Below are 57,671 nucleotides of genomic sequence, written 5' to 3' on the forward strand. Positions count from 1 at the left end.
TTAAGCTAAAACTTACCCCAAACTACTATGGCGCATTATGACGCCGTTGGGGAGTGGAGAGAGTCCATTCCATTAATCCGCAATAATACTTAAGCGAATTGGTATAAAAAAAGCCCCGAAATGGGGCTTTTTTAATGCGTTTTAAAAATGTTATTTAGCAAGAGGACTGACGTAGCCGTCTGGTTTTAACGCTAATACATCACAATCAAGACTATCAATGACATGCTCTGCAGTGTTACCGACAAGCGCCGCGCTTAACCCGGTGCGACCAACAGTACCAATCACAACTAATTCGCTGTTTAACCGTGCAGCAACATCAGGAATGACATCTTCTGGTAAGCCTTCTTCAATGTGGCAATGAGCTTTATCAATATTAAACCCTTCAGCTAACGAAAGCGTTGATTCAAAGTGATGTTTCTTAACTGATTCGTTATAAACACCCGGGTTAAACTCAGGAATTTCAATAGCAATGTTAACCGGAGTTGCAGGGTATGCATTCACAAGGTTAAGAGTGGCATTCGCTAAATCACAAATGAAGCGAGCATCATTAATAATACGTTTGTTAAGTTCAAGGTGTTGTTCGTTTTCACTTACCGCGTTCACTGCTGCAAGAATATTACCTTGTGCTGGCCACTCTTTTTCTTTAACAAGTAAAACTGGAGCAGGGCACTTGCGAATTAGGTGCCAGTCAGTTGGCGTGAAGATAACTGATTTAAGCGTATCGTGTTGATGGGTACCTTTTACGACTAAATCATAGCCGTCATTAATAACAGTATTAATGATTGCCTCGTAAGGACGGTTATGCCAAACAACACAGCTATCAATGGTAAGCTCAGGATAAAGTGCAATTTGCTCGTTTAGCCATGCTTGGCGATCTTTGATTACTGCCTCACGCATCGCTTCACGCTCATCAGCAGAAAGCATCGTGGTCATTTCGTAAGAGAAGTCGTAGATACTGAGGAAAGCGGTGATGGTCGCGCCAGATTTTTTGGCTAGATCAATTGAGCGGCTTAAACTGTGTTGCTGCTCTTTGGTTGGGTCTATAACTGCTAAAATTCGTTTAATTGCGTCCATGTGCTGCTCCTTAACTGTTCCGCAAAAAGTAGTACTTTGAGTGTAACCTAAATTTAGAACAGTTAAAGGGGCAAACAATAGAAAGTTGCTTTAAATCAAACTCTACTTACATTTAATCGCTGCTGTTGTTGCAAGTGATTGCTGGTCCAAAATGGTGATAAATTTACCTTCAACCTTAATAAAACCAGCTTTTTGGAAGCGGCTTAAAAGGCGACTAATTGTTTCAACAGTAAGGCCTAAATAGTTACCGATCTCGCCACGTGTCATGGTTAAACGGAATTCTTTACGCGAAAAACCGCGCTCACCGAAACGCTCTGCAAGATTATAGATAAAACTCGCTAGGCGCTCTTCAGCTGACTTTTTATTGAGTAACAATAACATTTCTTGGTCATAGTTAATTTCATTACTCATTAAACGCATAATTTGTTGGCGTAGCTTTGGTAATTTACCTGCTAAATCATCGAGGGTATCGAATGGAATTTCACATACCATTGAGGTTTCAAGTGCTTGCGAGAAGCTTTGATGAGCCATTTTGTTAATTGCATCGAAACCGACTAAATCACCAGCTAAATGAAAACCAGTAATTTGCTCATCGCCTTGCTCAGATAACGTGTAAGATTTAAACGAACCTGAGCGCACCGCATATATCGCATTTAAGCTTTCACCAGACTCAAATAAAAAGTCACCTTTGTGCAGTGGTTTTTTGCGCTCGATGATTTCATCAAGACGATCCATTTCTTGACCGTTTAATGAAAATGGCAAACATAGCTGGCTAATACTGCAATTATTACAGCTAATTGTGCATAAGCCTTTTGACTTGTTTTGTGAGAAGTCCATACATCAAATCCATTCAAATAAGTTAACAACGCGTAAGATTAATGAACTAGCTTATCGGTTGCTATAATTAATAAGTATATACCGTACCATATTATTACGCTGCCTAGAATAACCCTAGTCCAAACATGGTTGAAAATAGCGTTTATTTTTTGACTGACTAGACCTACGCTTATCATCGCAGGAAAGGTTCCTAACGCGAAAAATAACATTACCCCAGCCCCATGTAGTGCTGATGGACTGGTGAGAGCCCAAGTCAGTGCTGAATAAACTAATCCGCAGGGCAACCAACCCCATAAAGCGCCATAGAGTAGGGCTTTAGGTGTTGTATCGACCGGTAATAAATAACGATTGAGCTTAGCTAAATGCTTCCATACTAGGGTTTTTCCTAGTTTTTCTAACCACTGTAGGGTCGCCGCTAGGCGCATAATATAAACCCCAACAAGGAGCATAAAAATGCCACTTAAAAACGATAATGCTATAGAAATAGTGGTATTTTGCGCTGCAAAGCGGCTGCTAATTCCAGCGACTAAGGCACCTGCAAGCATGTAACTAAGCGCACGTCCTAGATTATAAGCAACAGAAAAACTGACTGCGCGGTTTTTGTTAGCAGCAAGTTGTAAACTACTGGCAATGCCACCACACATAGCTAGACAGTGACCACTGCCTAGCAAACCCATTACAAATGCACTAATAAACAGCGGATCAATCATTACTTTTGTTGTGCTGCTCTTTATCGTCTTCGAACAGGATACTGTGGCCCTGTTTGTTTAAATCAGAAAATTGTTCGCTCTTTACAGCCCAAAAGAACACCCCAATAGCAATTAGCACAAATAATATGGCAATCGGGATAAGCATGTAGATGATACTCATAGTTTTAATAACCTTAATGAGTTGGTAATAACCAAAATGGAGCTTGCAGACATACCGATGACGGCCATCCAAGGAGCAACAAGCCCAAGGGCTGCCAGTGGTAAAATCGAACCATTGTAAATAAGTGATAGTGCCAAGTTTTGCTTAACAATACGGCGCGTCTTTTTCGACACTGTGAGCAAATGCTCGATGGCGGTTAGATCACTATTGAGTAATACCACATCAGCACTATTTTTGGAAATATCAGCGCCTGTTTCCATTGCAATAGATAAATGGGCACTGGCAAATACTGGGCTATCATTTACTCCATCACCCACCATGGCAACGATGGCGCCTTTGTTTGCGAGTGCTTCAACATGAGTTTGTTTGTCGCGAGGGCTACATGCTGCATGCACGGTATCTAAATTTAACTGTTTTGCGATTCGCTCACCACTGTTTGATGCATCACCCGTTAACATGTGACACTTTATTTGTTGAGAGTGCAGCTCTGTGATTAGTTTTTCTGCGTTGTTACGTAAGCTATCGGCGAGATAAAAGCGCGCAACTACTTGTTTATCGACATACAAGGTTGCTTGTGCATCTGCTTTTTCGGTATCAAACCAGCCGCTTTTACCTATCGCTAGGTGCTGTTTATTAAGCTCTGCTGTAATACCTTTACCCGGTTCGATTGTGACATTTTCGATAGGGTTAACCGTGTCGTTGTAAGTTGCAAACGCATTAGCAATTGGGTGTTCTGAGAAGCTTTCAAGTTGCGCTGCTAATCGTAATGCATCAGCTTCACTATAATGGCTGCTGACCATTTCAACACGCTCAATAGTGAAACGACCCTGCGTTAAAGTACCTGTTTTATCGAAGGCGATATCTGTTAATTGTGGTAGCGTTTCTAAAACATGGGCTTGTTTAATTAAAATGCCACGCTTTGTAAGGCTGGCTACGGCACAGGTTAGGGCAGTTGGAATCGCTAAACTAAGGGCGCAAGGGCAGGTTGCAACAAGCACCGAAATAGTAACCCAAAAAGCATGCTCAGGCTCTATTTGATACCAGCCAATCGCTGTAATGGAGGCAAACAGTAATAAACACGCAACAAACCACTGCGCGACTTTATCTGTGATCTCAACTAATCGAGGGCGTTTGGTTAATGCTGTGTGTTGTAACTTAATAATTTGATTAAGCAGCGTATTTTGGCCGATTTTGTTGATCTCAATACTGATCACGCCATCGTGGTTAATAGTACCAGCGTAAACCTGATGGCTGATAAATTTATTAACTGGCTGATGCTCGCCTGTCATCATGGCTTCATCAACAGTTGTTTTACCTTTGATCACAACACCATCAGCAGGAATGGTTTCGCCTGCTTTAATTAAAACAACATCGCCTAATTTAAGCTTTTTAGCAGCAATAATTGATTCTTGATTATCGCTATTGATAATTCGTGCAGTTAAAGGCAAAAGTTTTTGTAAGTTAGCAGTAAATTCACTGGCTTTTAAACGGGCTCTAAATTCTAAATATTTACCCAGTAATAATAAGAAGGTAAACATACAGATAGATTCAAAATAAACTTCGCCAACCGACATTAATGTGGCATAGCAGCTCGCACCATAAGCACCAAAAATCGCTAAAGATACGGGTAAGTCCATATTGAGCTGTTTGGCTTTTAAACCATTAATTGCATTGGTTAAGAACGGCAGGGCGCTGTATAAAATAACCGGCGAAGCAAGAACTAAGCTTATCCAGCGGAAATACTGTTCAAAGTTTTCTTCCATGCCCGAGAACATGCCAAAATACATGGCAAAAGCGAACATCATTACTTGCATAGTCATCAGACCTGCAACACCTAATCGGCGGATATAGGCTTTAGCGGCTTGTTGTTTTTGACTCGCTTCAAGATCAGCCTGAAACGGGTAAGCTTTATAGCCGATTTCGTGTAATGAAGTGATAATTTGGCTAAGTGGAGTAACCGATTTATCCCATTGGATCATCGCACGATTAGTCGATGTATTTGCATCCACACGCTTAATTGCTTTTAAATTGAGTAATTGTTTCTCGATTAACCAAGCACAGGCAGCACAGGTGATACCTTCGACGGTAAGAAGCACTTCTGATAAGTCATTTGTGGCTGAAATAAACTCATCTTGTATATCTTCGTTATCGTAGCTCTTAATTAACTCAAGCTGCTCTGGAACAAGTTGTTCTACTTTACCAGAGCGCACAGTTCTAAACTTATAGTAATCGGTCATGCCTTGGGCGACGATATTCTCAGCAACCGTTTGGCAACCAATACAACACATAGGTTGTGCCTTACCGTCTATTTCGACAGTCGCATTAAAGCCTTTTGGCACACTTTCAAGACAATGAAAGCAATTATCGGACATTTGAGTTTACTACTTATATTCAGGGCTAATCGAAATTGTTTTATCAGTAGGAAGAGTAATGTCTTCTTTTAACTTCCAACTATTATCGATAGGTTCAATAAACACTGTGTATGCACCGTCAACGTGAGTGTCGAGTAGGGCTGTAAAGTCACCATGAGCGTTTTTCATTAAACTAACATTGAAGTCATTGGCTTTAATGGTGCGATGATAAAATGACATTTTTAAAGAGTGAACTTGGCTTGCATCACCTTTAGTAAACTTAAAGCTAACTTTATCATCAGTTACGTCTAAATCACCATGCAGATATAGTGCTTTGGCTTTATTGAATTTACTGAGTTCAAGGTTAATTGCCTTGCCTTTTTTATAGTAGTCATCAACAACCATATCAGGGCCATTGCCAATAGCCATATAAATTAGACCAAAACAGCCGATAATTGCAGCAAGCGGGAAGGAGATTAAAAACCATGGCCAAAAGTTTTTATACCAAGGAGTCGGTTTCATAGTACTTATACCTTAAAAAATGTTGTACGCATTTTATCGGATCTAAAAGCAAAAGACTAAAAAAAAGCCTCCAGATGGAGGCTTTTTTGATCTTAATTAATCTATTGAATTAAAAGATTAATTGTTTATACATTTTATTAACGACGTGGTTATTTATCTTGCGATAAGCTGTAAACGTACGCTGTTAATAGGTGTACTTTATCTTCACCTAGAATGTCCTTCCATGCTGGCATTACACCGGCACGGCCATTTCTAAGTGTTTCTTCAACAGCACGTTTAGAGCCACCATACAACCAGATGTTATCAGTTAGGTTAGGTGCACCAAATGGTAAGTTATGTGCAACTGAACCTTTACCGTCAGCACCGTGACACGCTGCACACATTGCGAACTTCGCAGCACCTGCTTCAGCATCTTTTTGGTTTACAGTACGGCCAGATAAGCTTAGTACGTGAGCAGTCATTTCTTTAATACCTTGCTCACCAAGTGCATCACCCCAAGGTGGCATCGCAGCAACACGACCATAAAGAAGTGTTTCTTTGATTTTGTCTGGTGTACCACCATATAACCAATCTTTATCAGTTAGGTTAGGGAAGCCTAAACCACCACGTGCATCTGAACCATGACACTGAGCACAGTTTTGAGAGAATAAACGTTGACCAATTTCAAGCGCTTTTTCGTCTTTTACAAGTGCTTCAATATCTTGCTTCGCGTATGACTCAAAGATTGGGCCAAAACGCTCATCTGCTGCAATAAACTCTTGGTCTAATTGAACGTTCTCACCATTAGCTAATGCTTGTTCAATTGCTTCTTTAGACTCAGCTAAAGAAGTAATACCTTGGTTAGAACTTGTCCATTTACCTAAACCTTCCCAATTACCTAAACCTGGGTAAGCTGCAAGGTAATAAACAGACCATACAAATGTCGCGAAGAACATGTAAGTCCACCATTTTGGTAGTGGGTTGTTTAGTTCTTCAATGCCATCAAATTCGTGACCACAGCTTTCGCCTTCTTTAACACCTGTGTAGTTTTTCAAGTTCCACAGAAGTAGGCCGAAGATGATAGCAAGACACGCAAGGGTTAATACAATAACCCATATACTCCAAAAGCTAGTCATTTCTCAGACTCCTTTTCCTCGTTAGAGATTGTGTTGTTGTGTTTTTTTTCATCTTCAAATATGGCATTAGCAGCATTATCAAATCGACTTTTGCTACGCTTGCTGTATGCCCATACAACAATCACAATAAACAGTACTAAAATTACCAGAGTTAAAATGCCTCTGTATGTTCCGTAATCCATAATAATTACTTCAAGTGTGTGCCAAGCTGTTGTAAGTAAGCGATAAGAGCTTGCATTTCAGTCGCGCCTTTACCATCGTTCATGGCTTCAATTTTCGCAATGTCAGCTTTTAACTCTTCGTCGCTACCATAACCTTTACCGTCGTAACGGTCGCTTGATTTATCAATTCCGAAGCTATCACGGAATATTTGAAGCTTTTTAAGAGTATGGGTTGTATCGACTCTGTTTTCATCTAACCAAGGAAACGCTGGCATGTTTGACTCAGGAACCACAGCACGTGGGTCCATTAAGTGAGCATGGTGCCAATCGTCTGAGTAACGCTCACCAACACGAGCTAGGTCAGGACCAGTACGCTTAGAACCCCATTGGAATGGGTGATCCCATACTGACTCACCAGCTACAGAGTAGTGACCATAACGCTCAACCTCGTCACGGAAAGGACGAATCATTTGTGAGTGACAGTTGTAACAACCTTCACGTACATAGATATCGCGGCCTTCCATTTCTAACGCTGTAAGAGGGCGTAAGCCATCAACAGGTTTAGTCGTATCGTCTTGGAACATAAGTGGTGTAATCTCTACCAATGCACCAAAGCTGATAGCAAAAACAGTCAAGATAGCCATAAGGCCAACGTTCTTTTCGACTATTTCGTGTTTGTTTTGTGAATTATTATTGCTCATCGTGCTACTCCATTATGCTAATTGTGCGTCAGCGTCTAATTGAAGCGAATCTTTCTTCGCAGCAATAGTACGATAAACGTTGTAAGCCATAATTAGCATACCTGTTACGATGAATACACCGCCTAGGAAACGCATGATATAGAACGGATACGAAGCTTCTAATGACTGTACAAAGCTGTACATTAACGTACCGTCTGAGTTCACTGCACGCCACATTAGACCTTGCATTACACCTGAGATCCACATTGCTACGATGTATAGAACAACACCCACAGTGTGTAACCAGAAGTGCGTGTTAACTAGTTTAACACTGTACATACGGCCTTGTGAGAATAGTGCAGGGATTAGGTGATAGATAGCACCGATAGAAATCATTGCAACCCAACCTAGTGCACCTGAGTGTACGTGACCTACAGTCCAGTCAGTGTAGTGTGAAAGCGCATTAACAGACTTAATAGCCATCATTGGGCCTTCAAACGTAGACATACCGTAGAAAGATAGAGAAACAACTAAGAAACGAAGTACTGGGTCAGTACGTAGTTTATGCCATGCACCTGATAACGTCATGATACCGTTGATCATACCACCCCAAGATGGAACGAATAGGATAACTGACATAACCATACCTAAGCTTTGCGTCCAGTCTGGAAGCGCAGTGTAGTGTAGATGGTGAGGACCTGCCCAGATATATAAAGAAACAAGTGCCCAGAAGTGAACTACCGATAAACGGTAAGAGTAAACAGGGCGACCTGCTTGTTTTGGTACGAAGTAGTACATCATACCTAAGAAACCAGCAGTTAATAAGAAACCAACAGCGTTGTGACCGTACCACCACTGAACCATTGCATCTACAGCACCTGCGTAGATAGAGTATGATTTAGTAAGTGAAACTGGAATTGCCATGCTGTTTACAATGTGTAAAACGGCAACAGTAATAATGAAACCAGCGTAGAACCAGTTCGCAACATAGATGTGCGATACTTTACGCTTGATTAGCGTACCGAAGAATACAACTGCGTATGTAACCCAAACAACGGCGATAAGAATATCGATTGGCCATTCAAGTTCTGCGTATTCTTTTGAGCTTGTGATACCTAAAGGTAAGGTGATCGCTGCAAGTACGATAACAAGTTGCCAACCCCAGAAGGTGAAGGCTGCTAGTTTATCTGAGAAAAGGCGCGTTTGACACGTACGTTGTACGACGTAATAAGACGTCGCAAAAAGAGCACTTGTACCAAATGCGAAAATTACTGCGTTCGTATGTAACGGACGTAGTCGAGAGTAAGTTAACCATGGTGTATCAAAGTTAAGTGCTGGCCAAGCTAATTGGGCAGCAATCAGAACCCCAACACTCATGCCAACGATGCCCCAAATCACTGTCATAATAGCGAATTGGCGTACAACTTTATAATTGTACTCAGTTTGTGATGCTACTGTTTGGCTCATTTTCTGGCTTCCGCTGCAATTAATGCGTTTTAGAAATGAATTACCCACTTGATAAAAGTGGGGCCTACTATTACTTCACAAGTGTGTTACCTAAAGCTAGCTAAAAGGTGTTAGCTTCAGAAAACAAACTCGAGAAACCCTTATTTTTGCGATGGAAATGATAAAATTTTTGACCTTAAAAAGATAGGTCAATTGCATAAAATTATGACATCAATCAATTTTTGATGTTTTGTTGGTTATTTTTTGTCAGTGATTGTATTTTTATTAGCTTATTCCATCGAGGATAGTTGTCTTTTATCTATGACCTGACTAGTATCCGCTTTTATTTTATACAGGCAAAGAAAGTGAGAATTAGTTTACTCCCAGTTTTCCTGATCAGTATTTTTACTGCTGCGTGTGATTACCAAAGTATAGAAGAGGGTGGCGCAAGTACAAGCTGTGAAAATAATAGCCGATGTCAATTTACTAATAATGTAGAAGTTTGGTTAAGTAATTCTAAAGTTAGCCCAGAAACCCCTTTTACAATTAACTTGAAGTTGCCAGATGATGCCAAAAATCCCTCAGCTAAACTTGAAGGTGTATCTATGTATATGGGGTTCATCCCAGTTCAGTTTACTAACACTGAACAAATATGGACTGCTAATACAATGGTAGGGGCATGTTCAGAACCCGTCATGACATGGAAGATGACCGTGACCTATCAAGACGCTAGTAACAAAACACACACGCTTTTTTATTATTTCGATTCTATCCAACCTTAATATCGCAACATTTATATGTGTATCACCAAGTAACTGTTTATTTGACTAAGTGATACACACCATCAAATTAGTTTTCCTACATAACGACGCCATTTAACTAACTTATTCCAAGAAAACCACAAAGTTTTGGAACAAATCTAAAAAAACATCCTCCAATACAGCGATTAACCGACTAACTTTGTCTAATTAGTTAATTTTAGTGAATAACTATGGTTAGCAGTCTTACCAAGCTTTTACGGTTTTTATAACGATGTGTGATCAAGTTGTAAAAATTTCATTTGTAGCCTCAATACGGCCTTAGTTACACTTGATTACAAAGTTCGTGCAATTGATTTCAATCGTATTTTTTTTGGTTGTAAAGTATTGTAGAAAACTGATTTTATAGTGTTTTTTTCTGTTAACATTGATACATCGTGAAACCTTATTACCCCAATTGGAAACTGAAAATTTAGGTTGTTTTTTTATTGCTCTATCATTCAGTTTTCGTTCAGTTAACTGGGCCTAAGTTGCCTGCCGCTGACTCGTGATTCGAATAATAACGAGCGCTACCTAACTAAGGTAAATTTCCAACAAGTAGGGTTTTCACATGAAAAAATCAATTCTTGGTTTAGCTGTTGTATCAGCAATCCCAATGTTCTCAAGCATGCAAGTATTAGCTGCTGAAGATGCGGCAGATTCAATCGAAAAGATTCAAGTTACAGGTTCTCGCATTAAGCGTACCGATATGGAGACGTCTAGTCCTGTAACATTAATTGGTGCAGATGACATCAAAGCAATGGGTGCATCAAGCATCGATGGCGTTTTACAAAAAATGACTGCAGCAAGCGGTGCAATGACTAACCCTGCTGTGAACAACGGTTCAGGTGGTAACGCACGTGTTGACCTACGTGGTCTTGGTGCACAACGTACTCTAGTACTAGTAAATGGTCGTCGTATGATCAACTCTGGTACTGGTGCAGCATCTACTGTTGACTTAAACACAATCCCAGTATCAATGATCAAGCAAGTTGAAGTACTAAAAGACGGCGCATCTGCTGTTTACGGTACTGACGCGGTAGCGGGTGTTGTTAACATCATCTTAAAAGACGACTTCGAAGGTCTAGACATGAACCTTAACGGTGCTATCACTGGTGAAGGCGATGCAGACGAAACGTCTTTCGATATCACAATGGGTTCAAGCTTTGACCGTGGTAACGTTGTAATCGGTTTACAATACACTGACCGTGGCGATGCTTCTCAAGCAGATCGTGATTTCTCTGATTGTCCTATCGAAGAAGATTACGACAACGGTAGCTTCTACTGTGGTGGTTCTTCTTATACACCTTTCGGCCACGTTTGGGCTGAAAATGCAGACCTTCAAGGTCAAGCAGATGGTGGTTGGCATGATTTCACTGCTGCTGGTGATGCATACAACTACTCAGCAACAAGCTACCTATACACGCCAATGCGTCGTTTAAACCTGACAGGTATCGGCCACTTTGACGTAACTGATGAAACGCGTCTAGTGTCTGAATTCACTTACTCTAAGCGTTGGTCAACTCAACAAATGGCTCCACAGCCAGTATGGTTTGACTTCAAATACGATGCAGAAACTATGGGTGATTCACTTCTTTCTCATGGTGTTGCTGACGGAGAAGATATCTCTTACGGTCGTCGTATGACAGACGTAGGTCCTCGCGGTTATGAGCAAGTTGTTGACACAGTACGTGCAGTAATCGGTCTAGACGGTTCATTCGACAACGGTTGGGGCTGGGATACTTCAGTAGTATTCGGTCGTAACGATTCAGTTGACCGTGCAACAAACCTTCTAAACATGGGTTCAATCCAAGATGCAATCGGTGAAGGTGAGTTTAACCCACTAAACCAAGCTGACTGGTCTGCTGGCAACCTTGCACAGTACAACTACACTGAAAACAACTCAGGTGGTAGCCAATTATTAGTTCTTTCAGCTGGCCTTAATGGTGAAGTAATGGAACTTCCTGCTGGTTACGTTGGTTTCGCTGCAGGTATCGAGCGTCGTGAAGAAAAAGCATGGTACGTTCCAGATTCACTAACTTCACAAGGTCTTGCAAATGACCCACGTGTTGAACCAACAGGTGGTCGTTTCGACGTTAACGAAGCATACGTAGAATTTGCTGTTCCACTTCTAGCTGATGCACCATTTGCACAAATGGTTGACTTAAGCGCAGCTGTACGTGCATTTGACTACAGCACATTTGGTTCAGATGAGACTTGGAAACTAGGTTTAACTTGGCGTGTAAACGACGAACTAATGCTACGTGCTGTTCGTTCAACTGCATTCCGTGCTCCTACAGTATCTGAGCTTTACCAAGGTAAATCACCTTCATTCGAACAAGTTAACTTCCCTGGTGCACAAGACCAAGCTGAAGTAACTGTGGGTGGTAATGACCAATTAACGCCAGAGCTTGCTGATACAGTAACAGCTGGTTTCGTATACGCTCCAGAGTGGTTAGATGGTTTCTCAATGACTGTTGACTACTATGAAATCGAAATCGAAAACTCAATTTCAAGCGTAAACAACCAATACATCGTTGAGAACTGTCTTGACGCTGCTACAGGTTCATACAAAAACCAAGATACTGCACTTTGTCAGTCTTCTGCAATCAACTTCAACCAAAGCACTGGTCGTATTAGCTTCAACAACCAATTACAAAACATTGGTAACGAATCGACTAAAGGTTACGACGTAAACTTCAAGTATGCATTTGAAGCTGCAGGTCTTAACTGGCGCACAGGTCTTGATGTAACTATCCTTGATGAGTACATCGTTGATTCAGGCACAAGCACAATCGATTACACAGGTCTTGTAACTTCTGGTATCGGTAGCTACGCGAAAGTTAAGTCTAACTTCACTCTTAACGCGTCTGGCGACAACTGGGATGCACAATACCAAGCACGTATGATCGACGGCCTAGACAGCTATGCATGTCTTGCTGACGACAGCGAGTGTCTAGTACCAAGCGTTGGTACTGTTGTATACCACGACATCAGTGGTTCATACATCATGAACGACACAGTGTCATTCTCTGCAGGTGTTAACAACTTATTCGATAAGCAAGCACCTTACTACTCAGGTAACAATGACTCAAACACTGACCCGTACACATACGATGTACTAGGTCGTCGTTTCTTCGCTGGTGTGAACGTTAAGTTCTAATCTAGTTTGAAATGATTATTAAAGCCCCGTTTTACGGGGCTTTTTTATTGTCTGAAAGCTTATCAACGCGTAAACTGTAGAGGTACTTTTAACAAACGAGGTGATATTGCTTAAACAAGACGAAAACCTATCTTTTATTATTGAGCCTGAACTCACTCCCCGTGCAGAGCAGCGCTTAGATCTGTATTTCTCAATCCCTAATGAGATGAGTGTTAATCCACAAACACTTAGTGAAGAGTCATTTTTTAATAACCATTTCAAATCACATTTAGCTTATAACGCCAACAATATTCATTTACCCTTGGTGAGAAGTCGCTTTGTTAGTAAAAACAAAGGTGAGCAGCAAGATTATCGACAAAATTTAAACTTATATTGCTACCAAGTTCGTTTAGCGCTTAATGCTGATATTAAAGACACCTTAAAATACCAAGAAGCTGAAGAGTTTTATCCTGCAGCCATTGAATTATGTGAGCAAACCAAAGGGCTGCTTAAAAAGCTGAGACGTTACACACCAGATGATGAAAAACTACTGCCATTTTATAAAAATGCCGATAACTATTTAAGTTGGCATGTTGAACAGTCATTTTTAAAGTTGCTAGACGAAGGACCACGCAGTAGCGATTTTGCAAAAGAGCGCAGCGAGCTCTTAGAGTTTTGTAAAACTGAAAATAGTTACCGTGACGAGCAGGAGTATAACTCGCAATCAACCCTTGAAGATGCCAATCGAATCACTAATAAAATGCGCCTGTTACAACGTTTGATTGAACATGGTGTGGTTTTAACTCGTCATACCCGACATTTGAATAGCTATTTAAAGCGCATTGTGAAGGGATCTGTTACGGCTGTTATAATGGCCTTTGTAATGTTAGTTGTGTTAAACGCCCGTTCAACCTTTACTGAGGTAACTGCAACCTTAATTTTGATTTTAGGTGTAATTTATGGGCTGCGAGAGATATTCAAAGAGGATATTACCCGCGTTATATGGCGAGCAATAGTAAGAGGGCGGCCAAAATGGCGTTTTCAATTTAGAAATAGTATTACTAAAGACCGCATTGCTAGTCAGTATATTTGGCTAGAATACGAAGCTTTTAAGCGTATTCCCAAAGAGGTTAGACAAATCTTCTCTAAGCGTCGCCATCAGAACAAGCAGGCTTCTCAATGGTTACATTTTGCTAGTGAAACACACGTTAATGCTAAAGAGTTTTTACCGGGTTACGATACCCTACAACAAACGATGCAATTTAGTTTAGCGCCATTCGCACGTTATTTAAAACGCGGTGAAGGTAAACTTTATCATCTTGAAAGCAATAAAATATCTAAGCAAGCAGTTGAGCGTAGGTATCAACTAAATATGGTATTGGTTTTTTCACAAAACGATGAAAAAACACTGATGCAGCGCTACAAAATCACCTTAAATCGCAGCAAAATTGTTAATATTGAAAGGATATATTCGACGTCAGTTAAATAAAGAGAAACGAGGGTGGTACATTACCACCCTGATAGGTTTATTTAGCGTCTAAACCTGTTTTGCTGTACAGCGACACTTTATCTGAAACTAATGTAATTTCGATATTTTTGTCTTTGCTACCCCAAATACAATTAGTATGAAGTGTTTTTTCTTCGCACTTATCCGCTGAGCCTAAAATCGCTTCAACTTCAGCTTTATCCATACCGATTTTAATTTTTTCATAGTTTTCTAAGTTAACTTTTGAACAGCCAGCTAAAGTAAGTGCTACCGTTGCAGCAGCAATTGCCATATATTTTTTCATAATAGTTTCCATTAATGGTTATAACGTCTTATTTGTACAATCATCCCCATGCGAGGGTGATCGAAATAATGAATTTCATTACTTATTACACGCTTAAATTGTGAAAAACGTGCTTTTTCATAGTCGCCACTCTCTAAACGCTGACTAATATCAAAATCAGCATGAATAAACAGGTAATGGCGAACGTATATTTTCATCAAGCCTTCTAATTCCCACTTCGGTATCGTTTGTAACTGTTCGGGAATATATTGCTGTACAGGGCTAACTAGATTAATAAAGTCATTATCAGTAGTTACTTGGCTATCGAGCGCTTGTGAAAAGTGATCACCTGAAAACAATCTAATACTGGGGGCTTTACTCTCGCTCATTTCAGGAAAACGCCAACCTGTGTGAAGTATCGGCGTGAGACCTTTACGATCTAGTTGCTTTTTTTGTTCGATAAACTGTAGCTGCTCGGGCGCGAGTAGATAAATTTCATCCGTGTCGTCGCGAGCTTCGACTACGGGTGTTACGGGTAATTCGTCATAACTAGATAAATAATCAACACTTTCATCGCACACGTTAGAGTGGGGATTCGAGGTAATAATAGCATCTGCAAATGTCGTAGTCTGAAATCGACTGTCGCCATTTAAGCACTCTTCTCTGGCTTGCGCTGTATAAGCTGGAGTAAGCAGATCTTTTTCGCGCTTAGCAGTAATCTCATCATGCTTTAAAGAAAAATCTTCTTGTAAATAAGGTGCTGGGCGTTGTTTATAGATAAGTACTTCAATTTCAAACCATCTCGTTGCAAACGATGAGCTTGTAAATAAGCAACACAGCAACAAAAAACTATTTCTTAACAACATTAATGGCTAACCTTTTTCTCGAAATCTGCAATCATTGCAGTGACCATTTTTAAGCGTTCGCGAGGGTTTGCCTCACTAATCGCAAAGCGCAATTTATTCGCGCCATCCATTTTATACACCTGCGGTGCACTTTGTATCAAACCTATAATGAAGCTAGGGTTAACCTTTGTATGCTGGCTAAACTCAAAATAACCGCCTTTCGGATTTGCTTCAATTTTCTTAATGCCAATATTGCTTGCTTGCAGTTTTAATTGCTGCAAACTAAATAAGTTTTTAGTGGCATCAGGTAGCAGACCAAAGCGGTCTATTAGCTCTACCTGTAATTCGTCCATATCGTTGAGGTTAGCACAGCTTGCAATGCGTTTATAGATTCCTAAACGAGCATTTACATCATGAATATAATCTTCAGGTAATAAGGCTGGTAGTTTCAAATCAACCTCAGTCTGTTGACCTAGTAGATTCTCAAGGGTTGGCTCTTTACCTTCTTTTAATGCGTTAACGGCTTGCTCAAGCATTTCCATATACAAACTAAAACCAATGGTTTGCATTTGCCCTGATTGGTCGTCACCAAGTAATTCCCCCGCACCACGAATCTCTAAATCATGGGTAGCAAGTGCAAAGCCAGCGCCTAGATCTTCAAGCGATTCTATCGCTTCTAAACGTTTTACAGCGTCTTTTGTTAACGACTTAGGATTACCTGTTAGAAGGTATGCATACGCTTGGTGGTGGCTTCGGCCAACACGCCCTCGTAACTGATGTAGTTGTGCAAGTCCTAGTTTATCTGCTCTATCCATAATAATGGTGTTGGCAGTGGGTACATCGATACCGGTTTCGATAATGGTGGTACACACAATGACATTATATTTTTGGTGATAAAAATCACTCATAATTTGCTCAAGCTCGCGCTCTCGCATTTGACCATGTGCCGTTGTAACACTGGCTTCGGGTACCCATTCACTGATTTCTTCAGCAACACGGTCGATAGTTTCAACATTATTATGTAAGAAATACACCTGACCACCACGTTTAATTTCACGCAGGATTGCTTCGCGAATTAGTTCTGCATCCCTTTGTCTAACAAAGGTTTTAACCGCTAAACGTTTTGCAGGTGGTGTGGCAATAATTGACAGGTCACGCATACCACTCATTGCCATGTTTAAGGTACGCGGGATAGGGGTTGCTGTAAGTGTTAAAATATCAACATCGGCACGTAATGCTTTGATTTTTTCTTTTTGACGCACACCAAAGCGGTGCTCTTCATCAACAATTAATAAGCCCAAATCTTTAAATTTTATATCTTGTTGAATAAGCTTGTGTGTACCAATAACGATATCTAATTTACCCTCAGCCATTTTATCTAGGGTATCTTTTTGCTCTTTGGTTGAGTTAAAGCGCGATAAAACACCGACCTCAATTGGTAAATCAGCAAAACGGTCTTTAAAGTTTTCATAATGTTGCTGAGCAAGCAGTGTTGTTGGTACCAGCACCGCAACTTGCTTGTTATCGTTTACGGCTACAAATGCTGCACGCATTGCTACTTCAGTTTTACCAAAGCCTACATCACCACACACTAAACGGTCCATTGCTTGCTTACTTTGCATATCACCGAGCACAGACTCAATGGCGTTGCGTTGATCGTCAGTTTCTTCAAATGGGAAGCTGTCGCTAAACTGACGATATGCACTGCCATCAAGCTTAAACTGGTTGCCCGGTTTAGCTTGGCGTTTTGCGTAAATATCTAACAGTTCAGCAGCCACATCACGGACTTTTTCAGCGGCACGTTTCTTGGCTTTTTCCCATGCATCGGAGCCCAATTTATGGAGCGGGGCATTGGCTTCTTCGCCACCAGAATAGCGGCTAAGCATATGTAATGCAGAAACGGGCACGTATAGCTTTGCCTCGTTAGCGTAGATTATCGTAACAAATTCAGTGATCACACCGGCAGCATCGATAGTTTCAAGGCCTTGATAGCGGCCTACGCCATGATCAAGGTGCACAATCGGTTGGCCTTCGCGTAGCTCAGCAAGGTTACGAATAAGCGCATCTTGGCTGGCTTCGTATTTGTGTTTACGGCGTCGACGCTGCGATACCTTAATACCTAATAATTCTTGCTCTGTGATAATGGTTAAACGCGGTTTACCGTCTAACACCACACTTTGTTCAAGTGGCGAAACGATGAGGCCCACATCGCTTGTACTATTGGTAAAATCGCTAAAAGTTTCAAACTCTTTGAGCTTTAAACCACTTGGTTTTAACAAGGTAAGTAATGATTCGCGGCGGCCGTCCGATTCAACCGAGAGCAGTACGCGGCCTTTTTGTTTTTTCTCGCTAGTAACGTAGTTTATTAAACCTTGATACGGTTCATGTAACTTATGATCAATACGAACATTGGGCAGCTCTTTACTAGCCAGGTTTGTATGACCCGCTTTGGTGCCTAACTTGGCTTGCGATAAACGAATACGTGCGTATTTAGCAAATTCCCCAAACAGCTCATTAACGCTTTGATATAACTTAATTGGCTCAAGAAGTGGTCTGAGTGGATCAACACGGCGGTTTTCGTAGCGAACATTTACATCGTGCCAAAACTGATCAGCAGCATGTTCAATATCGCCAAAATGCATAAACGTTGTATTGCTTGGTAAGTAATCGAAGATGGTTGCCAATCCATCAAAAAACAGTGGCATATAAAATTCGATACCGGCAGGCCAGGTTCCTTTGGTAACCTGCATATAAATTGAGTCTTGCTCTGAGCTTGCGCCAAATTGTTCACGATAATTGATACGAAAACGCTCAATGTCAGCGTCGTTAGTTGGGAATTCGTGAGCTGGCAGTAACTCAATTTTGTCGACCTTTTCATCTGAACGTTGGCTTTCAACATCAAATAAACGAATGCTGTCGAGCTCATCATCAAAAAAGTCTAAACGAAATGGGTGAGGGCTACCCATAGGGTATAAGTCAACGATAGAGCCGCGAATCGCGTATTCACCATGCTCCATCACTTGTTGTACATGTAAATAGCCTGCTTGTTCAAGGTTTTCACGCAGTGTATGGGTATCTAAGGTATCGCCCACTTTAAAGTTAAGGGTCGAACCATATATAAACGAAGCAGGGGCAGTACGCAGCATTAAGGTCGACACTGGCACGATTAATACGCTTTGTTGTTCTTTTTTTAAGGTATTTAAGGTGGCTAAGCGCGCTGAAATAATATCTTGATGCGGCGAAAAATGATCATAAGGTAGCGTTTCCCAGTCAGGGAAGACCATGACTGGGTTTTCAGGCAATAGAAATTCGAGTTCAGTTTCAAGGCGTAGGGCGCTTGGCGTATCTGGGGTGACAATCACAACCAGCTCGTTGTGTTGTTTTACACCTTCTGCGATGGCGATGCTAAGCCCGCTACCGGTAAGTTGTCCCCATTGAATTTTATCTTTTTCAGATTTTACCCAAGGCAATGCTGCCCATTGCGCAAACGCCATTTACTACTCCTTTAAACTGTTTTTACTGCTTAGTCTCGATAAATCTTCGTTAAGTCCTGATAGTGATCGATACGACGATCACGAAGGTAAGGCCAAATTCGACGTATGTTTTCACTACGTGCTTGGTCTAATTCTACAAACAATAATTGCTCATCGCTGTTGTTCGCTTCGGCTAAAATTTCACCTTGAGGGCCCGCGATAAACGAGTTACCCCAGAATTGAATACCTTCACTTTGACCGCTTGGATCACTTTCGTGGCCAACACGGTTACAGCTGATCACCGGTACACCATTGGCAACTGCATGAGCGCGTTGTGAAATAACCCACGCGTCTTTTTGACGAGTTTGTTCGTCTTTTTCATCACGCGGGTCCCAACCTATGGCTGTTGGGTAAATTAAAATTTCAGCACCAGCCATTGCCATTAAGCGTGCCGCCTCTGGGAACCATTGATCCCAACACACTAATACGCCTAATTTACCGACAGAGGTTTGAATAGGCTCAAAACCTAAATCACCTGGTGTGAAGTAAAACTTCTCGTAAAATCCTGGGTCATCAGGAATATGCATTTTACGGTATTTACCGGCAATGCTGCCGTCAGTTTCAAGTACCACAGCAGTATTGTGATAAAGCCCTGTAGCGCGCTTTTCGAATAATGATGACACGATCACCACATTGAGTTCTTTGGCAAGTGCGCCTAAGGTGTCTGTGCTTGGACCTGGAATTGTTTCTGCTAAATCAAAAACGTCTACATCTTCGGTTTGGCAAAAATATAAACTGCGGTGTAGCTCTTGAAGAACAATAAGCTTAGCGCCTTGGCTTGCTGCATCACGAATACCAGCAATAGATTTTGCCATATTGTCTTGAGCATTATCGGTGTTTGATTGCTGAACAAGAGCAACCTTTAAATGCGTTGGTTTAGTCATTGTTTATTCCTGCTAAAAAGCCGCGCGGTAATTGCATTGTAATACAGTGTAAGCTGCCAAATTGGTGAATAATTGGCACACAATTAATACCCACCACAGTGTGATCTGGGTATGCTTTGGCAACCTGACCAAGCGCAAGTTGGTCGTTTTCATCACCATAAATTGGTACCAAAACGGTTTTATTGATAATTAAATAATTAGCGTATGTGGCAGGTAGTCTGTCACCATCTTCATTGAACACCGCTTTTGGCCAAGGTAAGGCAATCAGTGAGTAGTTTTCACCCTCAGCTGTTTTAAATGATTGCAGTTGCTTTTCCATTGCATCAAGGGCTGCAAAGTGCTCATCATCTTTATCATCACACTGTACATAAACGAGGGTGTTGTTTGGAGCAAAACGTACCAGTGTATCAATATGGCTGTCGGTATCATCACCCGCAAGGTAACCGTGATCAACCCAAAGAAACGACGTAGCGCCTAGTTGCTCAAACAGCGATTTTTCTATATCTGCTTTTGTAAGTTCTGGGTTACGATTTGGGTTTAACAAGCACTCGCTCGTTGTAAGTAGCACACCGTGTTCGTTGATTTCAACGCCACCGCCTTCAAGAACCAGTTCACTTTGCTGATAACCATTTTTAGGGTTTGCAACTTGCTTTACAAGCACTTGGTTAATTTGGTTATCAAGTTCACTTGCAAACTTATTGCCCCAACCATTAAAAATAAAATCCATTACTTTTAATTCTGTTGCGTCATCAATATTCGCACAGGTTAATGGACCATGGTCGCGTGCCCAAGTATCGTTACAGGGTGTCACCACAAAGTGAATGCGTTTAGTATCAACATTTGCGGTTTCAAGTAATCCGGCAATATGTGCTTTAAGCGCATTATCATGAGCCACAATAACAACATCTTGTTGTTGGCTTATTGCTTGGCAAAGTGCTACATACACAGGCTCAACAGCAGTTAAATTTGCTGCCCAATCAGTATCTTGGTGTGGCCAAGTAAGCATGACGGCATCTTGCTCAGCCCATTCAGGTAAAAGTCTAAATTTCATGAAGGTAATAAACAAACTAAGGTGGGGCTAGTTTAGCATTTTAGCCATAGATGTCAGCTTTTTGTGCGCGATAAAGCGTGATTTTTAACTGTCTTGCGAATTGTTTTCTTGTTGACGTTTTTTTAGTTGGCGAGTTTGGGCATGTAAGGCCGCTCTTACGACTAAATCTTGGTCAGCATCACGAATCGCCGTAAACAATAAGGTATATTGGTATTTATCATCATCACATTTTTCAATGGCGACTAATTCGGTATAGCAATAAATGGCAGATGCTTCGTGTTGTAAGAATAATTTAGTGCGAAATGTCTGTCCAAGTTCATATACTTCTGATGAGGTTAATTTTACACCGCCACCGCCATAGCTATCGCAATAGTTAGCGTCATCTTCTGGCTGTTCAGAGGCTAAAATATGGCTCATAATTAAATCAATTTTACGTGATTGTGCTTGTAAAAATAGTGCTAGCTCTTGTGCAACATCACCTAGGTTTCTAAGCGGGCGTAAGGTTGCTTGCTCAAGCTCATTTACTTCGTTAGCAAGTTTAAATAAAGCGGGGATATCAGCTTCGAGTTCAGCATTGGTTTTTGGCACAGCTTCAGGTTCAACGGCGTATAAATTGACGCGATTGCTCTCGTTGATTTGAAAAAATTGTTCAAATTCGGCTAATTTTTGATTATTCATGCTGCACTCCACACATCTTTCCTTAATACTAGCGCTCGAAGCAGTAAATTGCTAGTAATCAAATAATCAAAAAAAAGGGCAAACTCATTGTTTGCCCTTCATTTTTTACAGGTTACCCTCTTGGGTTTTGACATGTTCTTGCTGGTGATGTTTTGCTATCTCATCAGCAAGCTCTTGTCTTGAGCGTTTTTCAGTTAACTTACGCGCCGTTAACCAATAAAAGAACAGTGGCACAAAAAATACCGCAAGGAATGTTGCAGCCATCATACCGCCCATAACACCCGTACCAACACTATGACGAGCTCCCGCACCTGCACCAGAGCTGAGTACTAACGGCACAACACCTAAAATGAAGGCTAGAGAGGTCATAATAATTGGTCTAAAACGTAAACGTGCAGCTTCAAGTGCAGCAGTACTTGCGCTCCAACCTTGTTGATGTTTCATCAAGGCGTATTCAACGATAAGAATCGCGTTTTTGCTGGCAAGACCAAGTAGTGTGACAAGACCAATTTGGAAATACACATCGTTTGTCATACCGACAACCCATACTGCTATAAGCGCACCAAATGTACCAAATGGCAGGGCAAGCATGACTGAAAGCGGTAGTGACCAACGCTCATAAAGAGCTGCTAGAATCAAAAATACCATGATCACAGCAAGACCTAAGGCAATGCCCGTGGTACCTGAACTGCGTTTTTCTTGGAATGCAGAGCCTGTCCATTCGTAGGTCATATTAGGTGGTAGTACTGCTTGTGCAATACGTTCTACCTCAGCAATGGCTTGACCCGAGCTGTAACCCGGTGCTGCATTACCCATCAGTTTAACTGCTGGTAAGTTGTTATAACGGTTAAGGTTTTCAGGGCCACGGCTATACTCGATAGTGGTAAAGGCTGAAAGCGGCACCATAGTACCTTGGTTGTTTTTAACATAGATACGACCAATGTCATCAGGCTTCATTCTAAATTCAGCGTCTGCAGACATTAGTACTTGCCATGCGCGACCAAATTTATTGAAGTCGTTAACGTAATAAGTCCCTAAGTTACCCGCAAGGGCAGTGAACGCGTCATCAATTTCGACACCCATAGCACGCGCTTGCTCACGGTCCACATCAACACGTAGCTGTGGTGCATCAGGGCGCCAAAGTGTTTGCAAGCCACTGATGATAGGGCTTTTTTGGGCTTCAGCTGTCATCAACTGCATTGCATGTTGTAGTTTATCTGGGTCGCTATCACCTTTGTTTTGAATGTAGAATTCAAAACCACCAGTGTTACCTAAACCAAAAATAGCAGGAGGGTTAAAGGCAAGTACAAGCGCCTCTTTAATACCCGCTGTTTTCATGAAGAGCTCTTGCACTAGCGCTTTGGTATCAACTTCACGCTCATCCCAGTGCTTTTGAGTCACGAATAAGGTTGCAGCACTGTTTTTGTAACCACCGCCAATAAAGTCAAAACCTGTAAACGCCACCACGTTTTCGTTCGCTGGGTTTGACTGTACGGCTTTGACAACTTGCTGTGTTACTTGCTCGGTGCGCTCAAGTGATGACCCATCTGGTAAGAAGATGGCAGAGATGTAATAACCTTGGTCTTCATCTGGTACAAGTGAACCTGGGGTGTTTTGCCAAAGGCCAATTGTAGCAGCAACCATACCTGTCATTAAGATCACACCTAACAGACCACGGCGCACCATAAAGCCAACAGCACCGACATAACGGCCAGTGATCTTGGTAAACATGTCGTTAAACCATAAGAAAAAACGGGCGGTTTGTTTGTGTTCTTGTTTTAAAATAAGCACGCAAAGAGCTGGCGTCATCGTTAACGCAACGATACCCGATAAACTCACAGCAATCGAAATAGTAATAGCGAACTGGCGGAATAACTCACCGGTTAAGCCACCTAAAAATGCAATTGGCACAAACACAGAGCAAAGTACTAAAACAATGGCCACTACTGGGCCACTTACTTCGCCCATGGCTTTAACGGCAGCTTCTCGAGCACCTAGGCCTTCTTCGTGCATAATACGTTCAACGTTTTCAAGTACCACGATGGCATCATCAACAACAATACCAATCGACAACACCATGCCGAATAAGGTGAGTGAGTTAATTGAGTAACCCAGCATATACATGCCAGCAAATGTGCCTAGTAGTGAAACCGGTACTGCAAGAGTCGGAATAAGCGTTGCGCGCCAGTTTTGTAAGAATAAATACACCACTAAGAATACCAGTACCATGGCTTCAAGCAGTGTTTTTACTACTTCACGAATAGATACCTCAACAAAGCGGGTTGTGTCGTACGAGGTTAAATGAGCAAGACCGGTAGGGAACTGGCTTTTCATTTCTTCAATAACACTGTTTACTTCTTCGGCTACATCAAGGGCGTTAGCACCAGGTTGCAAGAAGATACCTAACAGTACCGCTTCTTTACCGTTAATCGTCCCTTTGAAGTTGTAATCCTTCGAACCGAGCTCAACGCGGGCAACGTCTTTTAAGCGTAAGCTACTGCCGTCAGTATTTGAACGAATAATGATGTTTTCAAACTGCTCAGGCTCAGATAAACGGCCTTGTGCTGTAACACTATAAACAAGCTCTTGTGGAGATTGCGTAGTAGGTGTGGCACCAATTTTACCTGCTGCGTATTGCGAGTTTTGTACGCGGATTGCGCCGGCAATTTCTTCAACCGTAACTCCTAATTGGCTCATTACATCAGGGCGTAGCCAAATACGCATAGCATAATCTTTAGCACCAAAAATTTGTACACTCGTTGTACCAGGAATTCGTTTAATACGGTCAAGCACGTTCATAGTGACATAGTTAGATGTCCATAAACTCGAGCGTGTACCATCTGGTGAGTAAAAGGCATGCACTTGTAAAAAGCTAGAAGAGCCTTTTTGAACCACGACACCTTGGCGGCGTGTTTCTTCAGGTAAACGTGCTTCAACCTGTTTTACACGGTTATTTACGTTTACAGCGGCTTGGTCAACATCAGTACCAATTTCAAAAGTAACTTCGATTGTGGTTGAGCCAGCACTGGTTGATGTTGATGACATATACATCATGCCTTCAACACCGGTAATGGCATTTTCTATCGGTGTAGCAACGGTTTGTTCGAGTACTCCTGCAGATGCGCCAGGGTAGGCCGCGGTGACTTGTACAACCGGTGGTGCTATTTCAGGGTATTGCGCAACTGGTAAGCTACGCATCGCAGCAAGGCCCGCAAGCACAATAACAATAGATATAACAAACGCAAAAATGGGTCTGTCTATAAAGTAACGAGAAAACATAAGACTCCCTGTGCTTATTCTGCGTGGCTTGAGTTAGTGGTTGGTTTGCCAACATTGACTGGCATACCCGGGAAGAAAATACGTGCCATGCCATCAACAATAACTTGGTCGCCTTCTTTTAACCCACTGCGAATCAACCAAAAATTTTGGTATTGCTCGTTTTCTGGTTTTTTGATCCATTCACCTACAGTGACAGGGGCAGGTAACGCAACATCCATACCTTGCTCGTTTTTGCTTACTACATAAACAAACTTACCGGTGCCGTTATCAAGCACGGCTCGTTGTGGCACGATGAAAGCGTTTTTGCGAACTGCACCACTTAACTCAACGCGAACGAATTGCCCCGGGCGAAGTTGGAAATCAGGGTTAGGGATAATTGCCTGAAACTCACTGGTACCTGTGTTCGGGTTAATACGGACATCAGAGAAATTAACTTCACCGGTTTTGCTGTATAAAGAACCGTCTTGTAATTTGATTTGTGTTTGCCAGTGGCCTTGCTCAGGTAAAGTGAGTGAGCCATTTTTAACATCTTGACGCATTTGTAATTGTTCACGCTCAGATAAGCCAAAACGAATGCGAATCGGGTCAAACTGAGTCATTTGCGTTAATAATAAATCTGGGCCAGAAACATAAGTGCCTTCAGAAACAAACTCACGACCCATTACACCTGCGACAGGGGCTTTAACTTGCGCATATTCAAGGTTTAGTTGCGCTTCTTTTAAGGCAACTTTTGCTGCGGCTAAATCTGTTTTTGCAATATCATTGGCTGAACTTGCGTTATCGTAGTCACGTTGCGAAACAGATTTCTCGGCACGTAGCTTTGCTAAACGTTTTACATCACGCTCAGCCTGAATTAAAGCTGCTTTTGCGCCATCGAGTGCTGCTTGAGCGCGGTCAACCGCAAGTTGATAAGGTTCAAGATCAATAGTGAATAATGATTGGCCTTGCTCTACACGTTGGCCCTCTTCAAAGTTACGTGATTCAAGAATACCGGTAACGCGAGCACGAACTTCGACTTCTTTTGAACCAGATAACGTTGCAGGCAGCTCGATAGTAAAAGGCACATCTTCAGTTTTCATGGTCATTGTGGCAACCGCAGCTGGGTGCATTTGACCTTGCTGCTCCGGTGCTTTAGAGCAAGCAGATAAAAGTATAGGTGCAGTAACCAATAATAAAGCAGATAAAGATAATTTGGCAGGTGCGAAAGGCAGACGCATGTTTACTCCACAGTCCAATTGTTAAGCAAGTAAGCAAAGAAATGCCATCCAAAACTCAAAGGCAGTCCTATGCAATTTTAAAGTCCGATTAGTTTATACCCAAAATAGCAAAAGGTACACCCTTTAGTTTACTTTTGCTCGGATTATATCGATACAAAAAACTACTTTAATGAGGATTATTAAAACGAGTTAGCAAAGTAAACCAGTAGAAATCATATTTATCTACTTTTGAGGCTTGGTTAGTTATTGTTTATTAGATTTGCTGTGATGGTAAGTTGGTTATACAAATGTACTAAAATCAGCAGCTTTCCTTAAATAAATGTAAGGTATAAATATGATTTTATTTGGGTGTATTAACGTGAGGCACAAAATTTTAACAAATGGCTTGTAATTAAACTGAAATCTCGTACCCTAAAGCAATAAAAATATAATAAATGTGAGTAAAGGATGACAGATAGAACAGGTGTGATCACTGCTTTTACTGAGATATCGAGCAAGCTTAGGCGCTTTGTATCACGTATCGTCAGCCCTGATGATGTAGAAGATATTGTGCAAGAAACGTTTATCAAAAGTTATGAGGCCGATCTTAGACAAAATATAGAGTACACTCATAGTTATATGCTGAAAACGGCAAAACATTTAGCACTAAACCATATTGCTAAATGGGATAATAAATATAAAGAGTCGTTAGATGAGCAACAACAAGTTGAGCATCAAATGCGCTCAATGGCCTTAGAAGATGAAGTGACCTCAAAAGAACGCTTTTTGTTTTTTTGCCGGGTAACTAACGAACTAAGTCCGCAAGTAAAAAAATGCTTTATTTTAAAGAAAGTCTACGGCCTAAGCCAAAAGGAAATTGCTGCTAAAATGGAACTCAGCGAAAGCACTGTTGAAAAACACATAGCCAAAGGCTTATTACATGTTCACCGAGCAATGAAATCTCACGACGTTCAAACCCACAGTCACCCTACAACCACAGAGTTCGCTGCTAAAGAGGTGAACAAATGAGTAATGTTCACCCGTTTTCATCAAAAGAAATGATTCAAGAGCAGGCGAGTCAGTGGATAAGCGCCATTGACCGTGGTTTATCAAAAGATGAAGTAAGCCAATTACATATGTGGGCCCATCAAAGTGCTGCACACCAAGAAGCACTTTTTGAGCTTGCAACCTTGTGGGATGAAATGAGTGTACTTAACGAGCTAAGTAGCCTGTTTCCTTACAAAGCACCACAAAAACAGCCCGCAGTATTTGGCATGGCAACAGCCGCCAGCTTTTTAATTGTGATGCTGTTTGGTTGCATTATGTTGATTTATTCTAGTTATTGGCAAAGTGAAGAGAACGATTACGCGAAGTTTAACAAAATTTACCGGACAAAAGTGGGTGAGCAAGCTACATTCGTCTTGCCAGATAGCACGATTGTACAACTTAATACCAATACAAAACTTGAAGTGGCTTATACGGGAACTCGTCGCCAGTTAATTTTAAACCGTGGCGAAGGGCGTTTTAACGTTGCTAAAGATGCAAGCCGTCCATTTACAGTGATCGCGGGTGATAAATCTTTTACTGCACTTGGTACAGTGTTTAATGTTCAGCGAAATACTGCATCAGACTTAGAATTAGTGGTCACTGAAGGCAAAGTAATGATTGCCGATCCAAATACTCATGTTGATGCAAGTGACTTTGACAGATTAAAAAGTGCTTCAGATAACAGCTCTGACATAAAAAAACTAAAAGCGAATGTTGTTATATCTGGTGAAAAAGCGCTGATTAAACACAGTAAAACCGAGCCAATCAAGCAGCTTTCAGCAGATGATGTGCAACGCGATCTTGCATGGCAACATGGAATGCTGATCTTTAGTGGTGAACCATTAAGCGAGGCACTTCAAGAAGTTAGTCGTTATACAGCAACGAGATTTGAGCTTAGCGATCCTGAACTTGCATCTTTGAAGGTAGCAGGTGTGTTTAAAGCTGGCGATATTAAAGGCCTACTTGATTCACTACAGGCAAATTTGTCAGTAAATCATCAACGTTTGGGTGAGCATCGTGTTAGCTTAACGTTCGCTGCAAAAGGTTAGTTCTGCCTATGAGAATACGCCAATATTATGATGTTAATTGTGCGCCACTTTCTCGTCACAAAAAATTAATTAAAAAAAAGTTAAATTTACATAGTGGATTTTTTTCCCTCACCTGTTTGTTTAAGTTGCACAGTAAGCAATTGCAGTTGTTACCAGCCTCATTTGTTGTTTATGGCCTTACCGTCGGCCAAACAGCAATTGCAGCTGAAAAACAAATGCTGCAATTTGACATCAAAGCGCAACGAGCTGATTTGGCTTTAATCGAATTTGCAAAGCAAACCGAACAAACAGTCATTTTTTCTTTCGAATTAGCGAAGCAATATCAGGCACAATCGTTATTTGGTTTTTACACTAAACTCGATGCACTGAATGCGATGCTAGAAGGTACTGAGCTTGATGCGGTTGTTGATCAACAAGGCTTGCTGAGGATAAAACTCAAACAAGTAGATAGGAAAGATAACAACATGATCAAAGTATCAGGGGTCAGCGCTGCAGTCGTGCCATTACTGCTAGCCGCCAATACGCAAGCATTAGCAGAAGATCAAGCAGCAGAACAAAACATCGAAAAAATTGCCGTTGTCGGTAGCCGTGTAGCAGGACGCTCGGTTGAAGATTTACCGGTTCCGGTTGATATTTTAAGTGCCGAAGCACTTGAGAATACAGGCCAAACAGAAGTAGGCCGTATGCTTCAAGCAATCGCTCCATCGTTTAACTTTTCAAGCTCGTCTATCAGTGATGGTACAGATGCACTTCGCCCAGCAACATTGCGTGGCTTAGGACCAGATCAAACCTTAGTGCTTATCAACGGTAAACGCCGCCATCAAGCGAGCCTTATCCACATCAATACGTCAGTAGGTCGTGGTACGGCTGGTACTGACATGAACGCTATCCCTGCTGCTGCAATCAAACGTATCGAAGTATTACGTGATGGTGCTGCTGCACAATATGGTTCAGATGCGATTGCAGGTGTTATCAATATCGTATTAAAAGACGCCGAAGAAGGCGGTAAAGCTGCTATCAACTACGGTGAGTATTCAGAAGGCGATGGTGAAACGGTTACTGTTGATTTCAACAAAGGTTTTGCTTTAGGTGATGAAGGTTATCTTAACACCACAATTAATTACCGTGACCGTGCGCCAACTAACCGTGCAGGCCTTCATGGTTCTTGTCAATTTTACGGCTGTACAGAACTTGATGACGGTACGCTATTAGCTGGCGATCCGCGTGAGTTAACAGCACCTCGTGATACATTTAGAATCGGTGATGCAGATTCACAGCAATTTGCTTTAACGATTAATACTGGCTACGAATTAGCTGGTGGTGAATTATATGGCTTTATCACCTATTCAAATCGTGAAAACGAATCAGCAGCGTTTTTCCGTCATAACGCAAATGCAAATGGTAACCCAGTATTACAAGATGGCGATGCAACCATTCCTATGGGTTTCTTACCTAAGATTAATACCATCATTGATGACGTGTCTTACAACGTGGGCTTTAAAAAGTCGTTTGATAATGATTCAAGCATTGATTTATCTTACACCTACGGTGAAAACAGCATTGATTACACAACAAGCGACACTATCAATGGTTCATACGCAAACTACCTTCGTTATAACCAAGGTTTAAGCGCTGATGAAATTCGTGCCACTATCCCGCGTTCAGCGTATGCATATGGCCTTGAATTATCGCTTCAAACACTTAACCTTGATTACACTAAAGACTACGACAATTTTTCATTAGCACTGGGTGCTGAGCTACGTACTGATGAGTTCCGCATTCTTGAAGGTAGTGAATACGCATACCGTGATTACGACACAGTTGATGGCGTTAGCATTTACTCAGGCCTAAATGGCGGTGTTGGTAGTGTTGATGCAGCAAGTGGTACGCAAGGTTTTGGTGGCTCAGATCCGGCATCATCAGTTGATGAGTCGCGCGATGTGATCTCATTCTACATGGATGCAGAAACCTATGTTATCGATGATGTCATCATCTCAGGTGCGGTTCGTTACGATAACTACAAAGGCTTTGGCGATACAGTTAACTTTAAGCTAGCGGGTAACTGGTCAATTACTGAAGATGTGTCTTTACGTGGTGCACTAAGCACAGGTTTTAGAGCGCCTTCAATGCAACAACTTTACTTTAATAACGTAAGTACACAGTTTGTTGTGGGTGATGATGGCAGCTTAGTCGCTGAGCAAGTCGGTACGTTCAGAAACGACAGTACCTTAGCGCAATCAATTGGTATTCCTAAGCTAAAAGAAGAGAAATCACAAAACCGCAGTTTAGGTATTGTGTATAACGTTACCGACAATATCAATTTAACCATTGACTACTACTCGATTGATATCGACGACCGTATCGTTATTTCTAACCGTTTAGGTAAAGGTTTATCAGATACGCTAGATGCTGCACTTGAAAGCTCAGGCGCAGGTGCGGGTCAGTTCTTCTTAAATGGTGCAGACACAGAAACAGAAGGTGTTGATTTAGTTGCTACATGGAACACAGAAGGCCTAGGCGGTACGCTTGATTTCACCTTTGCTGCTAACTTCACTAAAACAGATGTGGTTGATTTATTTACGCCATCAGGAAGTGGCCTTGAGACTATTCCGGTAGAAGATGTGTTTTCTGCGCAAGAAACATCAATTATTGAAGAATGGCAACCAGAAGACCGCATTAACTTAAGTGCGCTTTACCGTTTAGAAGATTGGACTGTAAACCTATCACTAAACCGTTACGGCGAATACACAGTTGAAGACGGTGGTCGTCAAACATACGGTGCTGAAATCTTAACTGATGTAAAAGTTAACTACTTCTTTAACGAAAATCTGTCATTTAACATTGGTGCAAATAACTTATTTGATGTTTACCCAGATAAGAACACCATTGGTAATTCACGCTCGGGTACGATTGTTGATGCAAGCGGCAACACAATTGTTTCAAGCCCAGGTGTATTCACTTACTCACGTCGTTCAGCACCATTTGGTTTTAACGGTGCGTACTATTACGTAGGTGCAGAGTATAAGTTCTAAACTCCCTTTAGATTCTTTTATTATTTAACTTTGCAAAGGGCCATTTGGCCCTTTTTTAGTTATAAAGACGTACTTATAGAAATTGGCACATCTTGATATTGTTTTATTTTATCAAGCAAGGTGACCAAGGTTTTGTGGCTGCTTTGTTCACTTGCCGTTACTTGCACATTGGTCATTTCAAACTGTGCGGCAAATAACGCAAGGTTAGCGATTATTTGCTCTGGTGTGATAAGCCGGTTTGCAAAGTAAATACTGTCGTTTTCAGTAATAGTAAATTGCGCTTGTTTTTTCGGGTTTTCAAGGCTTGGTTTTGCTAAAGGGCGATTCACTTCAATAGCGCGCTCTTTAACAAACGAGGTTGTGACAATAAAAAATATCAACAAGATAAACACAATATCGAGCATAGGAGTCATATCTACATCAGCGTTTGCAGTGGTTTTTTTATGTTGTTTCACCATAATTAGGTCCTTGTTGTTTTTGACCAAGCCACAAAATTTACGATTAAGTGACTAGCCATAGTCGTGATTAATACCACGGATTATTTTTAAAATGCTGGGCGCCACAGCAGTTTTTAGGATCCTAAATTTAAAGTTAGCAGCTTTTAAAAAAATGGTAGTTAAATAAATATTCTAAGTTTATTAAATGTTTGTAGCGTTTTTGTTGGTAAAAATATTTATTAGCTTTGATGAAATCATTTTGAAGTTTGTCTGGTCATTTTTGTTGGAACTAAGTTTAAAGGATGGATAAATGCTAAAAATTAAGGCTTTAGTTTGTGCTATGTGCCTTGTATTACCAACAGCAAGTTTTGCTGAACAACCAGTAAACGGGCAAGATTTCATAAATTTATTTGAGAAGCTGTCAGGTAAGCAGCCCGGTATCAGAAAAGGTCACGCCAAAGGGGTGTGCACTGTTGGCACATTTACACCTAATCAAGCAGCAAAACAGTATTCAATCAGCCCTTTATTTAACGCAGCGTCAAAAGCAAATATTCGCTTTTCTATGGGCGGTGGTAACCCTCATGCTGATGAAACATCACGCTCGCCGCGTGGAATGGGGGTGCAGTTTGTGCTAGAAAATGGTGATGTGCATAATATTGCAGGGCTTACTACGCCAGTATTTGCAGGTAACAGCCCAGAAGCTTTTTTTGGCTTGCTTAGTACCTTAGTACCTGACGAAAAAACAGGTCAAATCGATTTTGCTAAAGTAAAAGCATACAGAGAACAAAACCCAAGTACCTTAGGGCAATTTAATTGGCTACAAAGCCATAACCCGCCAGCATCGTATGTGTCTTCGCGTTATTTTGGTGTGCATACCTTTTACATGGTTGATGAAAAGGGCGCTAAGCATGCCTTTAGATGGACCATGGTGCCAGAAGAGCCAGAACAGGTGCTAACTGAAGAGCAAATGAAAACGTTCCCTAAATCATTTCTGGCTAATCGACTTGAAGAGGATTTAGCGAAAGGGAAGGTGCATTATCGTTTTCAAGCAGAGTTAGCCGAGCCCGGTGATGCATTAACTGACCCTTCAGTCCGTTGGCCTGCGGATCGCAAAACAATAAATTTAGGAAAGCTCACCATAGAATCGACAGGTGAGTCAGGCTGCGATCTTACTAATTATGACCCAAATCTACTATCTAAAGGCTTTATGCCAAGTGATGACAAAGTACTTAAATTGCGCTCAACAGCTTATGCAATTTCATTTGCGAAGCGTTTAACGGGGCAATAACTCTTAATTGTATCTGTCAGGTTTGTTTAAAAGGAATTAATAAACCTGACAGGTGTATATGTGTTAGAAGAGACAGTAGGGGGAATTTAGTTTGTCGGCAGTATTAGATGAGTTTCTGGTAATAATTTTTATGGGCTTAGGTCCTAATATACGACTAAAATTTATTTGCAAAAAAGTGTAGATAAGCGAAACTAAGTAAACTTTTTAGTCCTGTTTGATTGGTTTGTTAGCCATTTCGTGCGGAAGAGATACAAGTATTGAAAGACCTGTACCCTCGTTTATCCATTCATTACAAGAAGTAATCATTTCTGTATCAGATGGCTTGTCAGTATAAAATTGAGCGCCATGAATGAAAGTATGAAAACTATTTACTTTTAAGCCATCATCACAACGTAAACTATGTTTGAAACCATCCGTTGGCATCATTGCTCCAAAAGATAACATAATCCAATGGTCCGATCCTGATTCAGTCATATCAAGAGAAATGTCTAAATGGGAACATTTTTTAGCGTGTTTTGATAAATCTATAGTGGCAATTCTAGCTTTACCAACATCAATTTCAACTTCTTTAAATTCGAGCGTTTCAAATACCTCTCTATCACCATGTGGCGTATTTACTACAATTTGATTACATGTGGAAAGTATTTCCGAAGCTAAAAAACCAACTTTAATATCACTATAGCCATCTTTAGTCGGGTACAAACGATAGCTAATATTTGAGTCTACACAAATAGTATTGTGTTCTTTATTTAAATAAGCTCTTGCGTGAACATTGTAATTACTTCTTACACATTTATTTGTTACATCCATAGTTTGAATGATATATGTATTTAAGTAATCTTCGATATTTGAATAAATTCTTTTTTCTTCTATCGATGGTTTTATTAACGCGCTTAATGCGTCCCGTTTACTTTCAGAATCAATATTCCCTAAAAAATTCCTGCTTACTACAATATCTTGCAATAGTGACTTGATTTTATTAACAAATTCAGAGGTTCCTGATGCATAAGTAAAGATTGAGGCGACTAAAATGGCTATACCTACAGACTCTAGAAGTCCTGTACATGCTAATGCCCAAAAAGGCATATTAGGAAACTTTAAATCTAAAATAACAGAAAATAAAACCAAAACCAAACCTAGCCAAAAATAACTAGAGAAAAGCTTGGTAAATCCATAGTTGTTATTAGTTTTGTATTCCATAATATATAAATCCATAAAAATATAATTATAATATTGCGTTTTGATTTTGATTTAAAGCTTTTTTATGATGGGTTTATTTTTAACAAAATTTTGTTTTTTGTAAATGATGAGTTTTCATTGGTGCTTAATAAGTTAATTGTAAAAAATTATCGAAGCAAGTTTTATTTATTATATTAGCTAACCAAACTGATTTTAGTAAATATCGATGACTGGTTATCGCTCGAAACAGATCTTAAAATATTTGAAATAACCCTTTGCGTGGCAGTTACGAATCATACTTGATTGCCTATAATTGGCAGTTAGACGAACTTCGGTAGAGAACGAACAGTGACTAAATAAATGCGAATTACTAAGCGGCTAATGCAACTGTATAAAGTCAATTAGTTAACTTCTTTCACTGTTCAGGCTAAAGGTCTTTTAAGCGTGAAAATATAATTATTAATGTAGCCAAATTTATGTGTATGGATACATTACAAGCGCTGAGCATTACAGGGAGCTGTAGCATAAACAACACCCACTTAACCAACTGAGCATGTAGCAACTCAGCTCAACAAACTATTATGCAACGCAAACAACGTGTCGTATAAATACCATAATGTTAGGTATACAAGGAGAGTTTCGTGAAAAAATCTATATTAGTGTTCATTTGTTTTCTTTTTTCATTTACCAGTAATGCAAATGACCAATTCACTTCAGAGCAATTAATTGAGAAAGCTAAAGCATTTGTAGCGGCAAAAATGCGCGTCAGCAGCCCGACACAACAATTAAAGAAGTAGACTACTTTATCTCGTTACTAGCTGATGATTTCATTGATGAACACGTCAAATATAAATTTGTTTATTCAGATAAATCAAAACTTCGCGAGGATATGATAAGTAAGCTAAATGATGAAGTTATTTATAGTTCAATAGAAATAAATGAGATTATGGTTGGTGCTAACGTAGTTTTGGTAAAAATGACTGAATCAGGTAAAGTTAAACCAGCTCATTTAGACAAAACTATCAAGTACAATAAAACCAATATTGTTTCACTTGAGTTTAATCAATTAGGCTTAATCAAACACATTCGTCGACATCATGGGTAATTGAGACATAATAAGATAAAAAATGATAAATCTGTCTTAAAGGTGATTAGATTTTTGTCCCTCAGTGATTTTAGCTAACATTATTACATTTTCTATGATGTCGTTATGTCTTAAGTGATTAATATAGAAATCTCTAAAATTAGTTTCTTACATAGCTTTCAGTGAGTATTACAGCAGTGTATAGGCTAATGGAGCAAGGTTTAGTAATAGTAATAATAAATTACTTAAAGGAAGCAAAGTGAGCACTAAGCATATTTTATTGATTATCATTATTTTCTTTAGCTCAGGCTGTACTACATCGGGTCAGCTTTATTATGTTGATACTGAAGGTCATAAAAAGCTTGCTTACGACGTAGAATTTATTGGTATGCCTAGTGTCGATAAATTTGCTGTTGAATATGCTTTAAGCCTTTGTGCCAAAAATATTGTTAAAAAAGGCGGTGTAATAAAGGAAGAGCATCTTTTATCGATTGATACAGCTATTCCCTTAGCTCCGTGTGAAAAGGCTTGGACACACGAACTAGCTAAGCAGCAATATCAGTCTAAAAATTTAACGAAAAAAGAGTATGGGTATATAGTTTCAAATATAGATCTAGGTTTAGCTACAGTAAATAAGTGCACATAAGTTTTTTAAAAGAAATATAATGCGTGGTGTTTTATCTTTTTTTAGTTGAGTGATTTGGAGCGTGCTTAAATATTTTAATGTATTGCTCACGATTTAATGTGGGATTATTTTTACAAGGAGTGTACGATGAATACTTGGGTATTTGCAGCAGGAATCGTATGTATATTTACTTCGATTGTGCATATCTTCGCAGGTCAAGTTGATCCAGTTAAACCTTTTCTAAAGTCTAATCTTCCTGACATTCCTAAAGCAACTCTATTAGGGTGTTGGCACATTGTATCAACTATCCTCGTTATCTCAGGTTTTGTTTTATCATATATTGGTTGGTTCAATTTAGGGTTATATCAAAACATTGTCATTGGAATATCGATAAGCTTTGTCATTTTTTCTTGTGTCTTTATAACTGTGGGTTGGTATTTTTTTAAGTATCATACATTCGTAAAGTTGCCGCAATGGACTTTATTGTTACCTATTGGGGTTTTAGGTCTGGTTGGAGTATTGTAAGCATCATAAATGCTTTAGCTGCAAAGGATATAAAACAGCGGGCTTGCCCTCCTACGTATTTAATTTTTTAGCCTGCTATTCTTTCTGTCGATTACGGCGTTGGTAAAAGAGACTTAAATGGAGGTTCCATAAGGTATGAATATTTTTCTGATTATTGCGGGTGCATTAAATGCTTTAGCTGCCATTCTTCATTTAGGTTGTATTTATTTTGGTGCACCATGGTATCGTTTCTTTGGGGCGGGGGAGAGAATGGCGTTACTTTCTGAGCAGGGGAGTATAGAACCAACTTTGATTACTACTGGAATTTTCTTTGTACTCTCCATCTGGTCAATGTATGCGTTTTCAGCTGCTGGAGTAATATTTAAACTCCCGTTAATTCGGACTGTTCTTATATTAATAACGTTAATTTATTTTGTTCGTGGGATAGCAGGCTTTTTCTTTATAAACTCACCTATGGGACGCTCACCTGAGTTTTGGGTTTGGAGTTCGATAATTTGCCTATCTTTAGGCATAGTTCATTTAATAGGGTTAAATAAGCAATGGTCTTCTATGTGAACGACGTTAACCTAAAAAACTATTCGCAATTCGTGACATTTTTTCCACGTACTGATTTTAATGACTAATTTGGTGTTCGACAAACCGGTATTGCTATTCCAACACTTCAATAGGGCGTTACTTGTAACTGGAGGCTTGAGTGCCAAAAGTTGGAAGTAATATCTAAATCTAAACAGATAAAAGCCCAGCTTAACTGGGCTTTGCACTCTCACAATTTAATGCTTTTTCATTTTACTCATTTCAGCATGACAACTTTGAATTGTCAGCAAGGTTTTTGATAACGCGGCTTCACAATCATGGGGTTGTGGTTTTTTAAGCGCATGTTTGATTTCAGCTAGTGTTTTATCTTCAACTTCTTCAAGTTCGCTAACATATGTGGCGTTTTTGTCGGCACCTAGTTTAGTAATTAGTGATGTATAGGCTTTACGTGCTTCTACAGCAAAGTCAGAGCCATTTTCGCGCTCGCCATTTTCGTTAATAGCATAAGGTTGTAAGCGCTCAACACTTACTTTACGCGCATCTATCATACGTTGAAATAAGGCAATAATGCTTGGGTCGGTTACTTTTTCCTGAGCTTTTTCATAAAAATCGATACCGCTATTCATAACTTGGATGATATCTGCAATATGATGAACGTCTTGTCCTTGATGAGTATTCATAATGACCTCTTTTTGAATATTAAAAACAATGCAATTAGATACTTGCAAAGCATATTCCAGTTCATTACTTAAATATAAAGTTGATTTATTTCAGGTGGTTGTTGGTTTTTAATAGGAGGGGTACTGCTGATAAGCTAAGCTAATACTTTGCTTATCAGCAATAATTACAATTTGGTGGGTAAAATCTTACTTAAGCTCGTCGGCCACTTCTGCAACCTTTTGGCGTAACCAAATATGGCTTGCATCACGGTGTAATAGCGGGCTCCAAATCATATCGAGCTCAAACGGCGGAATAGGGAATGGCGGCTCAAGAATTTTAAGGCCCGGATCGTCTAAATAAATATTTGCAGCTTTTGAGGGTAATGTTGCAACCAAGTTTTGCTCTTTCGCTAAGTGAATGGCAACGTGGTAGTTACGGGTAAAGGTGGCAATATTACGGTGTTTACCAAAGTGAGCGAGCGCCTCATCGACCCAACCTAGCTTTTGCACATCTTTCGGATCCATACCAACGCCTACACCAAAGCCTGTTTTACTTACCCAGATATGACGCGCTTTTAAATAGCTGTCGAGGCTAAAGTCTTTAATAATCGGGTTATCTGCTTTCACTAGGCAACAAAAGCTGTCTTTCCAAATTTGCTTATAGTGAAACGATTGCGGTAAGTTTTCAAAGCGGTTGATAGCCATATCCACTTTACCGTTTTCAACATCGTGGAAGGTTACATCACTTGGGGTCAAAATATCGAGTGTGGTATCAGGGGCTTCTTCGTGTAATTTACTTAACAAGCGTGGGGCAAGGGTACTTGCTGCATAGTCACTGGCCATGATACGAAAAACACGTTTACTTTGTGATGCCTCAAACTCGCGGTTTGGTGCAAGTGTTTCTTCAAGGGTCATTAATATGCCGCGGATCACTGGCTGTAACTCTTTTGCACGCTCTGTCGGTACCATACCCTCACTGGTACGCACCAAAATAGGGTCGTTAAATAAATTACGTAAGCGTTTTAAGCCATTACTCATTGCTGGCTGGGTAATGCTAAGCTGGTTAGCTGCTTTGGTTACATTACATTCCCTGAGAAGAGTATCTAGGTAAACAAGTAAGTTTAAATCTATTTTACTAATATTCATTCTGTGTCCTTGGTGTTTACCAATAATGGATAAATCGTTGTGCAGCAGGGTATGGGTAAATATGGCTTACTACACCTTGCTTAAAGTTGTATTGTGCTTGTCGCCAATAGGCTGGATCTTCAAGCTCTGGGTGTGTACTCAATAAGTATTGCTTATACACCGGGTTTGCTGTCACAAAGGTACATAATTGCTCTGGAAACACATCTTGTGGTGCTACAGAGTAGCTTTGCTCATTAGTTAGGTAATCATCGTACGTTTTGGCTTTAGGTAAGGCACGAAAATTCATATCGGTTAGATACTGAACTTCATCGTAGTCATAAAAAATAACGCGATTATGTTTACTCACCCCAAAGTTTTTCAACAGCATGTCGCCTGGGAAAATATTAACAGCGATCATTTCTTTTAAGGCTTGGCCATATTCTTCTATTGCCTCAAAAGCTTGTTGCTCACTGGCATTTTCAAGATAAAGATTTAACGGTGTCATCCGTCTTTCAATATATAAATGCTTGATGATTAGCCATTCGCCTTCAATAATCATCGAAGAACCAATCGTTTTATGTAACTCTTCAAGTAATTTACTATCAAATCGAGCAAGTGGAAATACGACGTTCGAATACTCTATGGTATCGGCCATGCGACCAACACGATCATGACTTTTTACTAATTGGTAGCGTTTTAATACGGTATCGCGGCCAAAGGGTTTGCTTTCACCAAAGGTGTCTTTAATTACTTTAAATACATAGCCAAACGAGGGCAGTGTAAATACCATCATTACCATACCAGGTGTACCGGGGGCTATAACGAGTTGGTCATTTGAATGATCTAAATGACTTAAAAACTCACGATAAAATTCGGTCTTACCTTGTTTATGAAAACCTATGGCGTTGTACAGCTCTGCCAGTGTTTTATTAGGCATAAGCTGATTTAAAAAGCGTACTAACGCAGATGGTGCATGGGTTTCAACCATAAAATAAGCGCGCGCAAAACCAAAGATAACCCGCATTTGTGATGATTTGGTAAGTAGGGCGTCGAGGTATAGGCCTTTGTCTTCGTGGTGCAATACCGCAATAATAAATGGCTGTACGCCACTTTCTGAAACGACCCGGCCAACAATATAAGCGGCTTTGTTACGGTAAAACGGGGCTTGCAGTATATCAAAGCGCATTTGCCATGCTTGATGATGTGTATCGGGTGCTTGTTTATAAAAGGCTTTTACCAGCAAGCGAATATCCCGTTCTAAATCAACAAAGGGGGCTTTAAAATCAAACTGGTTAATAATTTTGCGAATAGTAGGTCTTAAACCATCAACAACCGGGTGGTAACTACGGTATTCGGCTTCCATTGGCAATGCTGGGGCATCTGCTAGCGTTGCTTTTACAAATATAAAGTCATTATTAAAATAACGGCGATGGAATAAACGACAAAAAACTGAGTTGTAAAAGGTTTCGGCGAGTTCTGCTTGAGGGTGAAAGCGCAAAAATTGCTGATAAAGTTGTTTGGTTTCAAGCCAGCAGGTTTGGTCTAAGGTAATAATTTGCTGTTCATTAAGCGATTTGAGCTTAGCAATGGTTTCGTTAACCCGATCATCGTAATGGCTAATTCTGAGTTTGCTTATTTCATTTATTTTTTGCCAATCACGCTGTGCAAACGCGAGTGGCGCTTTAGCAGTAATTGCTTGAAAGAGTTTATAGTGATTGCGAAACCCAGATAAAATTAACTCTGCAATGTGTTGTGGCTGCATATAAACTCCTTACTTATACCAACATAGAGCAATAACTCTATAGGTGTTAAGAATATGTTATTTATTCTTTAAACCCAATAGTAAAGTGTATTTAATTATATCGAGCGAGTTTTTTCTCTAAGTTTACGATTTTTTTGTTAATGTTTTTCACGTCTCGCACGTATTGCTTATTAATTGCTTTAAGCTGTTTATTTATGTCTTTGTTAATTTCTTTCGCTTTTTTATCTGACAACCTTTTATTTAAGCGTTGTTCTTGTTGATATTGCGCTCTATCTCGATCGCGACTCAAAATATCTAAACGATACTTATAACTACGGATCTCAGCTTCGAGATCTCTAATAATTTGCTGGCGCTCTAATTCATTCAGCTCTTTAACATAATTATTAGGTGCTTTAATGTCGGGATCGGTAACGTGGATTTTGTGCTTGGTTGCACGGTTACCGCAGGGGTATTCACTAAAAACGGTGCCTCTGTCTGTGACGCACTTATAGTATTCAGTTGTTGCAGCAAGTGATGAAAGGGAGCAAGTCAACAAACAAACTATTATTGAAAAAGTGATTATAGTTTTCATGACATCCATGTCTCCTAAATCAGTAATAGGGCTGTGTGTGGGTATATTTAAAACTAGCTCGTAATAATGATTTATCAATAATCACTAAGGCGTATAACGTTTTAGTTTTTTAATACTTTGCACCAAAAACGGGACATCAAGTCTTTGCTCAATCGCAAAACCTTGTGCAGCAGAAATATTTTTAAAATTACCATCAGAGTCAATCAGAGTAATTCGGTCTTTCTTAAAGGCAATAAAAACATCTTGAGAATAGTTAACACCGGTATCATCATGGCGTTTATATAGATTGCTTCCCAGCATAGTTTGCTTTGCGAGCGTATTACAGCTGAAATAATGGCCAACACTTGTGGCAATGATATCGCTTGGTTGGATAAGACCATCAGTTTGCACCACTTTTTTGTCTGAGCTGTATAAGCGTGAGGCTGTGACAATTCCATTGCTGTTATTAGCTAAACTAAAGGCAAAAACGGCATTTGCTGCTTCACGTGGGCGTGTAGTTTCATCCGCGCGAATAAGACGAATAGCCGGATTTATATCTTCGTTGTTAATAAATTCGAATTGTTCAAAACCATTAATTTGTATTGAGCGATTATCACCAAGCCAAACAGGGAGCTGCTGTTTGTCTAGAATCGGGGCTTTGTAAAATGCTGGTAGGCCGTACACTAAACTAAATAACGTGTCTTCAGCTTCGATAGGTTGTAAGAACAAGTCTGTCTTACGTAGTGCAGGTTCAGTGCTAACAAATTGCTCAAGAGCGTTATTGTTTTCAAATACCAAAATATCAATTGTGGCACTTGAGTCAGCCTTACATTCAGCAAGTGGAGTAGGTGCTAAGTAATCTATGTTGTGTGGATCTAATCTAACATCATGCGCTTCTTTATAGCTTTCGATATCTAGTAAATCATTTTTAGCTAATAAGCTTTTTGCCGTTGTTGGATAAGACAATGGCAAGACATTATCTTGTTTAGTGATGTCGAACTTTAAGTTGGCATCAGCCCAAATATGAATGCTGTGGCTCAGTGCAAAACACATTAGAATCGTGCTTGTCGCATAACGCGGAAATTTATATTGCTTTAAGCGTGCTAAGTGGTGCCATGTATAGTTACTTACTAATAACTGAAACGCTAAAATTAAAAGTACAATACCACCCGCTAGAATCGTGGTAAGAGCAGGTGAGCTTGTTAAGCGGTGCCAAAGCAAAGACACAATTTCGGGTAGTGCAGATGTATTTAAGTGATAACCTAAGTTGAAATACACATAGGCATCAAGTGTCAATAATGAAGCACCAAGCGTTGCGATAATAGCCGCCATCCCTCGGATATGCCGAGGGTATGGAAACACTAAGCTTAATGGAAATATCGTCAAAACAAAGGCAATAAAAGTAATAAAGCTGGTGTGGCTTAACCAAGTTACGAGCATGTATAAATAGCCCATAAAGGTGGTTGGTGCACTGTCTGCAACTAAGTAGCTTACGCTAATAAATAGCACTAAGCCTATGTTTGCAAAGGTGAACCAATGTCCCCAACTTAGAAGCTGACTTACTTTTGATGAGAATTGACTTTGTTGCGATAAATTCATAAATCTTATTTAACCGACTGAGCTAATGCTTTGGCGAAATTGTCGGCAACCGCTTGTCTTTTCTCTGATGGTACATGCTCTTTTAAAATATGCGTGATAGAATTTCCTAAACACATAAGGCTTAAATCAACAGGCGCTTTGTGCTCTGTTAGTACATCGATCAGCTGATCAACGATTTGTTCTACTTGCTCATTAGAATATTTTGATATGATAGGCATCAGTTGGTTCGGTAAAAAGAGTTATATTCCCGTATTTTAACACCAGAGGCGTGAAAAACAAAGATGACAATAGATGTTAAAAAATTAGTCGTTCATTATGTAGACAAAAAAGATGACGACACAGATATTCATTTACGCAATGATGAGATGGTTGTTAACGATAAAGTAGCCGTTTTTATTGAACAGCTACACCATGCATACAATGGTAAGCCGGGTAAAGGTTATTGCGCATTCAGTGGCGAGAAAAACAGTATTGTTGCATCAGCTATGCAAAGCTACCGTAATAATGAGCTTGGTTTTTGGCACATGACAGAGCAAGCGACAAATGTGCTAAAAGAAGAGCTAAATAAGTATGCCTTCAACGAAACGGGTTATTTAGTTTTTTGCCATTATCAGTATGTTGCGAGTGACTTTTTGTTAATTGCCATGATTAATATTAAAGAGCACTACTCAATTACTTCTGAGCTTGATCTAGCGTCATCACGTCATTTAGATATTTCGCGTATGCAATTAGCTGCACGTGTAGATTTAACAGCGTGGGATGCGCAACCAGAAGATAATCGCTATGTGTCGTTTATTAAAGGTCGTGCCGGTCGTAAAGTAGCAGACTTCTTCTTAGACTTTTTAGGTTGTGAAGAGGGCATTGATCCGAAACAGCAAAGCCAAGTTATGCTTAATGCCGTAGAAGATTACTTATCTGAGCAACAATACGATAAGTCAGAAAAAGATGAGCTACGCAAACAAGTTTTTGATTACTGTAATGATTGTGTGACTACAGGTGAAGATGCCAATGTTAAAGAACTTTCGGCGACATTATCAAAAAGTGACGACAGCCCATTTGAAAGCTTTTGCCAAGAACAAAATTATGACTTAGAAGAGTCGTTCCCTGTTGATAAGAAAACAGTTACCAGCATGGTTAAGTTTTCAGGTATGGGCGGCGGTGTTAGTGTGAGCTTCGAACGCAAACATTTAGGTGAGCGAGTTACCTACAACGAAACAACAGACACACTTGTTATTAAAGGTATTCCACCTAATCTTAAAGACCAGTTACAGCGCTTTATGGAGCAAGAAGAAAGTTAACTTTCTTAGCTACCGCAACCTTTCTTATTTAGCCCAGCTTTAGCTGGGCTTTTTTTACTATTTGGACTCACGTTGAAAATTATCGCAATTATCTTAAATAAGAAGAGTGTGAACTGGTCCTTTATGGTTGGTTTTAAAGTGAGATACGTTGTTTTTTAGTATTCTAAAGCCGTAAATAAAGTGATAACAATAGAAATGGATATTCAAGAATAAGTCGTATTTTTGAGTATGAGCTCACAATAGCTGCTTAGTATCTAATTGAGCAGCATTTTAAATATCGAGGGTAAAGGAATGCCATCAAGTATTGTACTAATTAATCCATTTATTGTTCCTGAAGGCAAGTTAGAAGAATCAATCAAATACTGGGAATCCCATCGAGATTTTTTAAAAACGCAACCGGGGTATATATCAACTAAGTTACACCGTTCATTAGAAACACAATCATTTTTGGGTGAAGCCAAATATAAACTAATCAATGTAGCTGAGTGGGAAAGCCAAGACGCCTTTAATTCTGCAGTGCAAAAGATGCAATTAGCACTTAACAGCGAAAGAGTAGAAGGTTTAGTCGGGCAGCCTGCTTTATACGAGGTTGTTAGAGAATAAATAAAGGAAAAGCTGGAGAGATTATAAGTTAAAACTGTAAATTTGGTTTAACAGTGCCTTGGCTAGGTCTCTTAACTTTAGCGCTATTTGGGGGATATATGGATAGAATCCTTAGATTATTAAAACCTGAAAATATTCGAGTCTTGTTATTTTTGCTAGGTATTGTGCTGTTAGGGAGAAGCTTGGCTACAACACGCCCAGAATATGGTGTGACAATTCTTACTGCACAAGAGCAACCACAAGATATTTTAATGTATTTTCATGTTGAAGTTCAGCGTTATATTATGACGATGCTTTGGCCTGTTGTTTTCGCGTTATTAAACTCGCTCTATCCAAAAGTAAAAGTATCTAAGCCATTTTTTTATACAATTATAGGCCTACATATCATAAGCCTATTTATTAGTTTGATTTGGTATTTCAACTATGTTCCGAACAATCAAGAGGGAGCATCACATTTAGAGCAAGGGTTAGCGCATATGCAATTTAGCGCAACAATAGTGTTTATTGTTAGCCTGATTAGTGCTGTGTTTTCTTTAATATGGTTTAGTAAAGGGTGGGTCATTTTTAAATCAGATGAGTCGCCTTAAACTTGGCAGCTAATTAACTAAATTTAAATTTTTTATATCGATAATATGTTTATCAATATCAGTGTGTGCCAGCTCTTATGTATTTCTAATGTATGTTTCACAGTGGCTTTTGGTCATGGTGCCCCCTAAAAAAGCAAATACACAGGCTTTAATTCTTACGAAAATCACTTCTTGCTTTGATATTTATAAGCTTCTCAAACATGTGCTATTTAGTCGAAATTTTTATCTAACTATGATTTATCTGGCTCAATGCTGGTAAATCCATTAGGGTATTCTTTTAAGCTAAAATTTAAAAAGAGGGTAAATGACTCTTTCATTTAACACTGCAAGATTAAATGTCATTGAAGTAAATTCTAATGCAGCTAAATCAGAGCGTACTGCTCTAGTTAAAGCTTTACCTTCGATATTAACCCCCGCTGTAGTTGCAAATTTACCGAGTTATTTTCAAGGCATAGAATCTAAATTAGCGGCTGAGGAGTGGCTTAATAAAATGCTTAAAGAATGCCATTTATTAATGCTGCAGTCTTCTGAAAGTGAAATTATAGGGTTCTTGTTTATATATAGCGATAACCTAAATGCCCACATTGGTTACTTATTAGCTGAGCAATATTGGGGGAAGGGCCTTGCATTTGAATTACTGCATGGCTTTATCAACTTGGCTTACACCCACCCACAATGGCATAGGCTTATCGCTGGTGTTGATAAATCAAATACCGCGTCAGTTAAGCTTTTAAATAAACTTTCATTTATTCAGCAAGATGAAGTGGTAAATGATATGTTGTTTTATGAATTTGACTTACGCAAAGAGCCTTTTGGAGAAGAGTAACGATGACTTACAAAGCAGTTAACTTTAAAGATAAGTTTTCTAAATTTACTGAACATTGGTCGCCACGGGTCATTGCCGAAATGAATGACTATCAATTCAAACTCGCTAAAGTTGAAGGAGAGTTTGTTTGGCATGATCATCCTGATACTGATGAAGTATTCATAGTTATTGAAGGGATACTTGAAATTGAGTTTAGGGATGGCGCTGTGACTTTGGAAGCTGGTGAGTTATTTGTAATTCCTAAGGGGGTTGAGCATAAACCAAAAGCAAACAGCGAATGCAAAATAATGCTTGTTGAACCCAAAGGGGTTGTAAATACAGGTAATGCGGGTGGGCAATTGACTGCCACAAATGATGTATGGGTGTAGCGATAATTTCGATATCAGGTTCAGAACTGTAAGAATTAAACCTTAAAAAAGCTACGCATCTTAGTGTTTTTGTGCTTTTACTATTTGGCTTATACTCGTGTTTTTATTTCAGGTAATATATAAAAATCAGCCAATTTGGATCTCAACTAACAAGGCACTAGTGGCATAACGATATATTTTAAGCTTGTGCGGTGATCCTAGTTTTTAACTTAAGTATGGAAAAAGTAATGACAATAACTGCATTTTTAGTTAATTCATTTACCGCAGAGGGAACAGGTGGCAACCCTGCAGGTGTGGTATTAAATGCTGACAATCTTTCAGATACAGAAAAATTGAAGATTGCAAAAGAAGTTGGCTTTTCAGAAACGGCATTTGTAGCCCAAGATCATGAAGTTGACTTTGCAGTATCATTTTTCACGACAACAGAAGAAGTTGATTTTTGCGGCCATGCAACACTTGCTGTGTTCGCTACGTTTTATGAAAAGGGTTTATTAAAACCAGGTTATTATACTCAGCGAACAAAAGCGGGTTTGTTAGGCGTCACAATTGCCGAAGACGGCAAAATTACTATGGAGCAAGCCTTACCAAAATATCTTGGTGGCTTTTCTTACAGTGACCTTGCAGGCTTATTAGGGCTTGATGAAACTATACTTGCAGCAACAGGTTTACCAATTGACATAATAACCACAGGCTTGCCTGATATTATCGTTGCTGTGCCTAATGGCTACTTAGATAAAATGACTATTGATGAAGCAGCGCTGAGCGAATTTTGTCAACAACATAAAGTGATCGGTGTTCACGCATTTGAGCTTTTAGAGAGCGAAAGTGGGCTAACAGCAAGCTGTCGTAATTTTGCTCCTTTGGTAGGTATACCTGAAGAATCAGCAACGGGGAGTGCCAATGGTGCGCTTGCTTGCTATTTAACTAAACATGTATTTGTTCAGCAAGAAAACCATTTTCAGTTTGAACAAGGTCGAGCAATGGGCTGTCGCTCACATATTTCTACAAGTGTTTACTCGGATGAGCAGGGCGTAAGAAAAGTGTTAGTGGGCGGATACGCCAGTGCCATCGGCACACAAAAAATCGAGATTTAGTGTACATCTAAAACAAAAAAGCCGCGTTTCATAACGCGGCTTTTTTATATAGCTATCAACTAGTCAGTAGATAATGTTTTCGTCATTTCTGCTCGCGCTCTACCTGCAGGTTTAATTGAACCTGGGCGTAGACCACTATCAGGAATAGCGTCACGTTTATCATGTGCCATAGCCGCCGGAGTAGGTTGTGGCTCGCTGTCTGCAACTGGCGCTGGTTTTGCCATTGCTGCGCTTGCTGAACCTTTAACTAACATTGTTTTTTCATTGTTAGGTGTTGGTTTAGCTTCTTCAGCTTGTACTGGCTCTTCAGCTTTAACTGGCTCTTCAGCTTGTACTGGTTCGTCAGCTTGTACTGGCTCATCAGCTTGTACTGGTTCGTCAGCTATAACTGGCTCTTCAGCTTTTACTAGTTCTTCAGCTTTAACTGGCTCTTCAGCTTGTGCTGGTTCGTCAGCTTTTACTGGTTCGTCAGCTTTTACTGGTTCGTCAGCTTTTACTGGCTCTTCAGCTTTTACTGGCTCTTCAGCTTTAACTGGTTCTTCAGCTTTAACTGGTTCTTCAGCTTTAACTGGTTCTTCAGCTTTAACTGGTTCTTCAGCTTTTACTGGTTCTTCAGCTTTAACTGATTCTTCAGCTTGTACTGGTTCTTCAGCTTTAACTGGTTCTTCAGCTTTAACTGGTTCTTCAGCTTGTACTGGCTCTTCAGCTTTAACTGGTTCTTCAGCTTTTACTGGCTCTTCAGTTTTAACTGGTTCGTCAGCTTTTACTGATTCTTCAGCTTGTACTGGCTGTTCAGTTTGTGACTGCTTTGCTTTTAACTCAGCTTCATACTCTGCAGCGGCTTGATCAGCAACTGGAATAAACGCAGGAGCGTCACTTTTCGCATCACTTGATTTTTCGTCTTGCTCTGGGCGACGACGACGTTGACCAGCGGCACGTAAATGACGAGGTGAACGACGAGAGCGAGTACGAGGTTGAGCTTGTTCTTCATCAGTTGATGCTTCAACTACAGATTCAACTTGCTCTGTTTGTTTTGGCTCAGCGTCAGCTTTCACTGGTTCAGCTTTTACTTGTGATTCAGCAACTGGTTGCTCTGCTTGTTCAGTCTCAACTGCAACCGATTCTTTTGCAGGCTTAGCTGGTTTTTCAGCTTTTGGTGCTTGCTCTACCGATTCATTAGTTTGTACTGAATTCGCATCATCTGCATTTTCGTCTTTAACGCGAACTTTCTTGCGCAAGTTACGGCGTTGACGACGAACCTTAGGTTTAGTTTCCTTTGGTTGCTCAGACTGTGTTTCTTGTGCCGTTTCTTTTGTCGTTTGCTCTACATCATCAGTGCGTTTTTCATTACGCTTTCTGTTGTTAGAATTACGACGACGCTTGTTACGATTTTCGTTACCTTCTTTTTGCTCAGGTGTTGAAGTATTTGTATTTTCTTCTTTAGCCTGTGCGTCTTCAGGGCGTTTGTTACGAGAGTTACGACGGCGCTGATTGTTGCTACGACGACGGTTATCGTTGTTGCGACGATTATTGCTTCGTCTTTGTGCTGCCTTTTTCTCTTCTTGCTCTTTCTCTGTTTCGTCTTCAGTAGTACTAAATAACGATTTGAAGAACTTACCAATTGCAGCAAATAAACCACCTTCAGACTTTTTAGCTGCAGGAGTTGCTTGCTCAGCTTTAGGTGCTGCTTGAGGAGCCGGTGTAGTCGGCATAACGACACCTTTTAAAACTGGCTCTTCACGAACTGGTGCTGTAGGCGCTTTAGCCATTTCAAATGCTTCTGGCTCAGGCGCAACAACTTGCTCGTAGCTCACTGTTTCGATTGTTTCGTCTTTACGTAAGCGAATTACTTCGTAATGTGGCGTTTCCATGTGTTGATTAGGAATGATCACTACATCAACGTTGTGGCGCTTTTCGATGCGTTGAACACTACGACGCTTTTCGTTTAATAAGTAAGCGGCAACAGCAACAGGCACTTGTGCATTAACTTGTGATGTATTGTCTTTAATTGCTTCTTCTTCGATTAAGCGAAGGATAGACAGAGCAATTGATTCGTTTGAGCGAATCGTACCTTGACCATTACAACGAGGACATGGTCCTTGGCTCGCTTCGCCTAATGAAGGGCGTAAACGTTGACGCGACATTTCAAGTAGACCAAAGCGTGAGATCTTACCGATTTGAACACGTGCTCTATCAGGACGAGCGGCATCTTTTAAACGGTTCTCAACTTCACGTTGGTGACGTGGTGGGGTCATATCGATGAAATCGATAACAATAAGACCACCTAAGTCACGTAAACGTAATTGACGCGCAATTTCGTCTGCTGCTTCTAAGTTTGTATTAAGCGCAGTTTCTTCGATATCACCGCCTTTAGTGGCTTTTGACGAGTTAATATCGATAGATGTTAACGCTTCAGTTGGATCAATAACAATTGAGCCACCTGATGGTAAGCGAACTTCACGTTGGAAAGCTGACTCGATTTGGCTTTCTATCTGGTAATGAGTAAATAGCGGCACATCACCTTGATAAAGCTTAACGCGGCTCATGAAGTCTGGGCGGAAACGCTCAATGTGCGCTTTCGCTTCTTCGAACACACGTGCTTTATCAATTAATATTTCACCAATATCACGACGTAAATAGTCACGAATCGCGCGGAATATTACGTTGCTTTCTTGGTGAATTAAGAACGGAGCAGGGCCACTGTCAGCTGCTTGCTGAATAGCTTGCCAATGCACCAATAATGCTTTTAAGTCGTACTCTAACTCTTCAAAAGACTTACCAACACCTGCAGTACGAACAATTAAGCCCATACCTTTAGGAAGTTCTAAACGGCTTAGTGCTTCTTTAAGTTCAGTACGCTCATCACCTTCGATACGGCGAGAAATACCACCTGCACGTGGGTTGTTCGGCATAAGTACTAAATAGCTACCAGCAACACTGATAAAGGTTGTTAACGCAGCACCTTTTTGGCCACGCTCTTCTTTATCAACTTGCACGATAACTTCCTGACCTTCTTTGATCACGTCACGAATGTTCGGACGGCCTTGGAATGTATAGCCTTGTGGGAAGTAGGTGCGAGCTATTTCTTTAAGTGGAAGGAAACCATGTCTTTCAGCGCCATAATCTACAAAGGCAGCTTCTAGTGATGGTTCGATACGGGTAATTTTACCCTTGTAAATATTTGCTTTTTTTTGTTCGTGACCCGGGCTCTCTATGTCTAAATCATACAGGCGCTGGCCATCAACCAGTGCAACGCGCATTTCTTCTTGCTGCGTCGCATTGATTAGCATACGTTTCATATTGTTACTCTACTAATTTTGTCGCTGACATGACGAAGTAAAATCGTCTGTTCAGTGGTATTTGACGGTTATTCTTGTGCAGTCTCACGACTGGGTAAAGTCAAAACCCTAGGTTGTTTGCTTACATTGAGCATCAGTATAGTGTGGCAGACAATAACATGCTGTCATGTTATTAGATTCTATTTGGTGCCAAAACTGCCGCATTTTTTGCGGTTTTAATTTACGAGTTTTGTCCTGAAGTCGACCAGATTTCAATTTTTATTCAATGTCTTGCTACAACAGCTGCTTCTGAATGACGATGTTACGTTGTCACTATCAGTCAATTTATCTTGTTCAATTGCTTTTTATGTTCATTAATCAACATTCGTGCTCAAATTATTCAGGCGATATATTACGCGCACCGCCGATAATTGAACGCTCGTGTTGGCTGGGTAATTATAAAAGCTTTGGAAAACTTAGCGCGGATCTGTATGATCGGCAACCCAGAATATGCATCACGAATGTATTAATGTGATAAAAGCACCGTTGTTACTTGCAAACTTATGTTCGCAGCGGTGATTATCCCACTAATACAACCGGGTTAGCAACTAAATTATTTACTTAAATCAGTGATTAGGCAATGTCAGAAAAAACCGGCTTACAAGTTTCGTTTGTTACCATCAGTGAAGACCACCTAGGTCAACGTATTGATAACTTTCTTATTACCCACCTAAAAGGTGTGCCTAAAAGTGCAGTTTACAAAATCCTTCGTAAAGGCGAAGTGCGAGTAAATAAAAAACGTATTAAACCTGTTTACAAATTACAACTTAACGATGTTGTTCGCATTCCGCCTATTAAAGTCGCTGAAAAGGAAGAGTTCGTTCCGAAGAAACTTGATAAAGTTAAACAACTTGAAGATGCGATTTTGTTTGAAGACAAGTATTTAATGGTTATTAACAAACCTTCAGGAATGGCTGTTCACGGTGGCAGTGGCTTAAGCTATGGCTTAATCGAGGCACTACGTGTGCTTCGTCCTGAAGAGCGCAGCTTAGAGCTTGTCCATCGATTAGACCGCGACACATCAGGCTGTTTACTTATCTCAAAACGTCGTTCAGTGCTTACTGATTTACATAAGCAGTTGCGCGAAAAAACCATGGAAAAAAACTATTGGGCACTTGTTGATGGCCAATGGGATGCGAAAACTAAAAACGTCACCGAAGGGCTTCGTAAAAACACCTTAAAATCAGGTGAGCGAGTAGTGCGTGTAGATAATACTGAGGGTAAACCATCGCATACACGTTTTCGTGTCCTTGAGCGTTATGCTGAATGCTCATTAGTACAAGCATCGCCAGTTACTGGCCGTACACACCAAATTCGTGTGCATACACAATGCAAAGGCCACCCAATTGCGTGTGATGATAAATACGGTGTGGCAGAGTTTGATCAGTACGTGAATAAGTTAACTGGATTGAATCGTTTATTCTTGCATGCCCATGATTTGCGTTTTATGCACCCTAAAAATGAAACGACTATGCATGTTGAAGCGCCATTAGATAATGCACTTCAAAACTGTATCAAAAAGCTACGTGCAGATAATGAACAAGTTTAAGTTAGTTATTTTTGATTGGGATGGCACTGTAATGGACTCAGTGCCAAAAATCGTCAACTGTTTGCGTAATACGGCTCGTGAATTAGGAATTGATATTCCATCTGAACAGCAAGCCAAGGATGTTATCGGTTTGTCGTTGGCAAAAGCCGCTGAAGTGCTTTTTCCTGCCCATGCACATTTAAACGATGAGCTAGTGGCAGGTTATAAGGCGCAGTATCGTGAGTTAGATGTAACACCTACGCCGCTATTTGCAGATGTAGAAACTGTGCTAAAGCAGCTAAGCGAGGCTGGCATGCAACTCGCTGTGGCTACCGGTAAAGGGCGTGAAGGCATCGACAGATTACTTAATGAGTCAGGTCTTGGTCAGTACTTTGTAAATGTAAAATGCTCAGATGATGCTAAGTCGAAGCCATCACCGGATATGCTTGAGCAAATTTTGCACGAGCAGGGCATAGCTAAACGTGATGCCGTAATGATTGGCGATAGCCAACTCGATATGGCAATGGCTAACGCTGCAGGTATTGCTTGTATTGGTGTTAGTTTTGGCGCTCATAGCCCGGCGCAGTTACAAAAACATACGCCGTTATGTGTTGTTGATTCATACCAACAACTATTGCAGGTTTTAACTACGCCCCTTGCAGCGTCAACACATCAACACCAAACTCAGCCAGTAGTTTAGTTAATGTGATCAGTGGCAGGCCTATAAGTGTATTTGGGTCATCGCCACTGAGCTTTTCAAATAGGCAAATACCTAACCCTTCACTTTTGAAGCTTCCAGCACAATTGTATGGTTGTTCAGCATCACAATAGGCATTAATTTGCTCAAATGTGAGTGTTTTAAATGTCACATCAAAAGGCACTACGGTGGTAATTGCTTTACCACTTTTTATATCAAATACACTCAAACCCGTTAAAAATGTCACTGTATGGCCACTAAATGCCGATAGTTGCTTAATAGCATTCTCTTTAGTATGCGGCTTACCTAAAATTGTATTGCTGAATACCGCAACCTGATCAGAGCCTATGACTAAACCTTCATCAAAATGCTTTATTGCTTCACGGGCTTTTTGTTCACTTAAACGCGCTACCAATTGCTCGGGTGTTTCAGCTTTAAAAGGGGTTTCGTCAATATCTGGAGAGAAACTTTCAAAAGGTAGATTGAATTTAGTTAATAATTGCTGTCTAAATGGTGAGCTTGACGCTAATATAAGTGTTGGTTTCATAATAAATTCTGGATGAAAATTGTATTTTGCCAAGGATAAGCCACATTGAATCCGAAAACAAAGCAGAAGATCGTTAAAAACCGGCTAAAAATGGTTTTTTACTTTGACTAACTTACTAACTATCTATATGATGCAGCCCCTATGCAAAAGGTGAAAATTCCCATCACTCTTCATCCCAGCAAAGCAGCACAACATCGTTTAACGTATGACGGTATTGTACCGCTTGAAAAACTTTCTCGTTTAGAGCAAGTTGTGCAGGAAGAAGCAGGTGAAATAGCGGTAAAGATTCATTGCAAAATTGATGAGCAAGGTTTAGTGGTAATAAGTGGAAACTTATCAACACATGTAACTGTAACTTGTCAACGCTGCAATGGTGAATTAGGGTTGGATTTGGAACAAGACTTTGTGTATTCGCCAGTTGGTTTGGATGCAGAGTCAGATCATCTACCTGCAGGTTACGATGAAGTAGAACTGGACGAAAACGGTGAAATCAACGTATTTGAGTTAATCGAAGACGAATTGATTTTGGCTATTCCAATAGTGCCTACACACAACGAAACCTCGTGCAGTTATTCATCAGAGCCTGCCAGCTTTGGTAAATTAGCAGCAAAAGATGACAAACCAAATCCATTTGATATTTTGAAACAACTTAAGAAAGATTCTTAGGAGAAGACTAATGGCTGTACAAAAAAGCAAAAAGTCTCGTGCAAGACGCGGCATGCGCCGTTCACACGATGCGATCAGTGGTCCAACTTTAACTGTAGATCAAGTTTCTGGTGAGACTCACCGTCGTCACCACGTAACTGCTGACGGTTACTATAAAGGCGTTAAAGTAATTTCTAACTAAGAGATTGCTATATGCTGACCAATCTAACCATAGCGTTAGATATGATGGGGGGCGATTACGGCCCCCGTTCATCTATCCCCGCTGCAGTAAACGCAGTTAATGCGAATACCAACTTAAGACTCATCTTATGTGGTAATCAGCAGGTTATTCTAAAAGAACTCGAAGCACTCGATTCTGTTTCACACCCTCGTTTAATTATTCGTCATTGTAGCGAAGTCGTTACTAATGCGTGTGAACCCGCTTTAGCAGTTCGTTCTAAAAAAGATTCTTCAATGCGAGTTGCCCTCGATTTAGTTAAATCGGGTGAAGCGCAAGCATGTGTAAGCTCTGGTAATACGGGCGCTTTATTTTTTATGGCGCATTATGTATTAAAGATGCTTCCAGGCGTAAAACGCCCTGCATTAATTTCTGCTGTTCCAACTGAACGTAAAAACCCTGTCTATTTGTTAGATTTAGGTGCCAATGTGCATTGTGATGCACAAACACTTTATCAATTTGGCATCATGGGGTCTGTGGTAGCAGGGCAAGCTCTAGGTTGTGAAAATCCTAGAGTTAGTTTATTGAATATTGGCTCTGAAGACATAAAAGGGCACGAAGGAATAAAACAGGCTGCACAGTTAATGCAGCAGTGTAAATATCTTAATTACACAGGTTATAGTGAAGGTAGTGATATTTTCAGTGGCAAAGCCGATGTTATAGTTTGCGAAGGATTTGTAGGTAATGTGGCATTAAAAACCTGTGAGGGTATTGCCAAACTCATCATGCATAAACTCACCAAAGCCTTACACAAACATTTCTTATACAAGTGTTTAGCATTTTTATTACGTCCAGTGATAAAAAAACTCTACAAGCGGGTGAACCCCGACCAGTATAACGGCGCAAGTCTGGTAGGATTGCGCGGTATTGTTGTTAAAAGCCATGGTAATGCCTCTGCGAAGGCGTTTCATGCTGCTATTGATGAAGCCGCGCGGGAAGTCGAACGCCAACTCCCTGAAAAAATCGCTGCGATTTTTGAGCAAACACATCCAACAACAAAGTAGTGCAGCATAGTTAAAACTTGTTATGCTGCCTACTGATGAATATTTTTTTGTTTAATTATAAGAGCAAAGTATGGCACATAAAATTGCACTCGTATTTCCAGGTCAAGGCTCACAAGCTGTGGGCATGTTATCTGAACTATTAGCTGATTCACAAATTGCTAAAGCAACATTCGCTGAAGCATCTGAAGCACTTGGCTATGATCTCGCTGCACTTGTACTTAATGGTCCAGAAGAAGAATTAAATCAAACCCATCGTACACAACCAGCACTTCTTACTGCCAGTGTTGCTATTTACCGTCAATGGTTAGACGCAAACCCTGAAGCAGATGTTGTTATGGCCGGTCATAGTTTAGGCGAATATTCAGCGCTTGTTTGTGCTGGCGTTGTAAGCTTAAGCGAAGCCGTTAAACTTGTTGAGAACCGTGGTTTATACATGCAAGAAGCAGTACCTGCGGGTGTTGGTTCTATGGCTGCAATCATCGGTTTAGGTGATGATGAAATTAAAGCTGCCTGTGAAGCGTCAGCAAATGGTGACGTTGTTTCACCAGTAAACTACAACTCTCCAGGTCAAGTTGTAATTGCAGGTCACAAAGCGACGGTTGAGCGTGCATCTGAAGCATGTAAAGAAGCCGGCGCTAAACGTGCTTTACCACTTGCAGTTAGTGTACCGTCTCACTGTGAACTAATGAAACCAGCCGCTGAAAAATTAGCTGCTGATTTAGCTGCTTTAACATTTAATACACCTAAGTGTGATGTAATCAACAACGTTGATGTAAAAGCTGAGCAATCAAGCGAAGCAATTAAAGATGCATTAGTACGTCAACTATACAGCCCAGTACGCTGGACTGAAACAGTACAAGCATTGGTTGCACAAGGTATTACACAAAGCTATGAGTTTGGCCCTGGTAAAGTTTTAACGGGTCTTGCGAAACGAATTGATAAAGCAATGGTATGCGCTGCGGTTAATACGCAAGCTACGATTGATGAAGCGAAATAAGTAGGAATAGAATGACAAATTTATTTTCTCTTGAGGGCAAGGTTGTCCTAATCACTGGTGCAAGCCGTGGTATTGGTAAAGCAATTGCAAACACGTTAGTTGCACAAGGTGCAAAAGTAGCGGGTACTGCAACAAGCGAATCAGGTGCTGCTAAAATCAGTGAATACTTAGGTAACAACGGTAAAGGTTATGCTCTTAACGTAACCGATCCTGAGTCGATTGAGGCAACACTTGCTGCAATTAAGGCTGATTTAGGTGATATTGACGTATTAGTTAACAATGCGGGTATCACCCGTGATAACTTATTAATGCGTATGAAAGACGGTGAGTGGGATGACATCATCGACACTAACTTAAGCTCAATTTTCCGTTTATCAAAGGCTGTATTACGCCCTATGATGAAAAAGAAAAATGGCCGTATCATTAATATTGGTTCTGTAGTGGGCACTATGGGTAACGCGGGTCAGGCAAACTACGCCGCGGCGAAAGCGGGTGTTATTGGTTTTACTAAGTCATTAGCACGCGAAGTTGCCTCACGTGGTATTACAGTTAATGTAGTAGCGCCTGGTTTTATCCAAACAGACATGACAGATGAGCTGACTGATGAGCAAAAAGCAGCTACGCTTGCAAATGTACCTGCTGGTCGTTTAGGTCAACCTGAAGAAATTGCTGCTGCAGTGTGTTATTTAGCATCTGACGCTGCTGCGTATGTATCAGGCGAAACATTGCACGTAAATGGCGCGATGTACATGGTTTAATGAAAGTTGGCAAAAATTTGCTAACGAAAGATTATCGAAAATTGTTGAATTTTTTGTGATCTTGCTTTAAACATACTTGAATTCGCTATGAAAATAAGCGATAAATGAACAAATACCAATCAAGAGGTTTGACCAGATAAGTAATTATCAGCAAATCCTTGAATCACAGAATTATGCGGCGTAAACTACGCCGCAATCTGAAAATAACGCATTGGCGTTTTTAATAAAGGAAAGAAGAATGAGCGACATCCAAGAACGCGTAAAGAAAATTATCATTGAGCAACTAGGTGTTAAAGAAGAAGAAGTAAAACATGAAGCTTCTTTCGTTGACGACTTAGGTGCTGACTCACTTGACACTGTAGAACTAGTAATGGCTCTTGAAGAAGAGTTCGACACTGAGATCCCAGACGAAGAAGCT

General features: G+C 40.3%; 54 protein-coding genes (1 of these 54 running past the window's edge). 26 read left to right on the forward strand and 28 right to left on the reverse strand.

Annotated elements, in window-relative coordinates; genetic code table 11:
• Positions 1-150: 150 nt before the first annotated feature.
• The 10 genes from uspE to ccoN form a co-directional block, all read right to left on the reverse strand.
• Positions 151-1,074, reverse strand: coding sequence for a universal stress protein UspE (uspE, locus tag QL229_RS15820; RefSeq protein ID WP_138558554.1), 924 nt, complete (start codon positions 1,072-1,074; stop codon positions 151-153).
• Positions 1,075-1,176: 102 nt separating this feature from the next.
• The gene (locus QL229_RS15825; protein ID WP_138558553.1) at positions 1,177-1,911 is read right to left on the reverse strand and encodes an FNR family transcription factor; all 735 of its coding nucleotides are present in this window, start codon (positions 1,909-1,911) and stop codon (positions 1,177-1,179) included.
• A 38-nt stretch (positions 1,912-1,949) separates the two neighbouring features.
• Entirely contained in the window at positions 1,950-2,621 is a 672-nt protein-coding gene (locus QL229_RS15830) for a sulfite exporter TauE/SafE family protein (RefSeq protein WP_138558552.1), read from the reverse strand.
• Positions 2,614-2,781 (reverse strand): cbb3-type cytochrome oxidase assembly protein CcoS, encoded by a 168-nt coding sequence (gene ccoS / locus QL229_RS15835; protein WP_054553052.1) that lies wholly within the window; start codon positions 2,779-2,781, stop codon positions 2,614-2,616. Before ccoS ends, QL229_RS15830 begins: the two co-directional genes overlap by 8 nt.
• Entirely contained in the window at positions 2,778-5,153 is a 2,376-nt protein-coding gene (locus QL229_RS15840; RefSeq protein ID WP_281547160.1) for a heavy metal translocating P-type ATPase, read from the reverse strand. The genes ccoS and QL229_RS15840 overlap by 4 nt, the downstream gene beginning before the upstream one ends.
• A 9-nt stretch (positions 5,154-5,162) precedes the next feature.
• The gene (locus tag QL229_RS15845) at positions 5,163-5,654 is read right to left on the reverse strand and encodes a FixH family protein (protein ID WP_138558550.1); all 492 of its coding nucleotides are present in this window, start codon (positions 5,652-5,654) and stop codon (positions 5,163-5,165) included.
• A gap of 149 nt (positions 5,655-5,803) precedes the next feature.
• Complete coding sequence (gene ccoP, locus QL229_RS15850; protein WP_138558549.1) at positions 5,804-6,769, reverse strand: cytochrome-c oxidase, cbb3-type subunit III; 966 nt, start codon at positions 6,767-6,769, stop codon at positions 5,804-5,806.
• On the reverse strand, positions 6,766-6,951 hold the full coding sequence (locus QL229_RS15855) for a cbb3-type cytochrome c oxidase subunit 3 (protein WP_054561331.1): 186 nt from the start codon (positions 6,949-6,951) through the stop codon (positions 6,766-6,768). The genes ccoP and QL229_RS15855 overlap by 4 nt, the downstream gene beginning before the upstream one ends.
• A gap of 5 nt (positions 6,952-6,956) precedes the next feature.
• Positions 6,957-7,631 (reverse strand): cytochrome-c oxidase, cbb3-type subunit II, encoded by a 675-nt coding sequence (gene ccoO, locus QL229_RS15860; protein WP_135924295.1) that lies wholly within the window; start codon positions 7,629-7,631, stop codon positions 6,957-6,959.
• Between the two features lie 12 nt (positions 7,632-7,643).
• Positions 7,644-9,077, reverse strand: a complete 1,434-nt coding sequence (gene ccoN, locus QL229_RS15865; protein WP_036967883.1) for a cytochrome-c oxidase, cbb3-type subunit I — start codon at positions 9,075-9,077, stop codon at positions 7,644-7,646.
• Between the two features lie 344 nt (positions 9,078-9,421).
• Between ccoN and QL229_RS15870 the strand changes: the two genes are divergently transcribed.
• The 3 genes from QL229_RS15870 (at position 9,422) to QL229_RS15880 (ending at position 14,484) form a co-directional block, all read left to right on the forward strand.
• Positions 9,422-9,838 (forward strand): hypothetical protein, encoded by a 417-nt coding sequence (locus QL229_RS15870; protein ID WP_138558548.1) that lies wholly within the window; start codon positions 9,422-9,424, stop codon positions 9,836-9,838.
• Positions 9,839-10,424: 586 nt separating this feature from the next.
• The gene (locus QL229_RS15875; protein WP_135924297.1) at positions 10,425-13,016 is read left to right on the forward strand and encodes a TonB-dependent receptor; all 2,592 of its coding nucleotides are present in this window, start codon (positions 10,425-10,427) and stop codon (positions 13,014-13,016) included.
• Between the two features lie 106 nt (positions 13,017-13,122).
• Positions 13,123-14,484: a hypothetical protein gene (locus tag QL229_RS15880; protein WP_138558547.1), complete on the forward strand. Its 1,362-nt coding sequence runs from the start codon at positions 13,123-13,125 to the stop codon at positions 14,482-14,484.
• Between the two features lie 37 nt (positions 14,485-14,521).
• On the opposite strand, the gene QL229_RS15885 is transcribed toward QL229_RS15880, so the two are convergent.
• The 8 genes from QL229_RS15885 to QL229_RS15920 form a co-directional block, all read right to left on the reverse strand.
• Entirely contained in the window at positions 14,522-14,785 is a 264-nt protein-coding gene (locus tag QL229_RS15885) for an outer membrane protein assembly factor BamE (RefSeq protein ID WP_135924299.1), read from the reverse strand.
• Between the two features lie 11 nt (positions 14,786-14,796).
• A complete protein-coding gene (locus tag QL229_RS15890) occupies positions 14,797-15,630 on the reverse strand; it encodes a CsiV family protein (protein WP_138558546.1) in 834 nt (277 codons plus the stop codon).
• The gene (mfd, locus tag QL229_RS15895; RefSeq protein ID WP_138558545.1) at positions 15,630-19,103 is read right to left on the reverse strand and encodes a transcription-repair coupling factor; all 3,474 of its coding nucleotides are present in this window, start codon (positions 19,101-19,103) and stop codon (positions 15,630-15,632) included. Before mfd ends, QL229_RS15890 begins: the two co-directional genes overlap by 1 nt.
• A gap of 29 nt (positions 19,104-19,132) precedes the next feature.
• Positions 19,133-20,026 (reverse strand): carbon-nitrogen hydrolase, encoded by an 894-nt coding sequence (locus QL229_RS15900; protein ID WP_138558544.1) that lies wholly within the window; start codon positions 20,024-20,026, stop codon positions 19,133-19,135.
• Positions 20,019-21,077 carry an agmatine deiminase family protein gene (locus tag QL229_RS15905; RefSeq protein WP_138558543.1) on the reverse strand — a complete coding sequence of 353 codons (1,059 nt, stop codon included), beginning with the start codon at positions 21,075-21,077 and terminating at the stop codon, positions 20,019-20,021. Before QL229_RS15905 ends, QL229_RS15900 begins: the two co-directional genes overlap by 8 nt.
• A gap of 84 nt (positions 21,078-21,161) precedes the next feature.
• A complete protein-coding gene (locus QL229_RS15910; protein ID WP_135924304.1) occupies positions 21,162-21,755 on the reverse strand; it encodes a PilZ domain-containing protein in 594 nt (197 codons plus the stop codon).
• Between the two features lie 105 nt (positions 21,756-21,860).
• Positions 21,861-25,034 carry a multidrug efflux RND transporter permease subunit gene (locus tag QL229_RS15915; RefSeq protein ID WP_138558542.1) on the reverse strand — a complete coding sequence of 1,058 codons (3,174 nt, stop codon included), beginning with the start codon at positions 25,032-25,034 and terminating at the stop codon, positions 21,861-21,863.
• A 14-nt stretch (positions 25,035-25,048) separates the two neighbouring features.
• Positions 25,049-26,251, reverse strand: a complete 1,203-nt coding sequence (locus QL229_RS15920) for an efflux RND transporter periplasmic adaptor subunit (RefSeq protein ID WP_138558541.1) — start codon at positions 26,249-26,251, stop codon at positions 25,049-25,051.
• A 447-nt stretch (positions 26,252-26,698) separates the two neighbouring features.
• On the opposite strand from QL229_RS15920, the gene QL229_RS15925 reads away from it, so the two are divergent.
• The 3 genes from QL229_RS15925 (at position 26,699) to QL229_RS15935 (ending at position 31,358) form a co-directional block, all read left to right on the forward strand.
• On the forward strand, positions 26,699-27,259 hold the full coding sequence (locus QL229_RS15925; RefSeq protein ID WP_135924307.1) for an RNA polymerase sigma factor: 561 nt from the start codon (positions 26,699-26,701) through the stop codon (positions 27,257-27,259).
• The gene (locus tag QL229_RS15930; protein WP_135924308.1) at positions 27,256-28,326 is read left to right on the forward strand and encodes a FecR domain-containing protein; all 1,071 of its coding nucleotides are present in this window, start codon (positions 27,256-27,258) and stop codon (positions 28,324-28,326) included. Before QL229_RS15925 ends, QL229_RS15930 begins: the two co-directional genes overlap by 4 nt.
• 215 nt (positions 28,327-28,541) lie before the next feature.
• Positions 28,542-31,358, forward strand: a complete 2,817-nt coding sequence (locus QL229_RS15935; RefSeq protein WP_135926272.1) for a TonB-dependent receptor — start codon at positions 28,542-28,544, stop codon at positions 31,356-31,358.
• 59 nt (positions 31,359-31,417) lie between these two features.
• Here QL229_RS15935 and QL229_RS15940 read toward each other — a convergent pair whose 3' ends face one another.
• On the reverse strand, positions 31,418-31,816 hold the full coding sequence (locus QL229_RS15940) for a biopolymer transporter ExbD (RefSeq protein ID WP_055021032.1): 399 nt from the start codon (positions 31,814-31,816) through the stop codon (positions 31,418-31,420).
• A 289-nt stretch (positions 31,817-32,105) separates the two neighbouring features.
• Here QL229_RS15940 and QL229_RS15945 point away from each other — a divergent pair, with 289 nt between their 5' ends.
• Complete coding sequence (locus QL229_RS15945) at positions 32,106-33,083, forward strand: catalase family peroxidase (protein WP_138558540.1); 978 nt, start codon at positions 32,106-32,108, stop codon at positions 33,081-33,083.
• 204 nt (positions 33,084-33,287) lie between these two features.
• On the opposite strand, the gene QL229_RS15950 is transcribed toward QL229_RS15945, so the two are convergent.
• On the reverse strand, positions 33,288-34,283 hold the full coding sequence (locus tag QL229_RS15950; RefSeq protein ID WP_235382366.1) for a hypothetical protein: 996 nt from the start codon (positions 34,281-34,283) through the stop codon (positions 33,288-33,290).
• Between the two features lie 620 nt (positions 34,284-34,903).
• Between QL229_RS15950 and QL229_RS15955 the strand changes: the two genes are divergently transcribed.
• From QL229_RS15955 to QL229_RS15975, 5 genes are all read left to right on the forward strand, one after another.
• Positions 34,904-35,059 carry a hypothetical protein gene (locus tag QL229_RS15955; RefSeq protein ID WP_235382367.1) on the forward strand — a complete coding sequence of 52 codons (156 nt, stop codon included), beginning with the start codon at positions 34,904-34,906 and terminating at the stop codon, positions 35,057-35,059.
• Between the two features lie 92 nt (positions 35,060-35,151).
• Positions 35,152-35,367 (forward strand): hypothetical protein, encoded by a 216-nt coding sequence (locus QL229_RS15960; RefSeq protein WP_235382368.1) that lies wholly within the window; start codon positions 35,152-35,154, stop codon positions 35,365-35,367.
• Between the two features lie 238 nt (positions 35,368-35,605).
• Positions 35,606-35,992 (forward strand): hypothetical protein, encoded by a 387-nt coding sequence (locus QL229_RS15965; RefSeq protein ID WP_138558336.1) that lies wholly within the window; start codon positions 35,606-35,608, stop codon positions 35,990-35,992.
• Positions 35,993-36,118: 126 nt separating this feature from the next.
• The gene (locus QL229_RS15970; RefSeq protein ID WP_138558335.1) at positions 36,119-36,496 is read left to right on the forward strand and encodes a hypothetical protein; all 378 of its coding nucleotides are present in this window, start codon (positions 36,119-36,121) and stop codon (positions 36,494-36,496) included.
• 135 nt (positions 36,497-36,631) lie between these two features.
• The gene (locus tag QL229_RS15975) at positions 36,632-37,051 is read left to right on the forward strand and encodes a hypothetical protein (RefSeq protein WP_138558334.1); all 420 of its coding nucleotides are present in this window, start codon (positions 36,632-36,634) and stop codon (positions 37,049-37,051) included.
• Positions 37,052-37,266: 215 nt separating this feature from the next.
• Here QL229_RS15975 and QL229_RS15980 read toward each other — a convergent pair whose 3' ends face one another.
• From QL229_RS15980 to QL229_RS16005, 6 genes are all read right to left on the reverse strand, one after another.
• The gene (locus QL229_RS15980; RefSeq protein ID WP_054554697.1) at positions 37,267-37,710 is read right to left on the reverse strand and encodes a PA2169 family four-helix-bundle protein; all 444 of its coding nucleotides are present in this window, start codon (positions 37,708-37,710) and stop codon (positions 37,267-37,269) included.
• Positions 37,711-37,896: 186 nt separating this feature from the next.
• Entirely contained in the window at positions 37,897-38,835 is a 939-nt protein-coding gene (locus QL229_RS15985) for a LysR family transcriptional regulator (RefSeq protein ID WP_054554698.1), read from the reverse strand.
• Between the two features lie 16 nt (positions 38,836-38,851).
• Positions 38,852-40,576 carry a bifunctional isocitrate dehydrogenase kinase/phosphatase gene (aceK, locus tag QL229_RS15990; RefSeq protein WP_138558333.1) on the reverse strand — a complete coding sequence of 575 codons (1,725 nt, stop codon included), beginning with the start codon at positions 40,574-40,576 and terminating at the stop codon, positions 38,852-38,854.
• Between the two features lie 91 nt (positions 40,577-40,667).
• Positions 40,668-41,147: a DUF4124 domain-containing protein gene (locus tag QL229_RS15995; protein ID WP_138558332.1), complete on the reverse strand. Its 480-nt coding sequence runs from the start codon at positions 41,145-41,147 to the stop codon at positions 40,668-40,670.
• A gap of 84 nt (positions 41,148-41,231) precedes the next feature.
• On the reverse strand, positions 41,232-42,725 hold the full coding sequence (locus QL229_RS16000; protein ID WP_138558331.1) for a DUF3413 domain-containing protein: 1,494 nt from the start codon (positions 42,723-42,725) through the stop codon (positions 41,232-41,234).
• A 5-nt stretch (positions 42,726-42,730) separates the two neighbouring features.
• Positions 42,731-42,943 carry a DUF1414 domain-containing protein gene (locus tag QL229_RS16005; protein WP_036967930.1) on the reverse strand — a complete coding sequence of 71 codons (213 nt, stop codon included), beginning with the start codon at positions 42,941-42,943 and terminating at the stop codon, positions 42,731-42,733.
• Between the two features lie 63 nt (positions 42,944-43,006).
• Between QL229_RS16005 and yejK the strand changes: the two genes are divergently transcribed.
• From yejK to QL229_RS16035, 6 genes are all read left to right on the forward strand, one after another.
• Positions 43,007-44,023: a nucleoid-associated protein YejK gene (gene yejK, locus QL229_RS16010; RefSeq protein WP_138558330.1), complete on the forward strand. Its 1,017-nt coding sequence runs from the start codon at positions 43,007-43,009 to the stop codon at positions 44,021-44,023.
• 291 nt (positions 44,024-44,314) lie between these two features.
• Entirely contained in the window at positions 44,315-44,626 is a 312-nt protein-coding gene (locus QL229_RS16015; RefSeq protein ID WP_138558329.1) for an antibiotic biosynthesis monooxygenase family protein, read from the forward strand.
• 98 nt (positions 44,627-44,724) lie between these two features.
• Positions 44,725-45,213 carry a hypothetical protein gene (locus QL229_RS16020; protein ID WP_135924330.1) on the forward strand — a complete coding sequence of 163 codons (489 nt, stop codon included), beginning with the start codon at positions 44,725-44,727 and terminating at the stop codon, positions 45,211-45,213.
• A gap of 304 nt (positions 45,214-45,517) precedes the next feature.
• Positions 45,518-46,039, forward strand: a complete 522-nt coding sequence (locus tag QL229_RS16025) for a GNAT family N-acetyltransferase (protein WP_135924331.1) — start codon at positions 45,518-45,520, stop codon at positions 46,037-46,039.
• Positions 46,040-46,041: 2 nt separating this feature from the next.
• Complete coding sequence (locus QL229_RS16030) at positions 46,042-46,407, forward strand: cupin domain-containing protein (protein ID WP_138558328.1); 366 nt, start codon at positions 46,042-46,044, stop codon at positions 46,405-46,407.
• A 227-nt stretch (positions 46,408-46,634) separates the two neighbouring features.
• Positions 46,635-47,501, forward strand: coding sequence for a PhzF family phenazine biosynthesis protein (locus QL229_RS16035; RefSeq protein ID WP_138558327.1), 867 nt, complete (start codon positions 46,635-46,637; stop codon positions 47,499-47,501).
• A 59-nt stretch (positions 47,502-47,560) separates the two neighbouring features.
• Here QL229_RS16035 and rne read toward each other — a convergent pair whose 3' ends face one another.
• Complete coding sequence (gene rne / locus QL229_RS16040; RefSeq protein WP_281547161.1) at positions 47,561-50,800, reverse strand: ribonuclease E; 3,240 nt, start codon at positions 50,798-50,800, stop codon at positions 47,561-47,563.
• 619 nt (positions 50,801-51,419) lie between these two features.
• Here rne and rluC point away from each other — a divergent pair.
• Positions 51,420-52,388, forward strand: coding sequence for a 23S rRNA pseudouridine(955/2504/2580) synthase RluC (rluC, locus tag QL229_RS16045; protein ID WP_138558443.1), 969 nt, complete (start codon positions 51,420-51,422; stop codon positions 52,386-52,388).
• Positions 52,375-53,067, forward strand: coding sequence for an HAD-IA family hydrolase (locus tag QL229_RS16050; RefSeq protein WP_135924336.1), 693 nt, complete (start codon positions 52,375-52,377; stop codon positions 53,065-53,067). The genes rluC and QL229_RS16050 overlap by 14 nt, the downstream gene beginning before the upstream one ends.
• Here QL229_RS16050 and QL229_RS16055 read toward each other — a convergent pair.
• On the reverse strand, positions 53,015-53,611 hold the full coding sequence (locus QL229_RS16055; protein ID WP_138558444.1) for a nucleoside triphosphate pyrophosphatase: 597 nt from the start codon (positions 53,609-53,611) through the stop codon (positions 53,015-53,017). The genes QL229_RS16050 and QL229_RS16055 overlap by 53 nt on opposite strands.
• A gap of 141 nt (positions 53,612-53,752) precedes the next feature.
• Here QL229_RS16055 and yceD point away from each other — a divergent pair, with 141 nt between their 5' ends.
• From yceD to acpP, 6 genes are all read left to right on the forward strand, one after another.
• Positions 53,753-54,277 carry a 23S rRNA accumulation protein YceD gene (gene yceD / locus QL229_RS16060; RefSeq protein WP_135924338.1) on the forward strand — a complete coding sequence of 175 codons (525 nt, stop codon included), beginning with the start codon at positions 53,753-53,755 and terminating at the stop codon, positions 54,275-54,277.
• Positions 54,278-54,287: 10 nt separating this feature from the next.
• Complete coding sequence (rpmF, locus tag QL229_RS16065; protein ID WP_036967969.1) at positions 54,288-54,458, forward strand: 50S ribosomal protein L32; 171 nt, start codon at positions 54,288-54,290, stop codon at positions 54,456-54,458.
• An 11-nt stretch (positions 54,459-54,469) separates the two neighbouring features.
• Positions 54,470-55,498 carry a phosphate acyltransferase PlsX gene (plsX, locus tag QL229_RS16070; RefSeq protein WP_135924339.1) on the forward strand — a complete coding sequence of 343 codons (1,029 nt, stop codon included), beginning with the start codon at positions 54,470-54,472 and terminating at the stop codon, positions 55,496-55,498.
• A 70-nt stretch (positions 55,499-55,568) separates the two neighbouring features.
• Entirely contained in the window at positions 55,569-56,495 is a 927-nt protein-coding gene (fabD, locus tag QL229_RS16075; RefSeq protein ID WP_281547162.1) for an ACP S-malonyltransferase, read from the forward strand.
• A gap of 11 nt (positions 56,496-56,506) precedes the next feature.
• Positions 56,507-57,253 (forward strand): 3-oxoacyl-ACP reductase FabG, encoded by a 747-nt coding sequence (gene fabG / locus QL229_RS16080; RefSeq protein WP_138558445.1) that lies wholly within the window; start codon positions 56,507-56,509, stop codon positions 57,251-57,253.
• A 238-nt stretch (positions 57,254-57,491) separates the two neighbouring features.
• A protein-coding gene (acpP, locus tag QL229_RS16085; protein WP_016707440.1) for an acyl carrier protein crosses the window boundary here: on the forward strand, positions 57,492-57,671 show its 5' portion. 57 nt of this gene lie beyond the right edge of the window; 180 of the gene's 237 nt are visible here — the first part of the coding sequence; the start codon lies at positions 57,492-57,494; its stop codon lies off the right edge, out of view.

Source organism: Pseudoalteromonas sp. PAR1 (genome assembly GCF_947311895.1).
Classification (GTDB): Bacteria; Pseudomonadota; Gammaproteobacteria; order Enterobacterales; family Alteromonadaceae; genus Pseudoalteromonas; species Pseudoalteromonas lipolytica_C.

Coding starts and splice junctions, on each gene's coding strand:
- uspE (WP_138558554.1), bottom strand. CDS start 1,074: ATGGACGCAATTAAACGAATTTTAGCAGTTATAGACCCAACCAAAGAG.
- QL229_RS15825 (WP_138558553.1), bottom strand. CDS start 1,911: ATGGACTTCTCACAAAACAAGTCAAAAGGCTTATGCACAATTAGCTGT.
- QL229_RS15830 (WP_138558552.1), bottom strand. CDS start 2,621: ATGATTGATCCGCTGTTTATTAGTGCATTTGTAATGGGTTTGCTAGGC.
- ccoS (WP_054553052.1), bottom strand. CDS start 2,781: ATGAGTATCATCTACATGCTTATCCCGATTGCCATATTATTTGTGCTA.
- QL229_RS15840 (WP_281547160.1), bottom strand. CDS start 5,153: ATGTCCGATAATTGCTTTCATTGTCTTGAAAGTGTGCCAAAAGGCTTT.
- QL229_RS15845 (WP_138558550.1), bottom strand. CDS start 5,654: ATGAAACCGACTCCTTGGTATAAAAACTTTTGGCCATGGTTTTTAATC.
- ccoP (WP_138558549.1), bottom strand. CDS start 6,769: ATGACTAGCTTTTGGAGTATATGGGTTATTGTATTAACCCTTGCGTGT.
- QL229_RS15855 (WP_054561331.1), bottom strand. CDS start 6,951: ATGGATTACGGAACATACAGAGGCATTTTAACTCTGGTAATTTTAGTA.
- ccoO (WP_135924295.1), bottom strand. CDS start 7,631: ATGAGCAATAATAATTCACAAAACAAACACGAAATAGTCGAAAAGAAC.
- ccoN (WP_036967883.1), bottom strand. CDS start 9,077: ATGAGCCAAACAGTAGCATCACAAACTGAGTACAATTATAAAGTTGTA.
- QL229_RS15875 (WP_135924297.1), top strand. CDS start 10,425: ATGAAAAAATCAATTCTTGGTTTAGCTGTTGTATCAGCAATCCCAATG.
- QL229_RS15885 (WP_135924299.1), bottom strand. CDS start 14,785: ATGAAAAAATATATGGCAATTGCTGCTGCAACGGTAGCACTTACTTTA.
- QL229_RS15890 (WP_138558546.1), bottom strand. CDS start 15,630: ATGTTGTTAAGAAATAGTTTTTTGTTGCTGTGTTGCTTATTTACAAGC.
- mfd (WP_138558545.1), bottom strand. CDS start 19,103: ATGGCGTTTGCGCAATGGGCAGCATTGCCTTGGGTAAAATCTGAAAAA.
- QL229_RS15900 (WP_138558544.1), bottom strand. CDS start 20,026: ATGACTAAACCAACGCATTTAAAGGTTGCTCTTGTTCAGCAATCAAAC.
- QL229_RS15905 (WP_138558543.1), bottom strand. CDS start 21,077: ATGAAATTTAGACTTTTACCTGAATGGGCTGAGCAAGATGCCGTCATG.
- QL229_RS15910 (WP_135924304.1), bottom strand. CDS start 21,755: ATGAATAATCAAAAATTAGCCGAATTTGAACAATTTTTTCAAATCAAC.
- QL229_RS15915 (WP_138558542.1), bottom strand. CDS start 25,034: ATGTTTTCTCGTTACTTTATAGACAGACCCATTTTTGCGTTTGTTATA.
- QL229_RS15920 (WP_138558541.1), bottom strand. CDS start 26,251: ATGCGTCTGCCTTTCGCACCTGCCAAATTATCTTTATCTGCTTTATTA.
- QL229_RS15925 (WP_135924307.1), top strand. CDS start 26,699: ATGACAGATAGAACAGGTGTGATCACTGCTTTTACTGAGATATCGAGC.
- QL229_RS15930 (WP_135924308.1), top strand. CDS start 27,256: ATGAGTAATGTTCACCCGTTTTCATCAAAAGAAATGATTCAAGAGCAG.
- QL229_RS15935 (WP_135926272.1), top strand. CDS start 28,542: ATGCTGCAATTTGACATCAAAGCGCAACGAGCTGATTTGGCTTTAATC.
- QL229_RS15940 (WP_055021032.1), bottom strand. CDS start 31,816: ATGGTGAAACAACATAAAAAAACCACTGCAAACGCTGATGTAGATATG.
- QL229_RS15945 (WP_138558540.1), top strand. CDS start 32,106: ATGCTAAAAATTAAGGCTTTAGTTTGTGCTATGTGCCTTGTATTACCA.
- QL229_RS15950 (WP_235382366.1), bottom strand. CDS start 34,283: ATGGAATACAAAACTAATAACAACTATGGATTTACCAAGCTTTTCTCT.
- QL229_RS15960 (WP_235382368.1), top strand. CDS start 35,152: ATGATAAGTAAGCTAAATGATGAAGTTATTTATAGTTCAATAGAAATA.
- QL229_RS15970 (WP_138558335.1), top strand. CDS start 36,119: ATGAATACTTGGGTATTTGCAGCAGGAATCGTATGTATATTTACTTCG.
- QL229_RS15975 (WP_138558334.1), top strand. CDS start 36,632: ATGAATATTTTTCTGATTATTGCGGGTGCATTAAATGCTTTAGCTGCC.
- QL229_RS15980 (WP_054554697.1), bottom strand. CDS start 37,710: ATGAATACTCATCAAGGACAAGACGTTCATCATATTGCAGATATCATC.
- QL229_RS15985 (WP_054554698.1), bottom strand. CDS start 38,835: ATGAATATTAGTAAAATAGATTTAAACTTACTTGTTTACCTAGATACT.
- aceK (WP_138558333.1), bottom strand. CDS start 40,576: ATGCAGCCACAACACATTGCAGAGTTAATTTTATCTGGGTTTCGCAAT.
- QL229_RS15995 (WP_138558332.1), bottom strand. CDS start 41,147: ATGAAAACTATAATCACTTTTTCAATAATAGTTTGTTTGTTGACTTGC.
- QL229_RS16000 (WP_138558331.1), bottom strand. CDS start 42,725: ATGAATTTATCGCAACAAAGTCAATTCTCATCAAAAGTAAGTCAGCTT.
- QL229_RS16005 (WP_036967930.1), bottom strand. CDS start 42,943: ATGCCTATCATATCAAAATATTCTAATGAGCAAGTAGAACAAATCGTT.
- yejK (WP_138558330.1), top strand. CDS start 43,007: ATGACAATAGATGTTAAAAAATTAGTCGTTCATTATGTAGACAAAAAA.
- QL229_RS16015 (WP_138558329.1), top strand. CDS start 44,315: ATGCCATCAAGTATTGTACTAATTAATCCATTTATTGTTCCTGAAGGC.
- QL229_RS16020 (WP_135924330.1), top strand. CDS start 44,725: ATGGATAGAATCCTTAGATTATTAAAACCTGAAAATATTCGAGTCTTG.
- QL229_RS16025 (WP_135924331.1), top strand. CDS start 45,518: ATGACTCTTTCATTTAACACTGCAAGATTAAATGTCATTGAAGTAAAT.
- QL229_RS16030 (WP_138558328.1), top strand. CDS start 46,042: ATGACTTACAAAGCAGTTAACTTTAAAGATAAGTTTTCTAAATTTACT.
- QL229_RS16035 (WP_138558327.1), top strand. CDS start 46,635: ATGACAATAACTGCATTTTTAGTTAATTCATTTACCGCAGAGGGAACA.
- rne (WP_281547161.1), bottom strand. CDS start 50,800: ATGAAACGTATGCTAATCAATGCGACGCAGCAAGAAGAAATGCGCGTT.
- rluC (WP_138558443.1), top strand. CDS start 51,420: ATGTCAGAAAAAACCGGCTTACAAGTTTCGTTTGTTACCATCAGTGAA.
- QL229_RS16050 (WP_135924336.1), top strand. CDS start 52,375: ATGAACAAGTTTAAGTTAGTTATTTTTGATTGGGATGGCACTGTAATG.
- QL229_RS16055 (WP_138558444.1), bottom strand. CDS start 53,611: ATGAAACCAACACTTATATTAGCGTCAAGCTCACCATTTAGACAGCAA.
- yceD (WP_135924338.1), top strand. CDS start 53,753: ATGCAAAAGGTGAAAATTCCCATCACTCTTCATCCCAGCAAAGCAGCA.
- rpmF (WP_036967969.1), top strand. CDS start 54,288: ATGGCTGTACAAAAAAGCAAAAAGTCTCGTGCAAGACGCGGCATGCGC.
- plsX (WP_135924339.1), top strand. CDS start 54,470: ATGCTGACCAATCTAACCATAGCGTTAGATATGATGGGGGGCGATTAC.
- fabD (WP_281547162.1), top strand. CDS start 55,569: ATGGCACATAAAATTGCACTCGTATTTCCAGGTCAAGGCTCACAAGCT.
- fabG (WP_138558445.1), top strand. CDS start 56,507: ATGACAAATTTATTTTCTCTTGAGGGCAAGGTTGTCCTAATCACTGGT.